Source organism: Polaribacter butkevichii (assembly GCF_038024105.1).
In the GTDB taxonomy this organism is placed as follows: Bacteria; Bacteroidota; Bacteroidia; order Flavobacteriales; family Flavobacteriaceae; genus Polaribacter; species Polaribacter butkevichii.
Genome location: NZ_CP150661.1, coordinates 2,749,801 through 2,807,471, shown reverse-complemented (window position 1 = coordinate 2,807,471; position 57,671 = coordinate 2,749,801). Strand labels below are relative to the sequence as shown.

The window sequence follows — 57,671 nt, the reverse complement described above, 5'->3', positions numbered from 1 at the left end:
AGTTTCAACTTTTATACCCAATATGTCAGAAAAAAAGTTTTTAAATTTCATTCTTCAAAAATAAGAAGAATTACATAATGTGTGGCCTTCAAATAAGTTTAAGACAAAAAAAAGCGTTACAAATTTGTAACGCTTTTTATATTTTATACTTGCAAAAAATTTATTCTGCAGCAGCTTCTGTTTCTTCTTCTTCTTCATCTGCTGATTTAGTAGCATTACGAGAAGTTCTAACCTGAACAACAACTGTATTGTCTGGGTGCATAAACGTGTACCCTTCTGTTGGTAAAGCTGTTACTACTAATTTATTTCCAATTTTTAATTTAGAAATATCTGCAGTTACAAAATCTGGTAAGTTAGCTGGTAATGCTTTTACTCTTAATTTACGGTTTGTAAAACGTAAAGATCCACCATTTAATACACCAGGAGAAGTACCTGTTAATTTTACAGGAATGTTCATTGTAATTTCTTTATCATCAAATAATTGATAAAAATCAACGTGAATGATTTTATCTGTTACTGGGTGATATTGAATATCTTGTAACACTGCTGGTATTTTTTGACCATCAATATCAAGACTTGCAGTATACACATTTGGAGTGAATACCAACTTTTTAAACGCTTTTTCTTCTGCTGAAAAATGTATTGGGTTTTCTCCTCCGTATATAACGCAAGGAACCATACCAGCATTACGTAAGGCCTTAGTAGCTACTTTACCCACGCTTTCTCTTTTTGATCCTTTAATTGAAATTGATTTCATTTCTTTGTTTATTATTTATTTACATTAAAAATTGTCCACTAATTGAAGTATTGTCTTGCACTTTATGCATAACATCAGCAAATAATGGCGCGCAAGATACCACTTTTATTTTAGATGTAGCCTTTTTTAAAGGAATTGTGTCTGAAACAATTAGCTCTGTTAATCCTGAGTCTTCTATTTTTTCATAAGCACCACCAGAAAGTATAGGATGTGTACAGATTGCTCTAACACTTAAAGCACCTCTTTCCATCATTAAATTTGCTGCATGAGCCAAAGTTCCTCCTGTATCAATCATGTCATCTACTAAGATTACATTTTTACCTTTAACATCTCCAATTAACTCCATGTGCCCAATTTGATTGGCTTTAATACGTTGCTTATAACAAATAACAACATCACATTGCAAGTGCTTAGAATATGCATACGCTCTTTTAGAACCTCCCATATCTGGAGATGCAATTGTTAAATTGTCTAATTTTAAACTATTAATGTAAGGCATAAAAATAGTGGAAGCAAACAAATGGTCTACTGGCTTTTCGAAAAACCCTTGAATTTGATCTGCATGTAAATCCATCGTCATAATTCTAGTTGCCCCTGCAGATTGCAATAAATTGGCTACTAATTTTGCTCCTATTGCAACCCTTGGTTGATCTTTTCTATCTTGTCTTGCCCAACCAAAATATGGCATAACAGCAGTAATGTGTCTTGCAGATGCTCTTTTTGCCGCATCTAACATTAATAACATTTCCATTAAATTGTCTGCATTCGGAAATGTAGAGCCAATAATAAAAACACGTCTTCCACGAACAGATTCTTCAAAAGCTGGCTGAAATTCTCCGTCACTAAAGTAAGTTGTTTTAACTTTTCCTAAAGTAGTATTGTATTCTTTTGCAATCTTTTCTGCCAAAACTGTGCTTTGTCTGCAGGCAAAAAGTTTTGGTGCTAATTGATTTGTAGGCATTTAGTTGTTTTTTTGTTGTGTTGTTCTGAGTTGACAAAAGTAGAAATTATTTATTGAGTTTCGAATTAATTTTTTGACTTTAAAATAAAATAATTTTATACCTTTGCAGTCTTATTAATTTTTTGCTCAAGTGGCGGAATTGGTAGACGCGCTGGATTCAAAATCCAGTTCTTTCGGGAGTGTGGGTTCGATTCCCACCTTGAGTACCAAAAACCCTTTAAAAATAATGTTTTTAAAGGGTTTTTTAATTTTTGGGTGGTCTATTCCCTGTCGAAAAAGTTATGTCTTCTTTAAAACATTTTATAATTTTCTCAATGTCTAATTCCATATTCAATCTAGAATAATCTAAATCGAATAAATCTCTTCCTTTGCTACGTTGGTATAAGGCACGTAATTTTGTACCTAATAATTCGTTAATGCTATATGTTTTAATTTTGGCATTTCCAAAAAACCATTCGCTCTCTACTTCAAAAGGAAAATCTACCCAATCCAAAACATTAAAATGCTCTTTACAATTAATTTCTAATTTTAAGCATAATCTAATAACTTCATATTCTGATGTAAAACGGTAGGTTGCTTTTGCTCCGTGAAATTTTGCAGCGGAATATAAACCTACAGAATAAAGTCTATTTATAAACTTAAATAGTTTATTTACATATAAATCAAGTGGTAACTTTCCAGATTTCGAATATCATGTAGGTATAATTAAATAAAAACCTTTTCGTAAAGAAATAATATCTCCTTTTTTACTAATTAAATGAAGCTCATCCTTTGAGAATGAGTACTCTTCAAGCGAAAGACGTTCTTTTATAAAATCTGACAAATACAATATTTAGTGATTTTTCGATAAACTTAGTGAATTTTACTAATAATCTCGCATTTATACTATTGTATTTTACAGTAAATCAAATATTGAGTTGGGAGTTTTAAAGAGGATTGTTTTGTAAAAGGAAAATACATTCTATTTACGTCCCAAATTTAGTAACTATTTGGGACAGCATTTCACTGAATTTCCATTTAAATAAAATGAATATTCTTCTCGTTTTTCCGTTTTCAAAATAATTTGATTTTTCTCTTCATATTTTTTTTATTAAGTTATTTATATTTCTAGTGGTTTAGTATTTTACTTTTTTATAGAAGAATCTAAACGACTGTAAACACGGCAATATTTATTTTTAGATTGGGTATAGAGCTCTATCGCTTATAACAACCTTAAAAGGTTTTAAACAGACACTACACTGCTTTACTTTATAAATAGTAAACACTTCTATACTTCTTAAATTTGAGAAGTAATTTTCAGTATTATATTTATTACAAAATATATCTAATTAAAAATATAATCTATATAATCTATATAATTGTACATTTTTAAAATCGGAATAACAACTACCTTTCAACCTCAATTTAAAACTTTAAAATGAAAAATAAAATACTATTTTTTATCGCCTTTATAATTTGTGGTTATGGAGCTGTTTTCTCCCAAAATACAATTCTAAATGATTTTGAAACAGATTCACCAAGCGTGGTTGCTAAAAATGATGCAAAGTTTACAATCGTTAAAAACCCAAGTCTTACTAAAAATAATAGCATAATTTTAAACGACTTTGAACCTAACTCACCAAATGTTGTTGCTAGAAGTGGTGCAAGTATTTTAAATGCACCAAACCCTAATAGTAGCGAACAAAATAACACAGCAAATTGTATTAGAGTAGGAAGAACTACTAATAATTGGTTCGAATTAATTGCTTTTCCTGTTGCAAATGAAGCTATTATTCCTGCTAATACAATAAAATATATAACAATGGCAGTAAACTATCCTGCAGAGCCAGATATTGCTATACGAATAGATGGAGAGGATGAAAATTCTAACGGAAGCGCTACTGTTGCTATTAGACCTATTAATAAATATACTAATTTTGGAAACTGGCAAACGTTAACTTTTAAAATTAATGGCGGACAAAATGGTGCTCAAATTAAAGCGATTGTTATTTTTCCAGATGCTGGTTTTGAAAACTCTCCTATTAAAAAAATATTAAACAATACCGATTCTTTCGGTTATATTGATGAAATTAAACTAAATGATACCGATAGCGAAGAAACAACTTATAAAGATTATTTAACAAACGTAAAATTAGAACTCGTAAAAAATTGGCCAGCAAATAGAACTATTAATTTGGTTTTTCACGGACACTCAGTACCTTCTGGATACAATCAAACACCAATAGTAAATACACTAAATTCTTATCCACATCAAGTATTGCAAAAATTATCTGCAAAATACCCAACAGCTGTTATAAATACGATTAAAACATCAATTGGTGGAGAAAACTCTATACAAGGAGCCAGAAGATTTGATGAAGATGTATTGGTTTACAAACCAGATGTTTTATTTATAGATTACAGTTTAAATGATCGTTCTCAAGGATTAGAGGCAACTTATGCTGCTTGGGATGAAATGATTAAAAAAGCTGTTGCAAAAGGTATTAAGGTTATTCTATTAACACCATCTCCTTTTAGAGATGTAGACATGTTATCTACAACTACAGAGCTATACCAGCATACAGAACAAGTTAAAAGATTAGCAACAGAAAATGGAGTTGCTTTGGTTGATAGTTACGAGCAATTTAAAAAAGCAGTATTGGCAGGTAATAACGTAAATAATTATTTATCTTCTTTTAATCATCCAAATGCTGCCGGACATACCTTAATATCTAACGAAATTATAAAGTTTTTTTAAAAACTTCAACAAAACAATCAAGTACTAATTCTTTATGATGACCAAAAAAACATTTTTTAACATCACATTTTTATTGTGTTGTTCAATACTTATTTACGGACAAGCTAATAATACAGAAAATTGTATTAAAGTATGGAGAACTACCGATAATGAAGAAGCATTAATTACCTTTTCTTTTGATCAATTTACCATTCCTCCAAATACTACTAGATATATTCAAATGATGATAAATTACAAAGCACAACCAGATATTGCTATACAAGTTGCTAGCAAGAATGGAGGTTCAGACGCTATAATTTCATCACTTATTAGACCTACAGAAAAATATACAAATTTAAATACTTGGCAAACAATTGTATTTCCTATTAGTGCTCAAGAAGAGAAAATTGAAGTGAATTCCATTATTATTTTTCCTGATTTAGGGTTTAAAAATGAACCTGCCATACAAATTTTAAATAATATGGGCGAAGTTGGTTATATCGATGAAATAATGCTTTTAGAAAATTCTACACTTTCTACAGATGCAGCATTTTTAAATAATAATGTAATTTCTATACAACCAAATCCTGTAAAAAACACTTTTAAAATCCTTACAGAAAAAGCATTTAGTAAAGTTTCTTTCTTTGATTCTTTGGGAAAAGAAATTACCAAAAGCATACGTAAAATCAATTTAAATGAATACGATATCAGTAACTTATCTACTGGTTTATATTTTATAAAATATATCGATAAAAACAATGTCGTTGAAACATTAAAAATAGTAAAACAATAGTTTTCTATTAATTTTAGATAAAATTAAACACCAAAAGGATTTTCTATAGAATGTGCTGGTTTTGTAAACCATTCTGCACCATTTTCTGTCATATAAATATGATCCTCTAAACGAATTCCAAATTCATTTGGCACGCAAATCATAGGTTCATTACTAAATGTAATTCCTTCTACTAATGTTGTTTTATCTCCTTTAACAATATAAGGGTATTCGTGAATTTGCAACCCAATTCCATGACCAGTTCTGTGAGGTAAACCTGGTAATTTATAATCAGGTCCTAAATGGTGTTTTTCTAAAATTTTTCTTGATGCATCATCAACAGAACTACAAGAGTTTCCCAAAATAGAAGCTTCAAAAGCTGCTTGTTGCGTTTCTTTTTCGATGTTCCATATTTTGTGTTGTAGCTCATTGGCTTCTCCAAAAACGTAGGTTCTTGTAATATCAGAAATATAATCATACAATTGGCAACCTGTGTCTACCAAAACAACATCATTCATTTCTAAATTTTTCGAATTTTTAACACCATGTGGAAAAGAAGAATCTACACCAAATAAAACAATACAAAAATAAGAGCCAGAAGAAACTCCGTATTTTTTATGTGCTTCATGTATAAAATTTTCTACTTCTTTGGTAGAAATACCAACTCTTAAAATTTTTGCAGCTGCTTTTTGAACCTCTAAAGTAATATTCATTACATGTTGAATAATGGCAATTTCTGCTGCCGATTTTATCATTCTACATTCTGAAATAAAAGCAGTTGCAGTTGTTATTTTAAAAGCTTCTTTTTCTTTTAATAATCCATTTATAATAGAAAAAGGTGTAGTTTCATCTACTTGAATTTCTCCAGGATTAATCTTATTTTCTTTTAAAACATCAAAGAATAATGTATGCGGATTTTCATGTTCTTCCCAACAATGAATTGTTCCTTCAACTTCTAAAAAATCCTGAATCGTTCCTTTTTCGAAATTTGGTGCTATATAATGTACCTCTTCATTTGGCAATAAAAGTGCACCAACCATTCTTTCACTTGCACCCCAATGTGTGCCTGTAAAATACAGTAAATTTGCACCTGCATTTACATATATTGCTTGTACATTATTCGCTTTCATTAAATTACAAATTTTATGAATTCGCTGCTTGTATTCTACTTTTTGTATTGGTTTTACGCTACTTTCTAAAGGTTGTATTTTCGCTAATTCTTTTTCTGAAGTAGAACCTCCAATTCCGTATTTATTCATACTTAAAATTTTCTATCTGGATGAAATGAATCTATATTTAAAGATAATTTTTTATCAGAAATAATTTCTGATACTAGCTTACCTGTTACAGGGCCTAAACTCCACCCCATCATTGCGTGACCAGTTGCAATGGTTAAATTTTTACATTTGTTTGATTTCCCAATATAAGGCAATCCATCAGGAGAGCAAGGTCTTAAACCACAATTTGCAGTTTCTTTTTCTTTGGATGAAATTTCTAAGTTTTTATAATAACTTTTACCTGCATTTGCAATTGCTGCAACTCTTTTTGGGTTAATATCATGATTAATACCTGCAATTTCCATAGTTCCTGCAAAACGGGTAAAACCGTTCATAGGCGTAACTGCTACTTTTGCTTCGCATAAAATTGATGGAATCGTAATTTTTGTATCGCTCTTAACATTAATACTATAGCCTTTTCCAGCTTGAATTGGTATTTTTAAACCCAGCTTTTTTGTAATTATCGGACTCCAACTGCCTGCTGCCAAAACAACCTCATCTGCTTTTAATGCTCTTTTATTGGTTATTATTGATGAAATTTCACCTCTTGAAATTTGTAAATCATTTACAGTTTCATTTTTATAAAAAGTAACGCCATTTTTTTCTAGATAAGAAATCATTTCTTTCATAAATAAATTTGGAGTCATATGTGCATCAGAATGATAATAAACGGCACCTTTAATATCTAAATTTGCATTGGGTTCTATTTTTGCCACTTCTTTAGCTGATAAGTTTTCAACCTGCAAACCTTGCTGAATTCCTATTTTACCAACTTCCCATTCTTCCTCTCCAACTTTATCAGATTTATAAAACATCAACAACCCTTTTTTCTCATAATGAAAATTAAAATCGTTTGTGTTTTTTAAATCTTCATACAAATCTCTCCCCAACAAATTAATGTTTAAAATTGGTTGTATTGCTTTGGCTACTTTTTCTTTTGTGGCAGATTTTTTAAACGCTAAACTCCACTTTAAAAAATCGATATCTAACCTTGGTTTTACGTAAAATGGACTAGAAGAATTAAACATCCATTTAATGCCTTTTGTAATAATTCCAGGAGTTGCCAATGGTATAAAATGACTTGGAGTTATATACCCTGCATTTACATGAGAAGCACCAGAATCCATATTTGTTTTATCAATAACGGTAACTTTACACCCTTCTTTTTGAAGGTAATAAGCAGTGCAAACACCTATAATTCCACCGCCAATAATTACTATATTTCTACTCATGTTCTACTCTAAATTAAAATTCCAAATTGGTTTTGTTTCTAAAAGATGTTCTACAAAATAGTTCCATCTTTTCTTTGTAAAATATTTGTAAGAATCTCCACTATATCCATGTTTTTGACTTGGAATAATCAATAAATCAAACTCTTTATCTGCTTTTATAAGTGCTTCAGCAAATTTAAACGTTGCAGAAGGGTTTACGTTTTCATCAATTCCTCCATGAACCAATAGTAGTTTTCCTTTTAAGTTTTTTGCATTGGTAATATTAGATGCTTTATGGTATCTTTCATCAACTGGCCACCCCATATACATTTCTGGCCACCAAGCTTTTTCCATTCTAAAATCATGATCTCCAGAGCTGGCAACACCAACTTTATAAAAATCAGGAAAACCAACCATAGCTCTTCCAGTATCATAACCTCCAGCAGAATGCCCGTAAATTCCAACTTTATTTACATCTATAAAAGCATATTTTTCTGCTAAATACTTAATTGCTAAAACATGGTCTTCTAAATTATTTTGCATGTTTAAATAAGAATGTGCTTTAAATTCTTTTGATCTTCCTGCAGTTCCTAAGCCATCAATTCTAACCACAATAAAACCTAATTCTGCCAACGATTGTTCAGTATAAATTAAATTAAAAGATTTTGGAAAACGTTGTGTATGTGGTCCTGTATAAGTGGCATCTATAATTGGATATTTTTTAGAAGCATCAAAATTAGAAGGTCTCCAAAAAGCACCATAAATAGTTGTTTTATTATCTTTTGCAATTAACGAAAATGGTTTTGGAGCTGTCCAACCTATTTCTGTAATTTCAGAAACATCTGCATTTGTTAATTCTGTAATTATTTTACCAGATATTGTTTCTCTTAAAACTGTTTTTGTTGGTTTTTCTATCGTAGAAAAATTATCTACAAAATATTTTTTATCCTTTGAAAAATGGACAATGTGATGCGTGTTTTCTGGCGTTAATAACGTTTCTTTTCCTTTAAAAGTAACTTTGTATAATTGCTGATGATATGGATTGTTTCCTTCCTCTTTTCCTGATGCTAAAAAATATACAACTTCCTTTTTATCATCAATAAATTCAATATTGTTAATGTAATAACCATCACTTGTTAAAAGTTTAGATTTTTTTGTTTTTACATCAAATAAATACAACTGTTTCCATCCCGATTTTTCTGACAAATAAATGATATTTTCTTTGTTTTCTGTAAGCCTAAATTCAAAAGCATCAATGCCAATAGAATCTTTTTCGTGAATTAAAACTTCTTCAGAATTTGTGTTTAAATCGATGAGTTTTACATATTCATTAAAAAAACCTCTCTCTTTATAATTGGCAATAAACTCGCCAGATTTATTTGTCCAATTTACACTTACAGTATTTATGTGAGTTTGAGTTGGTAAGTTTGTTTTTACTTCATTTTTTGTGTCAATATTAAAAAATACAGGAATACTTTTTACCATGGTTGTATCTCCAGGAGAACCTCTGTAATAAGACAATAATTTTGGTTTGTATAAAGAATCTATTGCCCAATTTAACAAATACATTTTTTTTGCATTTCTTGTATCTACAATATTCGTGGCAATCCATTTCGAGTCTTTGGACCATTTTACAGAAAAATGTTTTGGTCTTTCCCCATTTTCTCCTTCCATCATATCAGACCAACCATACCAAGAGGCATATTCGTATCCTTTTTTTCCGTTTTTACTTAGTTGAAATTCTTGGTTTGTTTCTGTAGATTTTATAAATAAATTATACTCTTTTACAAAAGCAATCCATTTTTTATCTGGCGATCTACTTTCAAAATTATTTGGTTTTTCTTGCGCTGTTTTCGTTGGTTTTTCTTTTAGTTGATAATCTTTTAAATTTAAGTTGAAGGTTTTATTATCAACAGAAAAAGTTAGAATACCATCTAATTTTTCAATATTTGAAAGCGATAAATTAGTTGCTTTTACTTCTTTATTTAATGCTTCTGATAAACTTTTTGCAAATTTTTGATGGTTAAAAAGTTCAACTACTTTTTTATTTTTAAAGCTTACTGTGTTATACGTTTTATTATTTTTACTGTAATCGATAAACCAAAAACCCGAACCATCTTTAAACCAATTTACATTTGTTTGTAAATTAAAAACTTGCTTATTAATTAATTTACTGTAGCCAAAGTTTACTGCCCTTTTATAGTCTTCTTTTGTTATTTCTTGAGCAGTAATAGTTACTGAACTTATTAAAAAAAGAACTAATGCTCTTAAGAAATGCTTCATTTTAGTTTGTTTAAATTAATAATGTTATAAGATTCTGAAACAAGTTCAGAATAATTTAGTTTTATGTAACAATCAACTTAAATCACTTGAAAACCATGTGCATAAGGATCATCTTCATCATCAATAATAATTGTATTGTAACCATAAATTTTTGCCCATCCTTTTACGCTTGGTATTATTGCAGGTTTGCCATTTAAAGTGGTTACTTCTTCCACTAAACCTGTAAATTTAGAACCGATAAAGCTTTCATGAATAAACTCTTCACCAACCTTTAATTTTCCTTTCCCAAATAATTGTGCTAATCTTGCAGAAGTACCTGTTCCACAAGGGCTTCTATCAATTGCTTTATCGCCATAAAAAACTGCATTTCTGCCAGAAGATGTTGAATCTAAAGGATTGCCTGTCCACAACATGTGTGTTACATCCTTAATGGTTTCATCTTCTGGATGCACAAATAAATTAGGGTATTTTAAATTGATATTTGCTCTTACTATTTGCGAATATTGAACAATTTTACTTGCTGTAAAGTTATGAATACCACTAAAATTTTTCTGCGGATCTACAATTGCATAAAAATTTCCTCCATAAGAAACATCAAAAGTAAGTTCACCTAATTCAGGACAGTCTACAGTTAAGTTTTCTGCAGCTAAATAACTTTTTACATTTTTTAATTTTACCCAATCTACTTTTTTTCCTGTGGTTTTGTATTCAATTTCAACCAAACCTGCAGGCGCTTCCATTCTAATTTTGCCAGGAATTTTTGGGGTTATCAAACCTTCTTCTATCGCAATTGTAATTGTGCCAATTGTTCCATGACCACACATTGGCAAACAGCCAGAAGTTTCTATAAATAAAATGGCAAAATCGTTTGCTAGATTGTGAGGTGGAAATAAAATAGAACCACTCATCATATCATGACCTCTTGGTTCAAACATTAAGCCTTTTCGAATCCAATCGAATTCTTTTAAGAAATGCTGACGCTTTTCGCTCATATTTGCGCCAATTAAGTTAGGACCACCACCTGCAACAACTCTCACAGGATTCCCACAAGTGTGTGCATCAACACAAAAAAAAGTTTTTCTACTCATTTAATTTCTGATTGATATAATTATTCACTCGATTTTCCATGATTGATAACGTTACAGTACCAACACCTAAAATTACTTCATGAAAATCTCTAATATTAAATTTTTCTTTTAATTCTTTTTCTGCTTTTTTACGCAATTCACGAATTTTAATTTCACCAATTTTATAAGAAATTGCTTGTCCAGGCCAAGAAATATACCTGTCTGTTTCTGTAGTAACTTCGTGGATTGACAATGCTGTATTTTCTGCCAAATAATCAATTACTTGCTGTCTAGACCAACCTTTCGCATGGATTCCTGTATCTACAACTAACCTACAAGCACGCCACATTTCGTAAGTAAATTTCCCAAACTTTTCGTAAGGTGTTGTGTAAATTCCCATTTCATCTGCCAGCGTTTCTGCATACAAACCCCAACCTTCACCATAAGCAGATAAATATAAATTTCTTCTAAATTTTGGAATTTCATCTTTTGGTAATTCGTTGTTTAAAGATATTTGTAAATGATGCCCAGGAACTGCTTCATGAGCTGTTAATGCAGGAATTGTATACAAAGTTCTGCTTGGTAAATTATAGGTGTTTACCCAATAAAAGCCAGCTGTATCATCACTCCTGCTTCCAGAATATCTACCTCCTGTATAATTGGGCGCAATTGCTGCAGGAACAGGCACAACTCCATAAGGTTTTCTTGGTAATGTTTTAAAATATTTTGGCAATTCAGCATCAATTTTTTTAGCGATATCTCTTGCGAACATTAATAATTCTTTTGCCGTTTTTGGATAGAATTGCTCTTCTGTTCTTAAAAATTGCAAGAAGTCTGCAAAAGTTCCTTCAAATTGAAGTTCGTTAATTATTGTTTGCATTTCTGCTTTAATTCGTGCAACTTCTTTTAAGCCAATTTGATGAATATCTTCTGCAGTATATTCTTGGCTAGTAGTGTAAAAATTGATTCTGTTTTGATAAAACGCTTCTCCATTAGGAGTGTTATTTACACCCAATTCTTCTCTAGTATTTAGAAAATATTCATCCTCAAAAAAAGCTTTTATTTCTTTAAATTTTTCTACTACATTTTCTTGAATACTTTTTGTTGCTTTCTTTATAAAATCTTCTTTTTCTTGGTTTGATAAGGATGCAGGTAAATTTAAAAAAGGTTTGTAAAATTCACTTTTAGTTACATCTAAAACAATATGTTTATCATATGTAAAACTATAATTGCTAAAAACTGCTTTGGGTTGAGAAATTCCTGCTGCAACTCCTGCTCTTAGTAAGTCTATATTATAATCGATTTTACGATTAAGTTTTTCTAAATCCTTTAAATATTTTGCAACATCTTCTTTTGTTTTTAGAACTTTAGAACCCATATTTCCTAAATTCAAATGAAAAGCAACTTCATTTGTAATCGGATTTAGGTGCATTTTAAACTTAACTTCGTCTATTTTATCTTGCAAGACAAAAAGCAATAATTCTCTAGAAATTTTATCTGATTCAGAAAGATTTTCTAGAGAAATCTTATTTATTTTTTGAATCATTTCCGTTGCAAAATCTGCCTCTAGTTTATAATACTCGTTTGTCTTTTCTACAGATTCAAATGGATTAAATTTATAATCTCTTTGCGTTTCATAAACTTCAATAATTTTTGCCAATTCGTTTTTACTTTGTGCTGTAGTTAAAGAAATACACACAAAACAAATTAGAATACAAAGAGATTTTAAATTTTTCAAATTAGTTAATTTTTTCAGTTGATTTTTTTCCGTCTATTGATCTTAAAATTCCTAAAGGATTTTCGTTCTTTAATTCGTCTGGCAGTAAATTATTTGGCCAATCTTGATAACTAAAAGGTCTTACCCAACGTTTTATAGAACCAACACCAACTGCTGTAAATCTACTATCTGTAGATGCAGGATAAGGACCTCCATGAACCATAGACTCACAAACTTCTACACCTGTTGGCACTCCATTAAAAATAATTCGTCCAACTCTATTTTGTAGCGCATTTACAATATTTGTGTGGTTTTCTAATTCATTATCATCTGCAATAATAGTTCCTGTTAATTGCCCTTCTAAATGGTCAATTACGTTTTCTAATTCAGCTTCATTTTCACATTGAACAACCATAGAAAAAGGTCCAAAAACTTCTAAGTGTAAAGTTGTGTTTTTAAGAAATTCACTTCCATTTACAGTAACAACAGCTTGTTGTGCATAATTGGCTTTTACATCTTCTGTAAAATTTGCAGTTACAGAAACTCCTTTTTGAGAAACCACCTTTTCTTTATTATTTAAATAGCCTTTTTTAATATTTGGATGCAACATAACAGAAGGATTTATTTTTACAATTTCTTCTGATAATGTATGTACAAAAGTGGTTAATCCTTCTGATTTTATACCTAAAAGTAATCCAGGGTTTGTACAAAACTGACCTGTACCAACAGTAATAGAACCTGCATAAATAGTTGCAATATTAACTGCTCTGTTTTGTAATGCCTTTGGTAACAATACAACAGGATTTATACTACCCATTTCTGCAAAAACCGGAATTGGTTCTTCTCTTTTTGCGGCTAAATCATACAAAGCTCTTCCTCCTTTTATACTTCCTGTAAAACCAACTGCTTTTACTCCTGAATTTGAAACTAATTTTTGACCAACTTCTATACCACTAGAATTTAAGTTAGAGAAAACCCCATTTGGCATCTTAGTTTTTTCTGCTGCTTTTATAACTGCTGTAGCAATTAATTCTCCTGTTCCTGCATGCATTGGATGTGATTTTACAAGTACAGGACAACCTGCTGCTAAAGCTGCTGCAGTATCTCCACCAGCAGTAGAAAATGCTAAAGGAAAATTACTTGCACCAAAAACAACTACTGGACCCAATGGAAAGTTAAGTTTTCTAATATCTGGTTTTGGTTGTGGCTCTCTAGCTGCATCTCCTTTATCTATAGTTGCATCTACCCAAGAACCTGCTGCAATTAAATTGGCAAAACCTCTTAATTGCCCAACTGTTCTTCCTCTTTCTCCAGTTGCACGTCCTTCTGGCAAACCACTTTCTGAACAATATGTTTTAATTAAGACATCGTCTAAAGCCAAAATTTCATCTGCAATTGCATTTAAGAATGCTGCTTTTTTAGTGCCAGAAATTTTACTGTATTCTTTATAAGCTTTGGTTGCTAAACTTACAGCTTCATTTATTTCTTCGGTTGTTGCTTCTGTAAAAACAGATTTGTTTTCTTGATTTAATTCTGGATTAAAGGTTGTAAAAGTCTTGTTTCCTTTTGCTGATAATTTATTTCCTATATAGTTTTTTCCTGTAATCATTCTTTGCTTATTTTTAAATGTTTTTTTCAAATTTACTCGTTTGTAAGCTATTTTTTTGATAATAGATATTTTTACAATAATGCCTTAAAATGAAAAACCTTTTCTCATATCCATCTCTAGAATTATGATAAACGTGTAATTAATGTCTACATTATGCCTTCTGTAAAAACGAAGCTTTCTCTTTTTTAAATATTTGAAAGGATCAACTTATTAAGTCCAGAACTTCAAGTCTTTCTTTTGCCAGAATATACCTTGCACGGACATCATCAATTTGCTGTTGAGTTAATTTCTTACCAAAGGTACGCAGCCCTCCAGCAACATCATTATGATGAATTCCCATAGCAAGCTTAAGATATTCCATAAGCAGCGGCTGAGCATCTAGATACGATAAGGAATTTAAAGCCTGAGAAATTTTGTTAGCCTCTGCCCATTCTCCATTTAAAACATACTCCTGCATAGTAACACTTGCTTTTGGGAAGATAGTACCTACACCTGTAATTCCACCGCTTGCTCCAGCGAGTCCTGCATATACAGTTACTGTGTCTACTCCTGCCAAAATTTTTAATTTTTTGTTCTCTAACATCAGAGTTTCAATAATTGAAACATCTATAGTCGATATTTTAAGAGCAGTTACTTTAGGCAGCACAGAAAGTCTTTTAAGAAGGTCCGTTGAGAGCGCATGATAACCGGCTGCATCAGGATTGTTATAAGGCATAATTGTTACACCTGCATCTTTTGCAGTTGTTTCAGAAAGTGCATAGTACTCATACATTTCTTTTTCAGAAGGAACCGCCTTAGTTTTTGGTGGCATAACCATAACGGTATCAACTCCAACTGTTGCAAGTCCTTCAATAATTTTGGCAAGTTCTTCCTTAGTTTCTGCTGCAGCTCCACTAATCAACGGAACATTGTATTCTTTAGCAACCTCAGAAAGGGATTTAAGTAAAGAAAGACGCTGTTTGGCGCTCAAGTAGCTATTCTCTCCCAGAGTACCAGAACCAACAAGTCCGCTCATTCTGCTTCCGCCCTTTCCTTGAGCTTTTAAAATAACTGCGGCCTGTTTTTGTGTTATATCAAGGTCAATTTCAAGAGCGCCAGATTTTGACTCTTTCAGCCATGTAAACACGGCCGGCATTACGCCATTCCATTGTATACTCATAATTATTGTTTTTTGTTTTATCCAAAAATACACAATAACTTATTTTTTTTAGTTGATAAATTATCCAAAATTAATACTATAATATCCAATAAGTATGATGTAAATTATATATCGAGTATTATTTACATATATTTGATGTAATTATAGCTTATTTATGATTGTACTCCCTTTTAAAATAGCGAAACCAGAAAAGAATTCTTTTGTTTTTCAGATAGATGATACACATCCTTTTTATGACAAATTACATCAGCATGAAGAAATACAAATAAGTTTAATTGTTAAAGGTGAAGGCACTTTAATTGTTGGTGATACTGTTAATTCTTTTAAAAAAGGTGATATCTTTATTATTGGTAGCGCAATTCCTCATGTTTTTAAAAGTGATATAAAAGCCTCTGAAACTTCATATATGCTTACGTTATTTTTTACCTATAAATCTTTTGGAAAAGACTTTTTTGAACTAGAGGAATTGCAAGAAGTCACTACTTTTTTTAAACGATCTAAACATGGTTTTAAAATTACTTCTAAAAAAAAGATTGCAAGTGATGTATTTTTTCAACTTGAAAAATCTACAAAACTAAATCAATTAATTCTCTTACTTCAACTTTTAAAAACCTGTTCTAATGCTAGTTATAAAAGTTTATCTTCTTTTATTTACGATAAAAAATATTCTGATAATGAAGGAAATAGAATGCGAACTATTTTTGAATATACTATGAACAATTTTACTCAAAAAATAACGCTTGAAGAAATAAGTACCATTGCAAATATGACTAAAAATGCGTTTTGTAAATATTTTAAAAAACGAACTAATAAAACTTATTTTCAGTTTTTAATGGAGTTAAGAATTGAAAATGCTTGCAAACTTTTAATAAGTGATAAAGAAGCTTCTATTGCTGGTATAGCAGAGCAATGTGGGTATTATAATATTTCTAATTTTAATAGACAGTTTCAAATTTATAAACAACAATCGCCTTCGGAATTTAAGAATTCTTTTTCTTAAAATATGGATTATAATAACTGGCTACTATCACTTTTTAAAACAGATGTTATTATTTATTTTATCAACTTTATAGAAACCATTTTACAAATAAAAAAACCTCAACTTTATTAAGTTGAGGTTCTATAATTGACTAATTTTAAGCAATAATAACGTTACTCTTTAATTATTTTTTTGGTGATAAAATTTCCGTTTTCACTAGCAATTTTAACAATGTACATTCCTGATGATAAAGAACTAATGTTGTAGGTTTCGTTTTCTAACTTTACAAGATTATTAGTAACATTTTTACCTAAAACACTAAATATAGAAATATCACTTATAGTTTTAGTAGTTTTTACTGTAAAGACAGAAGAAACAGCACTTGGATAAATAGAGAAAGCATCTTCTAAACTAGCATCATTAATACTAGCAGTAGCTAAAGGGTTTTCATCTAAAATACGAATATTATCTATATAAGCTAGTTTTGTAGTGCTTAGTACTTGACCTGCAGGAACATTTACAAAACCCATATCTGGATGAAACACCAATCTATCTAAAGAGCCAAGGGTAAAAGCAAAAGCATCTTTATCATCTTTAATTTCCCATACAATTTCTTGCCAGGTATCTGGTGCAGAAGCATCATAAGTGTTTAATGCTCTTACAATTCCCGATTCTGTACCAGCAGGTTTATCTTCGTTAGCATTAAAACGTACTCCTAAATCTGACTGAGCTGAATAACGTACCATGATACTTAAAAACTTAGGATTATCAGTAACGCTTATTGTAGCAATAGGATCTACAGGTATTGTAGCAAATGCCCACCATTTGCTATTATCATTTCTTGAAAATTGTAAACAATTATCTGAAGTATTTAAACCTGTTTTACTTGGGTTTTCTACTACTAAAGTGGTAACACCACCTTTAACAAATTCTAAATTAGAGCCCTCAAAATCTTGAACGTTAATTTGGCTAAATCCAACACTAATTGATAGTGTAAATAAGGTAAAAAGAGTAATTTTTTTCATCATAAGTTAATTTAATTAGTTAGACATAAAAATAGTTAAAAGACAGCTTGATTAAAATAGATGATATTATCTAATAAATAGCTAATAATGTTTACTTTACGATTTAAAAAAACTTCAACTTTTAAAAGTTGAAGTTTTATATTCTTAAAAAATTATTAATAAGGTTTTAAAAACCTGTACAAGGCCCCTCAGGTGTTGCACTTGCTGCTTGTGCTTTTTTGTAGATTTAAAATCATATAAGTTCTTAATGCTGTTAATGCTGCATATTTACCTATCTTTTAATAGCATCTTTACGAGTAACTTCTTTATTTGTCTCTATATCTTTCTTCATAAAATTATTATTTAAAAATCTCTTAAATTATTCTATAATTTTTTTTTAATTAAACGACCTCTTTCTATTTCTAACTTTACAAAGTAAATACCAGAAGTAAATCTTGGTAAAGCAATTTCTATGTTATTGTTTGATGTAAAATTAGAACTCATTACTTGTTTTCCTAAAACATTAAAAATAATAGCTTTACCTAGTTGCAAACCTTTAATTTTAAGCATATTATTCATTTCCTTAAAAACTTGCACACCAGCTAACTTTGTAGACATTGTAGATAATGCAAAACCCATATCTGGATAAAAACCAACTTTATACATAGTACGATTGGTAAATGTATGTGATCCAGTTACAGCCTTTTTAATTTCAAAAACCAATTTCTGCCATGTATTTACCTTACCAACAGAAGTATCATAAGTATTTAATCTTCTTAAAATATTAATTTTTCATAAATAATCAACATAAAAAATGACTGAAAAATAAAACACATTTTAATCATTGGAATTAGTAGAACTAAAAATGGCTTTTTATTTTAATTACAGCCCGATGATAAGGAAATAAAAAAACAAAAAACCATTTAAAAAAATCTAATCGAATAGATATTTTAATATATTATTTTTTTTGTAAACTAAAAGAAGCAATTGTCATATATCTATTAATATTTACTGGTGGAGCACTTGGGTCATTTGGGTTAATACCATTTGTTAAAGCTAAACCTATTGCAATATCTGTTAAATCTTCTGTTAAAGTAAATTCAATTGTATATGTATTTGCTGGACCAGAAACTCTTGTAAAGGCTAATGTTTCTGAAGATGTTTCTACATCTATAACATCTGGTAATATATCTCCTAAAGTAGCTGTCATATAAACTTGGTCGTTTACACCATTATAATTATTACCTTCTGTTACTAATGTATAGGTATAGGTACCACTTCGTAATCTCATTTTTTGGTAAATTTTACCATTAACAATATTAGGTTCACCTCCATAACCAGAAACAAGATTAAATATTCCACCACCACTATTACTATCATAAACACCATAACCATTATGATTTAATGCACCTTCATTATGAATCCAATCTGTTGGTGTTCCATAACGACCTGTACCAATCTCTAACAATTTAAAAGGTTTAGAAGCGTTTTCAAAGTAAGGCGCTTCTGAAATAGGAACAATAGCTTCTATAACACTATAGTCTGTATAAAAAGTATCTATACTTGTAGAATCTGGCTTAAAAGAAGATCTATATTTAAAAGTATTTCCTGGATTAAAATTATCTAAAACTAATTCATAAGTGCTGTCTGCAGGAATTGTATAAGATTTAGTTACATTATTATTATCTGTATATTCTAACTCAGAATCGATGATTCCTGAAGAGGTATCTACTGGAGCAAACTGAACTACTGCAGAATTATCTGCTATTTGCAATTCACTTTTTACAAGAGGCCTGTTAATTATTGAATTTTGATAACGTTCTCCATACACTTTTCCTAATGTAAAAACAGGTACTGAACTATTTCCTTTATCATCAAAAGTTACAATCTCAAAATTGTACGTATTTTCTTCAAGGTTTTCAATTATTTGAGAAATATTCGTTGCAATTTGATTTTCTTGTACAGGAATAACTACACTGTCTTTTCTGCTAGCCCAATAAACTCGATAAGAGGTTACTTGTGGATCTGTGCTTAAAAGAGCATTTAGTTTCATTCTATTTTTACCCGAAAAAATCTTTACTGAATCTAGTTTTCCTGTATAGGAGATTTCACCACCTTCAGTATATTTCTTAAAATCGTCAGCTTCTACAGAGCAAGCATTTAAACCTATTACTAATACTCCGAACAGAAACAGTGAATATGCTATATTTTTTAACTTATTAATCATAATATTAATTAATTTATTAGTATTTATTATTATCTAGGATCTCCGTAAACTCTCATTTCTGCAATCGCTAAACGGCCACCACCAGCCCAATTTTTTAAGTTGTTAATTCTTAAATATCTATATTTAGGTGATGTAATAGGAATTGGCCAATTGAAACCATCTTGTGCAAATTCTAAATCTTCAGCATTTTGCTGTGTTAAAGGCAACCCAGAAGGTTTTACAACTTCATAGGTACCTAACAAATCCCAACTATCAAAGCTACCATCTGCACTTGGGTTATTTGAACCCCAAATCTCAAAATTACGCATGTTAAATTGCCAATAATAAATATAGCCTGCTGCAGTTCCTTGTGGATAATCCCAGATTTTAACACGACTTATTTTTAATTCCTGTCCTAAATCTATAGTAAATGAATGAGGAGCAGGTGCAGAAGCATCTGTAATATAAATTCTTGGCCAGCCTATAAAATTATTATCAAATAATCTATCTAAACCGAATCCAAAATCATTTGTTGGAGCATCTCCTGGTAATGGAAAGCCAGCATATTGTGTTCTTGGTATTTCTGTTTCAAAAATTGGTTTTACCGCTTGAAATAATGTATCTGAAGTATTTAAAAAACGATCACGAATTGTAAATGCAAAATCTCTAGATATTGTATCTAAACCTCTAACTGTTCTAAAAATTTCATCTGTACCTGTGTACACACTATTAGCAGTTGTTTCCCAATCTCCATTCTCATCTTTTTCCATTACTAAAATAGCAATATCAGCTCTTTCTGGATTTTTAGCTTCTAAAAACAAACCACCAAAATCAGGCCCCACTGTAAGACTTTTGTAAATATCGTAAATAGGAGAATCTAAAGGATTTACTGTTATAATAATTGGTGCAGATTCAATTTCGTTTCTACTTACTGTAACTAAACTTACTTCTCTAGGACCAGCAATAGAAAAACCATCGAGCTCTATTGTTTTTTTATAAAATGAAGACTTTACTTCAATTTCTTTACCAGTATCTAACTTATAAAGTGCTTTTACATATAGTAAATTATCATCTTTAGGAAGTGAATATGTAATTTTAGATTTACCTGCCGCATTTGTAACAGAAATATTAGTTAACTGCTCTGGTACAGTACTATTTTCACTTAAAGGTTCGTTAAAATTATCACTTTTATCACAAGAAGTTAATGTTGCGACTATACAAAGTATACATAAACAGGTTTTAAATATTAAGTTTCTCATAAGTTATTATTTTAGAATTGATTACCAACCTGGGTTTTGCTCCAAATTAGGGTTTTGTAATAATGTGTTTTCAGAAATTGGCCATAAATAATCTCTTGGTGCAACAAATCTTTGTAGTTCTAAAGTTTGTATTTGATAATATTCAGCTTCTTCAATTCCAGTAAAGTTCCATCCTTGAATTGGTTTATTTAATTCTTCAGCAGCTTTTTTCCAACGTCTTAAATCCCAAAATCTTTGTCCTTCGAAAGACATTTCGATTAGCCTCTCATGATGAATTATTTCCCTCATCCCTTCTTTAGTGGTGTATTTTGATGGATTTACAGAATACGTAGACCAAGATGTAGCAACACCTTTTAAACCAGCTCTTGCTCTAACTAAATCTATATATCTTAAAACTTCTGGTGTTGGCCCAGAAGCTTCATTTAAAGCCTCTGCATACAAAAGGTATAAGTCTGCCAATCTTAGTTCTGGCCAACCATAAGTTCTATATGGGTTTTGAGTAGAATTTGTCATCCTTCTATCTATCAACTTCTTAATATAATATCCTGTAACATTGTAAAGTACACCCGCATTACTACCCGAATAATCGTTAAATTTAGAACGAATTACCCAAGTATCTTCATCTGATCTAGATGGACTATCGTCTTTATAAAAAGTACTACCATCAAAACCTAAATTTGCATAAAAACGAGGCTCTCTATCAAAATGAATCCTAGCTGTTCTATATCCTTCTAAAATATTATAACGATGGTCCGCATCTCCAATTCTTAAATCTGTATCATTCCCAAAGTTTAAAGTTCTATCTTCATTCATAGGTACTCCATTTTTAGTGTAGTACATTTTAGCAATTTTTAATGGTGGTGATAATATTTTTTGGGCTAAAGTATGCGTGTATTCTGAGCTCAAAGGAACCATACAATAATACTGTAAAGCTCCTGTTCTACTATTTGGATTGGACCATATTACCTCTTGATTCCATCGCTCTGTAACAGCCTGTCTAATACTCATTTTAGTTAATGTAGTATCGGATAAATTAAACTGATTTTGAGGAAAGTAATACAAACTACTTCCTATAGCTTCTGCAGATTGAATAGCAGCTAACGCAGCATCTGCGGCTTTATTCCATTTTTCAGAATCTGATGTTGTGCTTATTAACTGTCTTCCTTTACTATCTGTAAAACCTGCATAATCTGGATTTCCATTAAATAAAGGGCTAGCTGCCATTGTTAATAATTTGGCTTTTATACCCAATGCAATTGGCCTTGTAATTCTACCTAATTCATTGGTAACATCTTGTATAGATTCTGGTAATTTTTCTGCAGATGTATCTAATAAATTTGATATATAAGTTACACAATCATCAAAAGGTTCTCTAAAAACATTTATTTCTTCTGTTGATGCTTCAATAGGAATATTCTTATCTATAATAGGAATTGGTCCATACATTCTTAATAAATAATAATGATAATAAGCTTTTAAAAACTGCGCTTCAGCAATCCAACGCTCTCTTTCCGAAGCATCTAAATCTCTAACATTATCAGTATTACTAACAGCTTCTATAAAAATATTACAATGTCTAATTCCATCATAAATATCGTAGTTATTCGATGGACCAGCACCGTCTCTATTACCGTCCCAAGCGTTTTGAAAAACTGTACCTACAGCTTGGTTACCAATAGCTATTTGGGTACTAGGCATATTAGGAAGTGCAACATTATTTTTCCAAACTTCATCTCCTGATAACATACCTATGTTATAATTAATATCTCCGTTTTTTGGAATGTATGAATAACAAGTAAACAAGTATTTTTCGGCCTCATTTCTTAGTGTAAAGGCATTATCTATAGTTGCTACATTATCAGGAACTATATCTAAAAAACTATCGCAAGATTGAAAACTTATAGTTAGTGCCACAAACACAGCAAATACTTTAATTTTTTTAAAATACAAACTCATTTTTTTATTTTTTAAATTAATCATTTTTTTAAAATCTAGCTGTTAATCCAATATTATAGGTGCCTTGTATTGGATATCCTAATCCATTAGCCCCTTGTTCTGGATCCCACAAATCAAAAGAACTCCAAACCGCAACATTAATAGCACTTGCATATACTCTTAAATTTTTAAGTCCTAATTTTTTATAAAAATTTTCTGGAGCATTGTAACCAGCTTCTATATTTTTGAGTCTTAAAAAAGCTCCATTTCTCATCCACCAAGTTGATGTTTGATTGTTATTAACTTCTTGATTGGTACTTAATCTAGGCCAAAAAGCGTAAATATCTCTATTTTCTTCAGACCAGTGGCTGTCTGCAATTGCTTGTAATAAACCACTTTCTGATCTTCCATTAATAAAAAATGGCTGAATTAATGATGGGTTTATAAAAAAGCTAGATCTACCAGAACCTTGAAAGAAAATACTTAGATCAAAACCTTTGTAACCTACTGTACCTCCAAAACCAAAAATAAGCTCTGGCACTCTTGGTAAACCAATTGGTACTCTATCTGTATTACTAATTACGCCATCTCCATTTACATCTCTATATTTAATATCTCCACCACGAACATCACCAAACTGAGTAGGTGAATTGGCAACTTCTTCGTCATCAATAAACAAACGCTCTGCAATAAGACCATATGTTTGTGCAACTGAATTCCCTTTTTGTCTTAAATAAGATAGTTCATCAGGATAATCAAGTTCTGCAAACTGTAAAACCTTACTTCTAGAGTAGGTAAGGTTACCACGTATACTAGTCCACCAATCTCTACCAAACTGTTTATTATAATCTAAAGATAATTCAAAACCTTGTGTTTGCGCTTTACCAAAATTAGTTCTAGGAGTAAGTTGTAATCCTTGAGTTGCCCCCACATCTTGCCTTACCTGAAGTATATTAGACCTTGTTTGTTTAAAATAATCTGCGTTTATTTTTAAAGAATTTAAAATTTCAAAATCTATTCCAATATTTAATTGTTCAGAGGTTTCCCAACTAATATTTCTATTTGCATAACTTGTTGTTGATACACCAGGTCTAGAAAACTCAAAATCCTGACCAAAAGTAGCTCCATAAGTATCATTATTAAGATTTACACCTGCTAAATAGAAAAAACGATCTTGAGGAGTTCCTCCAATATCATCATTACCAACAGTACCAAAAGTAGCTCTAAATTTAAAATCTGTTAATACGTTTTTAACTGGCTCAAAAAACTTCTCATTAGAAACTCTATATGCTAAACCTACTGAAGGAAAGAAACCAAATCTTTTTCCAGAATCAAAACGTTCAGAACCATTATAACCAAAATTGAATTCTACTAAATATCTACTATCATAATCATAAGTAAATCTACCAGAAAAACTATTATTTCTTCTTGGTAAAGATGCTTCTAAAAACCCTGCATTTCCTGTCTGAAAACTTTGCAATAAGTTAACTAACATTCCTGAAACATTGTGTACTTTATTAAACGTTCTATTATAGTTTATAGCAGTCTCTATATGTATTCTAGCATCTATATTTTTTTCACCTGGACTGTAATCTAAAAATTCAGTACCTGCTCCTGCAAGACCACCAATAGCACCTTCACTACCATCATTAATTACATTTAATATAATTTCTCCGTTTTCTGGGTTTTTTCTTGATGAGTAATAAAAGGGGTTAAAACCTCTACTTACATCAAAGTATTGAAATCTTCTGATATAACCCATTGCTCTAGCACTTAAGCCTTCTGTTATAAAGTCTAAATTTTGTTTTAACTCTAATTGTACCTGAAAAGTTGAGTTTTTATATTCTTGAAAACCACTTACAGCTTCTGCATAAGGGTTTTGAGCTAAAACACCACTTCCTGGTCTTGTTTCTGCACCACCAAACATTGGGTGTGTTGTAAATGGTGAAAGTTCTGCTGGATAAATGTCTGGAAACAATACTGGATTTGAATACAAAGCAGAACTAAAAATACGTTGTCCCCCATTTATTCTTCTACCTTGAGCATCTCTTCCTCCAATTGGCCCTTTGTAATCATCAAACTGACCATACATTCTTATGATACCTTCTGTTGTTGGTGTTAACTGTAAATTTATGTTTGTTCTTATTGAATAATTTTGCAATTTTATATTATTATCCACACCATTTAAACTGTTTTGTTTTATTAAACCATTATCTACATTAAATGTACCTGCAACGTAATAACGAGCTTTTTCAGCACCTCCACTTGCACTTATATTAAATGCTTGGTTCCAAGAAAAATCTTTTATCAATCTATCTATCCAATTATTATTTGGGTATAATAAAGGATTATCGCCAGCTGCTGTTCTTTCAATTTTGTTTTGAGAGTAAGGCAATTGCGCTAAAGGATCTCTAGTTAAATTTGCTTCGTTTGCCAACTTCATGTAGGTAATGTTATCTGCCATTTTAAAGTTGTCTGTATTAGAAGAAAACCTGTTCTCTATTCTAACGTCAAATTTAGCTGCACCAACTTTACCAACTTTTGTTGAAATTAAAACCACTCCATTTGCACCACGTGCTCCATATATAGAGGAAGCTGCAGCATCTTTTAAAACAGAAAAAGAATCAATATCATCTGGTTGTAATCTGGCCATATCTGTATTTGTAGATTCAATACCATCAATAAGAATTAATGGATTTTGCCTACCAGTTCCGAATGAACTTAAACCTCTAATAAAAAAATCGGAATTATCTGCTCCTGGCTCACCACTTCTTTGAAAAGCAATCATACCGGCAACTCTACCAGCTAACATTGAGGTAAGATTACTAGTAGGTGCTTGCAGTTCTGATGGAGTAATTGTAGTAATAGAACTTACCAAACTCTCTTTTTTCTGAGTACCAAAACCTACTAGTACAATTTCATCAAGTTGATTGTCATCATTTTCTAAAACTACATTTATTGATTTTTGATTTTTAACAGCAACTTCTTTCTTTTTGTACCCTAAATAGGCAAAAACTAAAACGGCATCTGTATTTGACACTGAAATTACATATTGACCGTCAAAATTTGTTGAAAATCCATTCGTGGTCCCTTTCTCTAAAACACTGGCTCCAGGTAAAAGGTTTCCTTCCGGGTCTTTTACAGTTCCCTCTATTGAAATTTGCGAAAACACAGTTTGGGCAAGTAAAATAAATAAGACGATTAGATGTTTTGTATTCTTCATACTTTAATATTTGGTTTGCGTTTATTGTTTATTATGTAAGAAAAACGTTAAGCTAAAAGAATGTTTTTTATAAACACTTTAAGTATTAACTAAAATTAAGATTCAATTAACATCTCATTAACATAACTGAGTGCAATTTAGCATTTAGAATACATGAAAAAATGGATAAAACAACTAAAAACATCAACAAAAATACTTTTATATTAATATTTATATAATTTAAAGCTATAAATATTAAGGATAAATTAATTTGACATATACAAACTGAATCATGTTTGTATGTAAAGTTTAAAGCTACTGAAGAGAAAAGAGGTTTGTGAGGATTAGCTAGAAAATGCTGCCATACTAAATAAAAAGTAGTTCTATAATTGTAAGGCTTTTTTATTTTCCAATAATAGATCAATCTAAACAATTGCCTACATAATTGATGACTTACGCAACCAATTTATTTGCATTAAAAACTCATAAAAGAATATTTATACATTAAATTAATGTATAAATATTTGTCCATTTGATATAAGCTTTATATCGTTATTTTTTAAGTTTTGAAATTTAATTAAAAAACCAAAAAGAATGTAAATACAATTAAAAAAATCTTACTTTTTTGGATGTGCTTTCTTGTAAGCAGGATTCCAAATATCTTTATAATCTGTCTTTTTATTTTCCATTAAGCTTTGATGAATATGATTTGAAACATTTAACCAACTTTCGCCTTCATCCCATAATGGTTTCATTAACGTTTTTTCCCAATCTTTATAAGTTTTCTTTAAATTTTCTGAAATAGAAACTTTTGAATTTATTATATTTCTTGTTTCTCCTAAGTCTTCTTTCAGATTATAAACTACAGATCCATAATTATTTAAAGTAATCATTTTGTAATTTCCAGTTCTAATTGCAGAAGCCTCTAGTTTTTTCCAAAATAAGTTTTTATGAGGATTACCTGTTTTAGTATTATTTAAATATGGCATTAAATTAACTCCATCTAACTCTAAATTTTCTTCATAAATATTTGCTGCTGCTATTGAAGTTGCAAAAATATCTAGTGATGAGGTTAATCCATTAAATTTCTCATTACCTTTAATTATTGAAGGCCAACTCATTACAAATGGCACACGGTGGCCACCTTCAAAGTTATTACCTTTCCAACCTTTTAAAGGCCCCGTTTTCGATTCGTTATTATGAGCCCCACCATTATCACTTAAAAAATATATAATTGTATTATCTCTAACCCCTAAGGTTTCTAATTTATCTGTTAATTTACCTATGTTTTTATCTAAAGACCAAGTCATTGCAGCTAATTTTTGTCTTGGATGGTTTTTAAATTTTTCTAAATCTTCTTTTTTAGCGTGCATTGGGGTATGCACAGCATTGTATGATAAATACATAAAAAATGGTTGGTCTTTAGAATCCTCTATATATTTTAGAGATTGATCTCCTAAAACATCTGTCATATAACCGTCAAAAACTACACGTTCTCCATTATTTTGTAACATATCATTTCTTGATGGATTTTTTATTGGAAAATAAGATCTACTACCAGAAATAAAACCATAAAAATCATCAAAACCTCTTTGGTTTGGATGGTCTGAAACGTCTTCTCCTAAATGCCATTTTCCTAAAGCATATGTATTGTAACCATTTTTTTGAAACACATTTGCAATTGTAGTTACGTTATCACTTAAACCAATTCCTGCTGTTCCATTTGCCTCAAATCCAAATCGTTGTTGGTATTTACCCGTAATTAAACCTGCTCTAGAAGGTGCACAAACTGTTGCACTAACATGTGCATCTGTAAATACAACTCCGCTTTTTGCTAATTTATCTATGTTAGGCGTTTGTAAATCTTCACTACCCATAAAACCAAAATCTACATAGCCAGCATCATCAATTAAAATTATGATAACATTTGGTTGTACATTTTTTAGTTTTTTACTTGTTACTAATCTGTTTTTACTGTTAGTTTCTTTAGTTTTACAGCTAAAGCTGATTACCAGTAGAATAAAAAAACTTAAACAAATACTATTTAATTTCATATTATTAATTTTTATTTATCAAAAAAATCTAAACTCCATTCAGAATACCATTTTATTATTGGCTTTTCATCTTCAAACTCAATTGGCAACCATACATATCTGCCATTAATTGCGTTTTGAGGCATCCATCTATCTGCCATAAAAATATAAGCATCTTTTTTACCCATTACTGGTAAAATGTGAGTACTTTGACTATGAAAAGTAGTTTTTCTTTCTTTTTCATTACCTCTTGCAGGGTTTCCTAAAGAAATCCAACTACCAAGCATATTATCTGCCATTGCAGATCTTGCACTATTTGGGTCCCAACCTGTTAAACCAGAAGATATCATAAAATACTTTTTATCTTTTTTAAATATAGCTGGTGCCTCATTATTTCCTCCAGGAAAAACACGTATATATTCATCTGAAAGCGAAAGAAAATCAGAACTTAATTTAGATATTATTAAAGTTCCATTTTCTTCGGATGCTGTAATGTGATATGCAACACCATCATCATCTTTAAAAAGCGTCATATCTCTAGACATTTGTCCGCTTTTAAAATCTCTTAAGAAATAAACACCGTGTACAGAACCTTCACCCCATTTTAATTTTTCTTGTGACATTTTTTTTGCATGCTCCTTTTGTTTTTCAGTAAAGTTTTTAGGCCATACATTAGCGTGCATTCTAAAACTATCTATATAATTATAAGGGCCTGTAACATTATCTGAAACTGCAACACCAACTAATGCAGCATCATAACCTCTGCCTTTTAATTCGTGATGAAACCACATAACATATTTCTTAGTTTTATCATTATAAATAACTTTTGGGCGCTCAATTACACTGCCTTCTACTAATTTAGATGATGGGTCTTTTGTTACTTTTAAAGCAACTCCTTCATTTTTCCAATTGTATAAATCTTTAGATGAATAAACCCTTACACCAACCCAAGATTGGTTTCCTCTACTACCTTTAACTTTGTGTTCTCCAAATAAATAATAAGTATCATTTTTAGTTAATACTCCTGCTCCATGTGCATTAATATGTACACCATCTGTATCTTTCCAGATTTCCCCTGGTTTAAAACTACTATGTTTTTCTTGCGCAAAATAATTATGAAATGAAACTATTAAAATAGATAGATATATAATTGACTTGATAACTTTTTTCATATTTATTTGTTATTACCAAAGAAACTAAAGGCTTGTATAGGTTATTTTTTTAAAATTATTTTTTGCCATAAATAATTATTATCAGTGTTAAACTTAAAAATATAAATACCTTCTGCTAAAGCTGGCGATATTATAATTTCCGATACTTCTTTTTCTAAAATTTTTGTTTGCACTTTTTTTCCTGTAACATCAAATATTTCCAACTCTAAAATTTTAATAAAATCTTTAACTGTAATTGTAATTTTTCCGTTTGTTGGATTTGGGTAAATACGTAACTTATCTTTTGAATTAAAAACATCAATATTTAGTGCATTTCCATCACAAGCATCACCAATACCATTATTATCAGTATCTTTTTGATCTGTATTTGGGGTTGTTTTGCAATTGTCTAATATATCTAAAACACCATCATTATCATCATCTATATCAAATACATCTGGCACCCCATCTTTATCTATATCTGAAGGGCCTTTTAGAATAGTAATTTTATCAAAAATTGGCATATTTTCTTGAGATTGAGATATTGTTATAGCATTTATTCCTGCATTTAAATTAACCAGAAAAGTTCTTTCTGCCATTTGTCCTCCAGCATCACACCAATTGCCCGATCTTTCAAAAAACCCATTGTATAAAAGCGCTCCATTTACGTGAACTTTTGCACTTCTATTATTTGCAGACATATATGCTACATTTAAAATATAAGAGCCAGCCTCATTTACTTGCACATTTGTATAGTTTAAGTTTTTGTTTGGTACTGGATTTAAATTTATATACTGTCCATTTGAAGCAGTATTACAGTTCTGTAACGCACTTGCACCTATATATGAAGCATCTTCAGCTTCGCCAGTCCATAAAACCTCTGAACTAATTTCATCTAAAAAATTAATATCTAATGTTGAACTACTCTTAATATTTAACACATCAAAAGCTCCCCAATAACCTGTAGAATTTGCATTTTTACCCACAGAAGTTAATTTTATATTGTAATTCCCTTTTTCTAGATAAATAGCTCCAAAAGTTTGCAATTTTTCTTTAACTGATGCTCCATAAAGATCTAATACTTGATCAAACTCATGCCAAACACCTTCTTCTATTTCTATGGATGCTTTATATTGACCAAAAGTACTAAAGGTTAAACCTGATAAATTATAGGTATAATAACCACTTTCTGTATGGCAGATATTCTCTAAAATTACTTCATCTCCTTCACCATTTGACTGGAATCTTAGTAACGAATCATTAGATGCTAAAGAATTTTGAACAACATCTGTTGTTGCTCCATTGCTTGCGTATTCTAAATTTTCTACCTCTTTAATAGGATTAAGACAAGCATAATTATCTAATTCCCAAACCCTAACGTAATCTACATAAGCATGTGTAAGTGTCCCAATTGGTTCTTTTGTAAAATTATCTCCAGAAAAACCAAAACTAGCACCATCTGAAAGCCAAATATATTGTGGTACCTGTGGAATCCATTTTGGATCTGAATACGTAATTTTTAATTTACCATCATAATAAATCTTTATGGCATCTGGGGTCCATAATACACCAAATGTATGAAAACCTTCATGTAAGCCTGGTGTTTCATACCTTTTTGTATTTGCTTTATGTGCACTTGCATAACCATCTATGTGTATTACAGATTTTGTATAATCTCCTGTCCAAGCAGATTCAAAAATATCTACTTCTGCTCCATCTCTTCCTGTTCCATCTATATTGCCCATATTATCTCCCTGAAACCAAAACGCAGTATGAGTACCTTTATCTGCTTGTGCTATTTTAATTCTTGTTTCATAATAACCAAAAGCTTTTTCGAACCTATTATTAGAGTTTACAGAACCACAAGTCATTGTATTGGCATTGTACTTTTGCACTCTTAAAACAAGGTTTCCATCTACTTCCCAAGTGTTTTGAGGTCTCCAAAACCATTGCGAAATTCCTAAACCCGGTCTAGAATTTCTAGATTTTTCGCTATTAGACACCCCCCACTTAGAGCCATCTATTTCTGTATCATTAAACTCGTCACTAAACGTCATTTCCCAGTCTCCAAACAAATCAACTCCATTTGGTTTAGCAGATGCAGGTGTTTCAGTATCCACCATTTCTTGAGAAAAAAGAAAATTAACAGCTAATAAATTAAACAGTAGTATAAAACTACATCTTATCTTTTTATGTATTGTTTCAGTTAAAAAATAATTTAAGATTATACTCATCAGTTTTTAATTTTTGATAGGAATTATACTGTAAGCATAGCTCATATTTTTTGCCTTAATTTGATATTTGTTTAAAGGTCTAGCCCACCAACTTGTATCTCCTCCAACACCCATTTGTTCAGTATCTATATTGATATTTACAAAATCTCTTTTTACAATATCTGTTGTGTGTCTTTGTTGCTTTTCTTTGCCTGAATCAAAATCTGAATTGTATTGATGATGCGCACTAAAACTTAACATTTTTGGTCCTAAAACTTTTATTCCTTTACCAGAAGTTTCTGTAAAAGTTATCCAACGAACATCTGTTTTATAACCATTTTCTTGCGGACGTATATAAGGATAATATAAGTCTTCTACATTAGAATTATAAACTCCCACAAATGCTGCAGAGTTTCTGTCTTGATAGTTTTCTTGTGGTCCTCTACCATACCAATTTACTTGATTATAGTTGTTATTTAAAATAAAATTATTTCCAAAACGCGGTATATTAGAAACGCCTTTTTTTACATCTCTTAAAGAGTTTGTAACCGTTATTTGACCAGAAGCCTCTATTTTATAATCTATTTGAATTTTAGCTAATTCATTAGGCAATTGATATACTACTTTAATATTTGCAAATTTTCTATTTAAAGAATTACGCTCTTTTAAAGTTGATATATCTATAACTTTTTCACCATCTTTAAACTCTATAGAAATTAATGTTTGGGTTTCTGTAGCTTCTTTCCAAACACCAAACTCCTTTGGCATATTAAAACCAAAATCATTATCTGTGGTTGCTCTCCAAAAATTTGGTTGCATGCCTTGTACTAAAATATTTCCATCTCCATAATTTAAACCATTTAATGTACCCGTTTTGGTATTAAATTTTGCTTCGAAATTAGCAGATTTTAAGGTTAAACTGTTTTCTTCTTTTAAAACCTCTAAGCTTTCTTTTGAAGTTTCTAAGTATATTGGAGTATAGTTACCACCAATAAACTCTTCTTTTGCAACTGCATAATCTTTAGCAACTAAATGAGATGCAGTATTTGTATGTGCATATAATTGTAAAGAAAACTCACCTGTATTCAAGTCTATTTTAGGTAAGTTTAAAGCTAGTGTTTTTGTTTCTCCAGGAGCAACATTTGTACTTGTCATGGTTCCTTTTTCTATTTGAGAACCATTTTTAAAAAGTTTCCAAGAATAATTAAACTCATTTAAATCTCTAAAGAAAAACTCATTATAAACAGCTACTTTACCTGTTTTAAAGTTCATATCTTTAAAATGTATATTTTGATAAACTTTCTTTAATTCCTCTAATGCAGGGTGTGCAGTTCTGTCTGGGTTTACAACACCATTTAAACAGAAATTACCATCATTTTTTATATGACTTGCGCCTAAATCTCCCCCATAAGCCCAAAATTCTTGTCCATCGTCTGTTTTGGTCTTTATACCTTGGTCTACCCAATCCCAAATAAAACCACCTTGTAAAACATCATATTTTCTAAAAGCATTCCAATAATCTTTAAAGTTACCTAAACTATTACCCATTGCATGCGAATATTCACATTGTATCATTGGTCTTTTAGGATCATTTTCAGCATAGTTAATCATATCATGAATTAGCATATACATAGGTGCTTGAATATCTGTATTTGCATAACCTGTTGCTCCTTCGTATTGTGTTGGTCTTGTACTATCATTATCTTTTAACCATTTATAAGTAGTAAAAAAATTATCTCCATTACCTGCTTCATTTCCTAAAGACCAAGTTACAATTGAAGGGTGGTTTTTATCACGCTCAAACATTCTAATAGTTCTATCTAAGTGCATTGCTTTCCATTGAGGTAAATATGCTGGATGCACACTTTTTCTTTTTTCATCATTATCTAAACCTTGGTTTGTTGTTCCCATTCCATGGCTTTCTATATTAGCTTCATCAATTACATAAAAACCATACTCATCACAAAGTTCATAGAAAAAAGGATTTTTTGGGTAATGGCTACAACGTATTGCGTTTACGTTGTTTTCTTTCATTATTTTTAAATCTTTAATTGTTAATTCTTTACTTACAACATGTCCTTCAGATTCATCATGATCGTGCAGATTTACTCCTTTAATTAGAACAGGTTTTCCGTTAATTAAAAATTGATTATTTTTTATTTTAATATTCCTAAAACCAACTTTTAGAGCTGTTGATTGTAAAACATTACTGTCTATATCTTTTAATGTGATTAATGTAGTGTACAAATTTGGTGTTTCTGCTGACCACGATTTTATATCTGAAAGTGTCTCATTAAAACCTGCAGATGAAGAGTTATCTGCGGAAACATTTAACTTTTTTGAGTATTTTTTTAAAACCTTATCTTTATCTAAAAGTGTAATTTCAATGGCTGCAGCTTGTTCTTTTTTAGAGAAATTATCTAGTTCAATATCTAAGCTGAATATTCCTTTTGAGTAATCTGAAGACAAATTTCCATTTAACCTAATATCTTTTATATGAAGTTTATTTTCTGCCCTTAAATACACATCTCTTTCGATACCACTTAATCTCCAAAAATCTTGATCTTCCATATAACTACCATCAGACCAACGTAAAACTTGAACAGCAATTTGGTTTTCTCCAGTTTTTATAAATTCTGTAACGTTAAATTCAGCAGCAGTTTTGCTACCTTCATTGTAGCCAACTTTTTCTCCGTTTACATATACATACATAGCACCACTTACACCTGCAAAGTGTAAAAAAACCTCTTTATTACCCCAGTCTTTAGAGATATTAATTGTTCTTTTATAGCTCCCTACATTGTTAATACTATGATCTATAAATGGTGGGTTTTTAGGAAAAACATATCCTGCATTTACATAAACAGGAAGCCCAAATCCTTTCATTTCCCAATTTGATGGCACCTCTATTTGATCCCAACCTTTAAGGCTAAAATCGTTTTTATAAAAATCTACAGGTCTTGCTTGTACACTATCTGCATAATAAAAACTCCAAGTACCGTTTAAAGTTTTATAGCTTGCAGAATTTTGCCAACCTTTATTACTTAAAGCATCATTTTCGTTATTATAATTATAAAATGTCGCTTTAGGTGCTTCTCTATTTATCTGAAAAATTTCTGGGTTTTCCCATTCTGGATTTTCCCATTTTTCTGATGTATAAATTGGTTTTGTTATCTCGTTTTCTTGACAAGCAATAATCAATAAAATTAAAAGCAGTAGTTGGGTAAAGTTTTTCATTGTATGTAGCGTAAAAAATTATGTTGATTTTGTGATATTTAGCAATCGATTTTTAATTAAACAAAACTTAAAATTGAAGTTTTAAGGGTATCAAAATACTTTTTAAGAAATGAAAATTTCTCAAAAAATAAAAATAACACATATCACTTTTATAAACATAGTCTTTACTTTTGTATATATAGACAAAAAAATATTTATAAAAATGCGTCTTAATACAAAATTGTGCAGTAGATTTTTAAGTTCGTTAAAAAAAAGTATTTATAGATTTATTATTCTTTAACAAATTTGTGTGCCTTGTTGTTTATTAAAATAACATAATACCCAACATCTAATTTAGAGATATCAATAGTTTTTCCTGTGTTTTTAATTAGCTCCTTTCCGAGAATATTATAAACTTTATAAAGAGTATCATCGTCTGCATTTTTAATAGTTAAAATATTTTTTGCAGGGTTTGGATATACAGAAATTTGCGATTCTTCAAGATTAATGTTTTTGGTAGATAATATGGTATTAGAAAACACTTCTATTGCCTGTTTTTGAACATTAAATTTATCATCTAAATAAAAAGCTGTGTAAGTACCTAAATCTTTCGACTGAATATTATTTAACACAGGTGCTCTTCCATTAAAATAATAACCATTAGGTCCATGCCAACTAAATGTTCCAAAATATTGTGTTTGCCCAAAATTATCTTGCGCTTGTGGTCCAAATTGCACTTGACTTCCTTGGTTTACTTGAATGTTTGTTCCAGATTTCCAGCCTAGACTATCTGTGTTGTAGTAAGAATTTATTCCTCCAGATGTATACTCGCTACTAATTATTAATTTTATTTCTGATGCGGTTGCAAAACTAGTTTCATTAAAGTCTGAAAGCGCAACAAACTTTATAAATTTAGCACTTTTTTGTTGAAAATATAGTTCGCTCCAATACCCTAACCAACCAGAAGCAACCGGAGCTCCCCAATTAATGCCATCCTCACTTAAAAAAAGTTGAAAATCTCTAAGAATTCCATTTAAACTATTATCTAATCTTGGCACGTAACTTAAGCCAGAAATACTATAACTAGCACCCAAATCTATTACAAATTCATGAGGAAAATTATCTTGTCCAGAATTGTAACGAGAGTGCCATATTGTATTTTTATTACCATCAAAAACATTTGTTAAAGGAAAATTACCAGAAACTGTTTCTTGACTAGAAACAGATACTACACTCCAATTATTTTTTGGAACGTAGGCATTATCATCAAAAGCAGACCAAGTACTTGTTGTTAAATTGATTTTAAATTCTCTTACATAATTCATACTTAATGTTCCGTTATTAACTGTTAACGGAAATAGTACTGTTTTAGAATTTCTAATATCTGGATCTCTCCATCTATCACCCACATAATAATAATTAGTACCTGCTGTACCTGTAATTGTTAAAACGTCTGTAGGCTGAGAATCGAATGTAATTTTATTTCCTACGTTTTTCCAAGAAGACCAACCACTTTTTAAGTTTGTAGAAGTACTATATTGCATTTGGTTAGGATCCCAACCTGTTTTAGTAGATGATAGCATATAATAAATATTATCTTTTTTAAAAATAACAGGCGCTTCTTTATTCTGTCCAGAAAATAAAACAGTTGCATCTTCTGCACCTCTAAAATTAGCTGTTAATGTGTATAAATTTAAACTTTGATTTGCTTTATTTGTTGATACGTAATAAGCTTTACCATCTGTATCTACAAACATACTAGCATCATTAGAATCATATCCTTTCGGAAAAAACTCTCTATCATAAGTGTAACTTCCATCTATTGTGCTAGCATAAAAAACAGCTGCTTTATTATTGGTATATGACGCATTTTGGTATTTAACCCATACTACAAAAGTATTTGTTAAAGCATTGTAAATTAAACAAGGCCTTTCTGTAATCCGTTCTAAGTTTTTTAATTCATTGTTTGTATTTTTATCAATAATTGTTTTTTTAAACTCCCAATTCATTAAATCTGTAGAAGCATATAAGTTAATGCCCTTAAAAGTAAAGGCATCTCTCATATCATTACCAATCATATAAAAAATTCCTTGATGTTTTATGATTGCAACACCATGGGCATTAATTCTATTACCCGCTGTATCTCTCCAAAAAGTACCGTTTTTTATAGAGTTAACTTGACTAAAAAACTGAAAAGAAAATGCGAACAAGAAGAAAAATATAAGTTTATGTAATTTCATTTTTAGTTTTTTTTTAATTAATTATCTACAAGGTATTTACAATAAAAGATTTAAAATAGTTGATTAATAACCTATATCCATTTTTAAAAAATCAAACTTTTCATCACTTTCGCCTTTCTTTTTAACAACATCTAAATCTTTCATTTCAATATTTTTAGACGGTTTAAAAGCATCACTTTGCATATAGTTTAATAAACTATAACGTAATTGTCTTGCAACTGGTCTTTCTGATAATGTTGAGCTTATATCTATAGCAGAAAATATTAATTTTCCAGTTCCTACATTTGTTTCAAATACATTTGCTAAATGATGATTCGTTACAAAATTATCGATGACACGAACTATTGGTGTAACCTCTAAAGAGTCTATAACTATAGATTTAGAGTTGATACATAAATCCCACCATTGCCAATCTGTATGAGTATCTGTTGGAAAACTATTAAAAGCAGGGTTTTTATCATCTACCATTAAACCCATTGTTGCTGGTTGATTAGGAAAATGTACCGGACTCCAAAAAACAGGTACAAACCTACCTTCTATACCTTTTAAGGCTTTATAATTAGGGTTTAACAACACCTTTTGCCCTTGCTTTAAGGCTGCTTCTGCTTCTTTAAATGATGATGTTATAAGTATATCTTTAGCTGTTGTTGTTACTTTTTTTGGATACACCCAAATATGCCAATTGTTGGTATATTTTGTCCCTTTTAAACTTACTGTAATATTTAATTTTTCAGCTTTTGTTACGTTTACAGCATAATCGATCTTACCTAAATTTACATTGTTTCCTATTGATAAATTTACATTTCTAAAGCTCCCATTTTTTATAACTGAACCTGCATTATTAGTAATTGCCCAATCTAAAGTTTGGTTTGTTTTGTCTTCAAAAAAGTTGGCAACTTCTAAAGTTGCTTTAAAGTTTTCTCCCGTTTCGTAAACTGCTTTTTCAAAACGAATTAGCGGCACTAATTCACTGTTAAATTGGCTAAACTCTTCTGCAGTAATTACACCTTTAGATTCCCAAAAAGCATTTAATAATCCTACCAAAGCTGTTCCTTGACCAGGAAAATCTTGTAATTGTAGTAGTTGAAAGCCATCGAAACTTGGTGTTTTTAAGGCTCTTTCTATTTCTTCTTTATACAATAAAGCAGCTAATTTTCCTGAGTTAAAAGTAAAATCTGGTGCAAAATCAATAAGTCCTTTATTTTCTAATTCTATTTTAATTGCCTTAAAATTTAAAGGATCTAAAACACCTGTGTATTTTTTAATTTCACTCATGTCTGGATATACAGAATATTGACCAATTTCATGTGAGACTAAAGGAATATTTATATGAGAAGCTCCTGCAGTAAAATCTGCATTAAAGTGTGGAGGTTTGTCATTAAAAACGCCTTGTCCACGAATCCAACCTTTATCTGTCCATTGCGCAATAAAAAACTCATCTTCTTTTTCTGGTCTTGTTCCTGTTGGTCTTTGAAAAGAAAATGCTGTTGTAGCATATAAATGTCTGTTATCTATTGGTTTTAACTCTGCAACCATCTCATTTAAAACACTAATATCTCCTTGTAATTCGTTACCCAAAGCCATAAAAATAAAAGAAGGATGATTCCCATAATCTTTTAACATTCTTTGCGCTTCTTCTCTCAAAAAAGCAGTTGTGCTTGGATCTTTTCCAACCTCTAAACTCCAATGAGGTAATTCTACTTGATAGTAAAAACCGGCTTCGTCTGCAGCTTCAAATGCTGCTTTTGGTGGGCACCAAGAATGAAAACGTAAATGGTTTAATCCATAAGCCTTTGCCTGAGTTATTAATTTTGCCCAATCCTCTTTTTTTGTAGGTGGATATCCTGTTAATGGAAAAATAACACATTCTAAGTTTCCTCTTAAAAAAATTCTTTTATCGTTTAATGTTAAATCTCCATTATCATTACCAACAAATTTATATCCAAAACTATCTGTTATTACTCCTGTTTTAGTTATAACCGTAACATCATATAAATTTGGATGAAATTCGTCCCAAAGTTGCAGGTTTTCTGGTTTATCAATTTCGAAACTTACCGTATTTTTCTCTCCTTTTTCAATAGAAACGTTTTCACTAAAAACCTCTTTACCATCTTTAGATTTTATAATACACTTTATTTCATTCTCTAAAACAGATGCTTGCTCAAAACTTATTTTTATTTTATTTGCTCTACTAATTGGATAAATTTGTAGATTTTCTGGTGCATTTTTTGATGCCGTTTTTAAAAGAATATCCCCTAAAATACCATTCCATTTTATCTGAGTGTGGTTGGTATAGCCATGGGCCATATCTTGGTTTACTTTGTCTGGGTATCTGGTTCCTGCAACATTTATGTACGGAAATTTATTACCATTATCAATTAGTATGGTTATCAAGTTTTTGCCCTCAGTTAAATGTTTAGTAACATTATAATCGTGCTTAGCAACTAAACTATTATTTTTACCAATTAATTTACCATTTACAAATACAGTAGATTCCCAAATAATTCTCTCTAAACTCAACGTAATATTTTCTTTTACCCAAGCATTCGGAATTTCTATTTCTTTTTGATACCAAGCTTTACCAATATATTGATATTTTCTAGTAAGATTAGACAATACATAGTTGTTCATAGCTGGTTCTAACGTACTTTTTACTCCAATTTCAGCATCATCTAAAGTACCAGGTAAATTTATATTTTGTCCTTCAAATTTAGCTGATGCCCAGTTTTCTTGATTACCTATATCTGTAGAGTCTAATTTTACTTGCCAAGTTCCTTCCAAAGAAATTGTTTCTATTTTATTAGTTGTGCAGTTAGCAAATAGAAAAAGTATTATAAAAACACTAAAAATTGAACTAATTAATTTCATAAATGGGTTCTTTAAATTATTTTATTTAATTGATAACAATGGTTCCTGAAGATAAAGTTGTAGAATCTTCCTCTAATTTGTATAAATAAGTTCCGTTTTCTAAATCCTCTCTGGTTACTTTTAGTTCTTTACTATTAATGTTTTCAATTTTTTTAACTTCCATACCTAAAACATTATAAATTAATAAACGACCATTAATTAAATTGCGTGGAAACTTAAAAGTACTTTCCGTAGCAAAAGGAATTGGATAAAATTTAAAGCCTTTTTTTTTAAATACTGATGTGGAAAGTGATTTAGAAACATCAATAACAAACGTACTTACAGAATAAGCAGGTGCATTATATCTTATAGATTTCCCTGTTAATTGTCCTTTTAAATTTATGTTTTCAATAGTGTTTTCTGTAGTATCTTCTCCTTTTTCGGAAGTTCTATAGGCTTTATAGCCATTTACATTAGAGAATTTACTTAAATCTATAGAGTATTCTCTAGTATCTTCTGAGCTATTAACGAGTACTAAAACTACCTCATTTTCATCAGGGTTTAAAGCAGCAATGGTATTACCTTCATCAGTTGCTATTATTTTATAACCAACTTTTATAAAATTAGTTACGTTTTTACGACAATAAAAACCTCTTGTTTTATTTAAAACAGGCTCTTGAAACGGCTTACTTTCATCCCAATTTGTTTGGTGAAGCAAACCCCAACCATCGTCTCTAGACATTAACTGCCAATCGCACCAAACTGTAGCTTTTAAATTTCTTACATCTTCTACCAATCTATACGCCATATCATAGTGCCTTGCAAACCAACCTCTGCCATTTCTATCCCAACTTAAAGGGCCTGTTTCTGTTTGCCAAATTGGTTTGTTGCCATTATTTTTTGCAAACAAAGCTAAATTGGCTTTATCTTGCCAACTACCTCCATAACTGTGAGTGCTTATTTTAGAAATACCATTATATTCATTCAAATTATTATTTCTTAGAGTAGTTAAATTAGATAGTGAACTTGTTATTTTAGAATTATCAGCAGCAGTAAATTTCAAAGAGTTAAAATCTAAATCTCTTCTTCTTTGCCACATTCTCCATAAAATTTGTGCCTGAGTTACAGGATAAATAGCTGAACCCTCTTGTTTTCCTCCTTTTTTCCAATAACCAGAAATTGGTTCGTTAAAAGCTTCTAAATAACTAATATTCCAGGAAGGGTACATAGTATCTAAACCTTTAGAAACAGAAACTAAATAATCTGCAAAATCGTCTATAAATTCTGGTTTTAAATTTTCTTGTGTAGCAACAACATTACCAGCTGAACATTGGCTATGTGTCATCCACCAAGGTGGAGAATAAGAAATCATTTCTGTAATAATATCTCCTTTTGATGCTCTTAATTCAGCAATTTTATTCATAACTGCAATTTGTCGAGCATCATTTGTATAATTATTTACACCCCAACCTTCATTATTATTTTGCTGAGTTCTATAACCGGGCATTAAACCACCATCTTTTCTAATATGAGCTCCTTCTGTACAAGTAGGGTTTTCTCCTCCTGCAATGTTAAATCTAAATACATTTAAATTTAAATCGTTTACAGCATAGTTTGCAACTTCATCTATAGTTTCTTTAGGCATACCTCCAACAAGATTTGCCCACCAAGCTAAAGAAACTCCCCAACCTTCTATCGTTTGATGTTTGGTTTCTGGGTTTATAACAATATTAGTTTGCGCATGTATGTTGTTAAAAAATAAACAAAATGCAATACTTAATAAAAAGTTGATTCTTATGTTTTTTAACTCCATTTTTATTCTTTTTAAATTTTATAAATCTGTTGATTCTTTTGATTTTAGAATTCAATAAACTTTAGGAACCTTCTAAAATTGTTAAAAAATCATTGCACGCAGCTTTTACTTAATAAGGATAATTTAATTTTTTTTATACAGATTTTATAGTTGCTGTAAATTAAGGAAAGTATCTATAATAGTTATTTATAAAACATCTCTATTTTAAAATTTCTTTAAGCTTATTCTCCATCTTTTTAACAATTTTTGGATTGTTTTTTGCAATATTATTTTCTTCTGATGGATCTTTTTCTAAATCGAATAATTGTATTTCTGCACTAAAACCAGGATCAACAAACTTTTTAGCAATCCAATCAGGAATTGGTTTACCTTTTGGTTGTATGTATTTCCATTTACCAAAACGAAGTCCATAAGTATAGGCTTCTTCTAATAAAAATTCTCTTCCTTTTTTAGATTTCCCTAACCAAGCATCTAAATAATTTTCGCTATCTGGTGCTGCATTTTTAGCAACTTTAACATCTAACAAACAGGCTAAAGTAGCATATAAATCTACTTGAGATAATAAGGCATCGCTTTTACCCGGTTTTACTTTTGCTGGCCAATGTAAAATAGTTGGCATTCTTGTTCCGGCCTCAAATACTGAATATTTTGCTCCTTTAAATTTTCCTCCTGGTTTATGATCTCCAAGTAATTCAATTGCATAATCTAAATAACCATCATCTAAAATAGGCCCATTATCACTTGTAAAAATAATAAGTGTATTGTCTAATAAATTTTGCTTTTTTAAAGCTTTTGTAATTTCACCAACACACCAATCCATTTGTGCAATAACATCGCCTCTTGGCCCCATTGTACTACTTTCTACAAATTTTATATTGGCAATTCTTGGTTGATGAATGTCATGTAAAGAAAAGTATAAAAAAAACGGATTTTCTTTTTCCTTTTCAATAAAATCAGTGGCTTTTTCTGATAAAACAAAAGGAATTTTCTCATCTACCCAAAGAGCATCTTTACCACCTTTCATATAACCAATTCTACTAATTCCGTTTATTACTGCTCCTTGATGATAAGGATCTGTATGTTGTTTTAACAATTCAGGATGTTTAGATCCCCAAGGATATCCATCTATTCTTGTGCCATAACTTACAGTAATAGGATCATTTTTGTCTAAATTAACTACTTCTTGATTTTCTAAAAATACAGTAGGAACTCTGTCTCCAGTTGCAGGAATTAAAAAACTATAATCAAAACCTACTTCTTCTGGTCCTAAAGGAATTTTTTTATTCCAATCTATCTTACCTGCACCTAACCCTAAATGCCATTTACCAACAATACCTGTAGTATAACCCGCTTTTTGCAGCATTTTTGGCAGCGTTTCTTTAGTTGTATCAATAATTAAAGGAGCATCTCCTTCTAAAATAGCGGCATTATTTCTAAACGCATAACTACCTGTTAATAAAGAATAACGAGAGGGCGTACAAGTTGCAGCAGCACTATGTGCATCCGTAAAATTTAAACCGTTTTTTGCTAATTCGTCTACAAAAGGTGTTTTTACACCTATAGCACCATTTACACCAATATCTCCATAACCTAAATCATCAACATAAATAATTACTATGTTTGGTTTTTTTGTTTTATTTTGAGAAATAATAAATTGACTCACTAAAAGTGAAACCAACAACATACATAGATTTCTAGTTTTTTTCATATTATTTCTGTTTAATTTTATTGTTTTTATTCGCTTTTAAAACTGAATTATTACTCTTTTAAAGTCCTTTTATAAAGATTATTTTTATTGATAGATTTCAAGAAAAAAGATCTTTTTTTACAAACTATTTTTAAATCTGTTTGGTTTCTCTTATCTAATTAAATACAACAAAAGAAACCATAACAGCGTAATTTTTTTTAAATATAATTAGCTTACTAAAACTAATTGTGCATGTAAATGTGCTGGTAAATGATATAAATCCATTTCGATTACTTTATCAAAACTTTCACTCGCTTTTTGTTGATTTTTTAAACCTAATTGGCCTAAACCAATTAAATAGTTACAATGAATTTTATTAATATCATTTAAATCTTCTTCCCATATTAATAAATCTGGTAATGAAATTGCAAAATAATCTAACTTTACTTCATCATTCATATGCGCAATTCCGTAATTAATTAGGTTTTCGAAACGAACATTTGCCTCTTTAATTCTATTTAATTTTAGCAATGCCAAACCTTGATAAAAGATTTTGTCTGGTTGTTGATCGTTGTAAAATATTGCAGGACTTGGATCACTTAAACCTTCCGAAGCTAACTTAAAATGTGTAGCCGCTTTTTGCTGTTCACCTAAACCTTCATATGCACAACCTAACCAATAATCAATATCATTTTCTTGCGTTCCGTCTAATTTTCCTTCACCTAAATTATGAGGATAAATTTTAGCTTGCTCTAAACATAAAATTGCTTTTTCAAAATTGTATAAATTAATGTGCTTTTTTGCTAATTCTACCTGACTAGTTAAATATTGAAAAGGTACTTTTCCTTCACCACCTTCCCAAGGATGAAACTGACGGTTTGCCATTAATTCAGCAGATTTTTCAAAATCACCTTTTGTGTTATACAACGCAACTCGTTCTAGGTATAAATCGTCTCTAGAGTTTGTTAAATCGATGTATTTTTCTAACAATTCTAATCTTTTAACAGCAGAAACGTTTACTTTTTTATAAAATTGATCGAGCTCCATTAATAAACGAGCATCTGTATTATCTAGAGAAAATGCTTTTTCTAAATGTGTTCTTGCCAACTCTTTTTGTTCCGTTTTATTAAAATATAAAAGAGACAAATTTCTGTGTGTAATTGCAAAAGTATCATCTAAATCTAAAGATTTCTCCCAAGCGTTTTGTGCCTCTTTATACTGCCTGTTTGCATACCAAAAATTCCCCAAATAATAATGTGCTTTAGCATCTTTTGGGTTTGCTTTTGCTGCTGCTTGCAATGCTAAAACTTCTTCAATTTTGTTTGGAAAACAATAATCTTCAGACATTGTAGAAGCTTTTTTATAACATTCAAAAGCGTTAGTTACATCTCCTTTTTGATCAAAATACCAACCCATAAAATAATAAACCATTGGGTACACTGTATCATTATCATTGGTAAACACCTTTAACAAAGAAATTGCATCGTTAAACTGACCAGCCATGGCGTAATCTAAAGAAAACTCATTATAGTTATGTGCATACCCTCTAATAATATTTTTAAACGCTTGTAGATCTTCTGCTTTATTTGAAATTAAATAACGCTCATACAAAACACCAAAATTAAATTTATCGATTGCTAAAGAATCATTAATTAGTTGATTTGCTTGGTCTAATTTCCCTAATTTTCTTAAAATAATTACTTTTAAGTGTCTTGCTTTGTGGTTATGCCAGTTTTTAATTAATGCTCTATCAATTAAATCTAACCCTTTTGTTAAATCTCCTCTAAAAGTATCAATTTGTGCTAAATTAAAATATCCTGCATCTTGCCATTGAGCGTTCCAACAAGATTTAAAGAAACTTGCATATGCCTCTTTCTTCTTCCCTAAGAAATTTAAGGCAATTCCTCTGTTAAAATAAGGCTCACCATCATAAGGATTTGGATTGTGTTTTGTTAAAGAAGCAATAGCCGTATCAAAATAAGAAACTGCTTTTTCTAATTGTCCTTTTCTTAAATATAACAATCCTATTGCATTATTATTTCTAACATCTCCAGGAGCTCTTCTTAACGCTTCTTCATAATAATCCATAGGATTAAAAGTTGCGTGCCTGTATTGCTCTAAATGCAAACCTTGTAAAAATAATGCTTCTACAGAATCTATTTCACTAGGTTCTTTTGCTGCAGTTGCAGGATCTGGAATTTCTGTTGATAAATCCTTATCTGGAGTCCAAGAAACTAAAATATTACCTAATTTATCAGAAACTGATACTTCTAAATCTTCAAATTTAGAACCGTTTACTTCTATCAGCTTCTCAAAACCATTTCTTGGAGAAAGCTGAACAACCTCGTCTAATAAAACTCCATTTTTACCTTTTAAAGAAATAATTCCATCATTATAAGTAGAGGTTACGTGTACTTTTACGCGTGCTTTTCCATCAACAATTTCTAAATTTACCATTGCTTCTTTCGTCGCATTTTTAACCACACCAACATTATAATATGGCATAAAATATTGGGTAAAACTTTTTTCCTCATAGGGATGCATCCATGTAAAATCTGGCTGATTATCTGTATAAACACCACACATTAATTCAATGTAAGGTCCATCTTCATCCGTTAAATTTCTATCCCAAGCTTTTCCAAAATCTCCATTTCCCCAAGTCCATTGTTTTTTTCCTGGTGATACATTATGGTCTGCTATATGTAACAAACCTCCTTTAGAATCATTCTCATAACCACCAACAAAATCATATTCAGACGTAATTGCCATATAACTTGTTGGTACAGGAATATTTTTATAATTTGATATATCTGTACCTGGTGAATAATCTACTTTATAATATTCTCCTTTTGCAATCGGGAATTCAGATACATCTCTTTTTCCATGATCAAAAACCGCATTTACATCTGGTGGAAAAACAGATTGATAATGATCATTTACAGCCACTGCCGGATTTGCCCACCATAAAAACGTTTGTGGATGTGGAGTTCTGTTGTATAATTGTGCTTTAATTTCTATATAAGCTTTGTCTGGATGCAATGTAAAACCAGCCATTCCTTTTGTACGAAACATTCTTTCTAACTCACTTACCCAAATAGTTTTACTACCATCTTCATTTTCTTCAATAGTAGAATCTGTAGGGTCATAAGTACTTGGTCTATGATGTTGTGGCCAATTAAATTCTATTCCTCCAGAAATCCAAGGACCTGTTAAACCTACCAAAGCTGGTTTTATAACGTGATTGTAATATACAAAATGACGTTCTCTAACTTTGTCATACGCCATTTGAATTCTACCTCCTAATTCTGGTAAAATCATTACTTTTATATAATCGTTTTCAATATAAATAGCGTTCCACTCTTTATCTACTTTCGTGTCGCTAATTTTTTCAATTACAGGATTTGGATAAACTGCTCCACTACTTGCTTGATATACTCTTTTTTCTAAAAAAACTGGATATTTCTCAGGTGTTCCAACCTCGTAAGTGGGTATAACCACTTTTTCTCTCCAAACTTTAACAGTTTTCATAATGCTATATTTTTAATTATTCTTTGGTTAGCTTTGGTGCTATATTTTTTTTTAGTTTATTTTTTTTACTGACGATTTTCTATTTCAATAATTTTTTTATTTGGTTAATTTCTAAACTTACTTCAGGATTAAATTTAACAGTAGTCATGTATTTTTTTAAACTGTACAAGAGCTGTTTTGCCTCTAATCTTGATTCTAAATTTGTGTGTAAATCGATTCCAGAAATGATGATTTTTCCTTTGCCAACTTTTGCTTCAAAGACCAACCCTAGTCTTCGGTTTTTAAACCAATCATCAACCACTCTTACAATTGGAGTCATTTTTGGTAAATCATCTAAAATAATTGCATTAGAATTTGTCATAGCATCCCACCATTGCCAATTAGAATGATATTCTGTTGGAAAATCTGCTAAAGCCGGATTTTTAGGATCGCACAGAATACCCAAAGTATGTGGTTTTTGACCATTTGTCCACGAGGTGTTCCAAAAAATACTTGAAAAACCAATGCCAATATCACCACCTTTATCTGCTGCTATATCTCCTTTTGTAATGTTAAATAAAACATTACCTCCTTTTTGAAGATAATTAACAGTTGATGCATCTAATTTATTTACAACTTTTACATTATTTTTATTTGTAATTGCTGGTATTTTATTAGGATACACCCATAAATCCCAAGTGTTTTTAAACTCATTTACATTAACAGAAAGTGTCAATTTTTGTGCTTTATCAACTTTTAAAAGTGATAAACTAATTTCTCCTAATTGAATTCCGTTTCCAATTTCAATATCTTTTTCAACTAAATTTCCTTCTGCAAAAACAGTATTATCAATGTTTGTTAAAGACCATTTAGGTGTTACATTTTTCAATGTTTTTTCACCAAAATGTGCAACTTCAATAGCTACTTTTAAAGTATCTGTATTTTTAAATGTTCTTTTTGGAAAACGCGCTAAAGCAACTGTTTGACCACTAAATGCTTTAAACTCTTCTGGAGATACATATCCTTTTTCTCCCCAAAATGCATCTAAAACCCCAACAAGTGCAGTTCCTTGACCTGGAAAATCGTGTAAATCTAACAGTTGAAATCCAGCCATATCTTTAGTTCTTAAAGCTGCTTCTATATCTGCTTTGTAACATAAAGTTTGTAATTTACCAGAAGCCATTAAAAATTGTTTAGCTAAATCTGCCATTCCATTTTCTGCCAAAGACTCTTGAAATATTTCAAAGTTTTTAGGTTTTAAAACGCCTGTATATTTAGACATTTCTTCAAAATTAGGATACACACACCACTGACCCATTTCATGACTTACATAAGGCATTGGCGTTTTATCTATAAATGTACTCCAGTCAAATACAGTTTGTGGAGGCTTGGCATTAATTATACTTTTCAAATTTTCATCCCAACCTTGTATTCTTGGACCTCTGTGATTGTAATAATCCAAATTATCTAAATAAGGGTAACCAGCACCACTAGTATACAATCTTCTACTATCTAAATTTTTAAAATGATTTACATAGTCTCTTAAATATTCTTTATGATTTTCTCCATGAGGCTCATTACCATAAGTCATCATAACAAATGAAGGATGATTTCCGTATGCATTTATAATATCCTCTCCTTCTTTATAAAACCATTTGTCTTCAGGGTTTCCATCTCCTAATTTATTCCATCCAGAAGCTTCTGCTTGTAAATAAATTCCTTCTTCATCTGCAGCAATAAAAGCAGCTTCTGGAGGACCCCAAGAATGAAAACGTACATGATTTAAACCATGATTTTTAATTACTTTGTAAATACTCTTCCAAGAAGCAACATCGGTTGGTGGATACCCTGTTAATGGAAAAATAGCACTTTCTAAGGTTCCTCTTAAAAAAGTTTGCCTTCCATTAATGGTAAAGACTTTTCCATTTGCCTTAAATTCTCTCATTCCAAAATCGATGTTTTTTCTATCTGTACCCGATTTGGAATCTAAAGTAATTTGCATTTGATACACATTGGGATTGAATTCATCCCAAAGCTTTGGGCTATCACCCATATCATAATGTAAAACAACCTCATTATTTCCGCTAATTGTAATTTCTTCTTTTAATGTATTTAAAGAAAAACCTTCTACAGATTTTTCGATAGCAGTTAAAGTTAATTTTGCTGTTTGGTTTTCTTTGGTAAGGTTTTTAATCTGGATAACAACTTTTACCTTTTTATCAGTAACATTAGGGTATAATTTTACATTACCTATTGCTATTTTAGGTTTTGCTATTAGTTTTATATCTCCAATAATTCCGTTCCAATTACTTTGAGTGTTATCAGAAATACTATGTGCATCTTTTCCAACATCAATATCTTTTACCCTATTATCTACCCTTATCGTTATGGTATGTTCCCCTGCAGTTAATGCAGCTCCTAAACTATAATCATGTGCTGTAGCTAAACTATTCTGCATCCCTATTTTTTTAGCATCTACCCAAACTGTAGATTCCCAATGCACTCTCTCTAAATGTAAATCTATTTTTTTAGCCTTCCAGTCTGATGGAATCGTTACCTTTTTCTGATACCAAGCTGCTCCTGTATATTTTTTGTTAGGGGTTAACCAAAAAGGAAGCTTAATATTTCCTTTTTGCCTGTATTTAGCCATTTTTGCAGCTTTGTACCAAACACTATCATTGTCCCAAATATTACCAGTCCATTTTGTTTTTACACTTAGCTCATCACCTTTTCCATTTGTGTTCATAGAACCAGGTAATGTTATGGTTTCTTTAAATTGATTTTGATACCATTGCTCTGAAATACCTTGATCTAAAGAATCAACCTGAAAACTCCACTTACCTGATAAATCGATGCTAGTATCTGTATTGTTTTTGCAGCTTCCTAAAATAAGCACAGAAAAACATATTGCAAGTATCTTAATTTGATTAAATATTTTCATGTTTATTATTATTTTAACAAACTCTTAATTTGATTAATTTCTAACGTAACTTCTGGATTAAATTCAGATGTTGTCATGTATTTTTTTAAACTGTACAAGAGTTGTTTTGCCTCTAATCTTGATTCTAAATTTGTGTGTAAATCGATTCCAGAAATGATGATTTTTCCTTTGCCAACTTTTGCTTCAAAAACCAACCCTAGTCTTCGGTTTTTAAACCAATCATCAACCACTCTTACAATTGGAGTCATTTTTGGTAAATCATCTAAAATAATTGCATTAGAATTTGTCATAGCATCCCACCATTGCCAATTAGAATGATATTCTGTTGGAAAATCTGCTAAAGCCGGATTTCTAGGATCGCACAGAATACCCAAAGTATGTGGTTTTTGACCATTTGTCCACGAGGTGTTCCAAAAAATACTTGAAAAACCAATGCCAATATCACCACCTTTATCTGCTGCTATATCTCCTTTTGTAATGTTAAATAAAACATTACCTCCTTTTTGAAGATAATTAACAGTTGATGCATCTAATTTATTTACAACTTTTACATTATTTTTATTTGTAATTGCTGGTATTTTATTAGGATACACCCATAAATCCCAAGTGTTTTTAAACTCATTTACATTAACAGAAAGTGTTAATTTTTGTGCTTTATCAACTTTTAAAAGTGATAAACTAATTTCTCCTAATTGAATTCCGTTTCCAATTTCAATATCTTTTTCAACTAAACTCCCTTCTGCAAAAACAGTATTATCAATGTTTGTTAAAGACCATTTAGGCGTTACATTTTTCAATGTTTTTTCACCAAAATGTGCAACTTCAATAGCTACTTTTAAAGTATCTGTATTTTTAAATGTTCTTTTTGGAAAACGCGCTAAAGCAACTGTTTGACCACTAAATGCTTTAAACTCTTCTGGTGATACATATCCTTTTTCTCCCCAAAATGCATCTAAAACCCCAACAAGTGCAGTTCCTTGACCTGGAAAATCGTGTAAATCTAACAGTTGAAATCCAGCCATATCTTTAGTTCTTAAAGCTGCTTCTATATCTGCTTTGTAACATAAAGTTTGTAATTTACCAGAAGCCATTAAAAATTGTTTAGCTAAATCTGCCATTCCATTTTCTGCCAAAGACTCTTGAAATATTTCAAAGTTTTTAGGTTTTAAAACACCTGTATATTTAGACATTTCTTCAAAATTAGGATACACACACCACTGACCAATCTCGTGACTTACATAAGGCATTGGAGTTTTGTTAATATGCTTACTCCAATCAAATAACGTTTGAGGAGGTTGTGCATTTATAATACTTTTTAAATTTTGATTCCAAGCTTGAATTCTTGGTGCCCCACCATTAAAGTAATCTAGATTATCTATATATGGCCAATTTGCGCCACTAGTATATAATCTTCTATTATCTAAATCTTTAAAATGATTTACATAGTCTCTTAAATACTCTTTACTATTCTTTCCATGTGGTTCGTTTCCATGCGTCATCAATACAAATGAAGGATGATTTCCGTATGCATTTATAATATCCTCTCCTTCTTTATAGAGCCATCCATCAATTGGTTTATCATCACCAACAGTACCCCAAGCAGAAGCCTCTGCTTGTAAATAAATTCCTTCTTCATCTGCAGCTATAAAAGCAGCTTCTGGAGGACTCCATGAATGAAAACGCACATGATTTAAACCATGATTTTTAATTACTTTGTAAATACTCTTCCAAGAAGCAACATCGGTTGGTGGATAACCTGTTAATGGAAAAATAGCACTTTCTAAGGTTCCTCTTAAAAAAGTTTGCCTTCCATTAATGGTAAAGACTTTTCCATTTGCCTTAAATTCTCTCATTCCAAAATCGATGTTTTTTCTATCTGTACCCGATTTGGAATCTAAAGTAATTTGCATTTGATACACATTGGGATTGAATTCATCCCAAAGCTTTGGGCTATCACCCATATCATAATGTAAAACAACCTCATTATTTTCGCTAATTGTAATTTCTTCTTTTAATGTATTTAAAGAAAAACCTTCTACAGATTTTTCGATAGCAGTTAAAGTTAATTTTGCTGTTTGGTTTTCTTTGGTAAGGTTTTTAATCTGGATAACAACTTTTACCTTTTTATCAGTAACATTAGGGTATAATTTTACATTACCTATTGCTATTTTAGGTTTTGCAATTAATTTTATATCTCCAATAATTCCGTTCCAATTACTTTGAGTGTTATCAGAAATACTATGTGCATCTTTTCCAACATCAATATCTTTTACCCTATTATCTACCCTTATCGTTATGGTATGTTCCCCTGCAGTTAATGCAGCTCCTAAACTATAATCATGTGCTGTAGCTAAACTATTCTGCATCCCTATTTTTTTAGCATCTACCCAAACTGTAGATTCCCAATGCACTCTCTCTAAATGTAAATCTATTTTTTTAGCCTTCCAGTCTGATGGAATCGTTACCTTTTTCTGATACCAAGCTGCTCCTGTATATTTTTTGTTAGGGGTTAACCAAAAAGGAAGCTTAATATTTCCTTTTTGCCTGTATTTAGCCATTTTTGCAGCTTTGTACCAAACACTATCATTGTCCCAAATATTACCAGTCCATTTTGTTTTTACACTTAGCTCATCACCTTTTCCATTTGTGTTCATAGAACCAGGTAATGTTATGGTTTCTTTAAATTGACTTTGATACCATTGCTCTGTAATACCTTGATCTAAAGAATCAACCTGAAAACTCCACTTACCTGATAAATCGATGCTGTTCTCTTTTTTATTTCCACAGGAAATAAAAAAAAGAATTATAAGACAAATAGTAAAGGATTTTACGATGGTGTAAAATTTCATATTATAATTAATTTATTTAAAATATTCAAAAATTACATCTGCTACAAATTGATGTCCTTTCTGATTTATATGATTGTTTTGAGACATATAACCAACTAAAGGTTGTTTTTCTGCTAATTTTTTAAATAGTACATAACTATCAATTAAACCAACATTATATTTTTTTGCCAGTGCTCTAATTTGAGCACTATGTTTTGCTAGTTTTGTTTCTTCGGATGAAATATCTTCTCTTAAATCTGGGGTTGGAGTTAATAAAATTACTTTTGTACCATACTCTAGTGCTTCAACAATCATTTGTTCCCAAGCTATTTTTGCTCTTTCTAAACCTATTCCTCTGTCATTTAAAGCATAGTCTATAAAAAGTACATCTGGCCTGTAGCTTAAAACTTCTTCTTTAAATCTTTTTGCCCCTTGTTCTGATTGCTCACCACCAATAGACGTTGTAATTGTATTTACTACAGAGTAAGGATAATAATCATTTACCTTTTTTAAAGTTCTAAAAGGATATGCGCTTAAACGATCTACAACACCTTTGGTAGTATATCCTGTTGGTACAGAATGTCCATGAAAAACTAAATTTACAGACTTATTATTTGGCCACTTTTTCATCAATTTAACTTTGATTGAATCTAAATAGGTTTCAACTTTTATCTGATTTATAGATATGTTATTTTTTTGTTGAGCACAAGCAAAATTGATGCTTAATAAAAGGCCCATACAAAAAATTATTGTTGATTTTTTTAAACTGAATATCATTGTATTTTACTTGTCTTTTGTTAATTCTGCTTCAATTTCTTCTAAACTTTTTCCTTTGGTTTCTGGTAATTTCTTTTTGATGAATAAAAAACCTAAAACACAAATAATACTATATACCCAAAAAGTACCAGAAGCACCTAAAGCATCATTTAATATTGGAAAAGTGAATGTTAATATAAAGGATGCAACCCATAATGAAAATGTTGCTATAGACATTGCAACTCCTCTTATTTTATTTGGAAAAATCTCTGACAAAACAACCCAAGTAATTGGTGCTAAAGACATCGAATAAATAGCTATTGCTGTTAATACCAATACCAAAACAGGCCAACCTGTATACTGCATATAATAAGCAGCCCCTAAAATAGCATATACAACCCCTAAACCAATAGAACCAAAAAGCATTAATTTTCTTCTACCCCAGCTATCTACTGTTCTCATTGCAATTATGGTAAAAATTAGATTTACACTTCCGGTAATTACAATATTGAATAACATATCTCCAACACTATAACCAGCAGCTGTAAAAATTTCTTCAGCATAATTAAAAATGATATTTATTCCACACCATTGTTGAAAAATTGCCAAAACAATACCTATAATTAAAATGGGTTTTACTTTAGGACTTTTAAAATATGAAAATTTAATTTTAACACTTCTACTTTCTTTTAGGGTTAAAGCAATATTTTTAATTTCCTCTTCTGCATAAGAATTTCCTCCAATTTTAGCTAATACTTTTTTAGCTGCAACTACATTATTCATTTTCATTAAAAAACGAGGACTTTTAGGAACTAAAAACATTAACACAAAGAATAAGATAGCTGGAATTAATTCTGCCCAAAACATCCATCTCCAACCAGTTTGACCATTCCAAGAATATAGCATAGTAGCTTCATCTAAAACAGGATCTGAAATTAAAAAATTAGCTATTTGTGCTACTAAAATCCCAATTACTAAGGTAAGTTGATTAATAGCAACAAATTGCCCCCTATACTTTGCTGGTGCAATTTCTGCGATATACATTGGTGATAATGTAGAAGCCAACCCAATACCTAAACCACCTAATAATCTATAAAAAATAAAGGGTGTAAAACTATCTACATAACCAGTACCAAAAGCAGATAATGTAAACAATACAGCTGCAAAAATTAAAGGATTTTTACGTCCAAAACGATCTGCAACAAAACCCGAAATTATGGCTCCGAAAATACAACCTATTAAAGCACTACTCATTGCCCAGCCTTGTAGAGTTGGCATAGAACTAATATCGAAATATAACTCGTAAAATGGTTTTGCACCACCAATTACCACCCAGTCATAACCGAATAAAAATCCTCCCATTGCAGAAGCTAATGCTAAAAAAAGCAAGTATCTAAAATTAAATTTATTACTTTCTGTTTGTGTTTGGTGATTGATTTCCATAATTTATTTTAATAATTCGTATTAATGATTTAGTCTTTGGTTAAACTACTGTTATACCAATCTTCATTTGGTTTAAAGTCTTTCTTTAAAAAATCTTTACGTTGCTTTTCTAAACTTTGCATCATTTTCGTTTTTCTATTTTCTTGCAATTCAGTAGCTTTTTTTGCATCGTAGTTTTTATTTGTAGTAGGTACTTTTGCATCTACATTTTTTAGATACTCATCTAATTCTGCTCTTAATTTTTTTGTTATTTCTAAATTTGAAGAAGAAACATCATTTAATTCTTTAGGATCAGTATTTAAATTATATAATTCATCTTTTCCATCTTCATAATAATGAATCAATTTAAATTCATTTTTCCTGATAATACTTACTGGCTCACCTCCTTGATTTCCATAATGTGGATAATGCCAAAATAAGGCTCTATCCTCTAAAGATTCTCCTTTTAATAAAGGCACTAAACTAACACCATCTATAATTTGCTTAGGGTTTAGTGCTACACCAGCTAAATCTAAAAGCGTAGGATAAAAATCTACACCAGAAACTGGGTAGCTAATGGCTTTTGGAGAATTTTTTAACATTGGGGCTTTAATTAAATATGGCTCTCTAATACCACCTTCCCATTGATAACCTTTTCCTCCTCTTAATGGAAAATTTGTAGTAGAAAAAGCATCTCCACTTGCAACACCTCCATTATCTGAAGTAAAAACTATAATTGTGTTTTTATCTAAACCTAATTCTTTTAATCTATTTAAAACAACACCTACAGCATCATCCATAGATTCTACTAAACCTGCATAAACAGGATTATCTTGAACAGTTCTTATTGGCAAAATACGCTCCATTTCAAAACCTTTTTCTGGTATTCCTTGCGCTTCTGCCTTGTTTCTATATTTATTCCATTTTTCTTGCGTAGTTTCTATTGGACCATGAACTGCATAGAAAGATAAAAATGCAAAAAATGGCTCGTCTTTATTATCAGACATAAAGTCTGCGGTTTCTAAAGCCAGTCTTTTTGTTAAGTTTTCGCCCTTATATTTATAATCTAATTTTGGATTGCTCCAAGGTGCATAATAGCCTCCTTTTGGGCTACCAACTTCCCAACCACCAATGTTAATTTCAAAACCATTGTTTTCTGGAGAGTAAGGAACGTCTCCAATATGCCATTTTCCTGCAAAAAATGTTTTGTAACCATCTGCTTTAAATGCTTCTGCTATGGTAATATTATCTTCTGAAATTGCGTGTACGTATTCTGGTGGTAAAACTTTTGTGTTTTTTCTTTCACCCCAAGTCTCGCCTGTTAGAGCGCCAATCCAATCAGTAACACCATGTCTTGCTGTATGTTGACCCGTCATTAAACTTGCTCTTGAAGGGCTACATACTTGGGCAGCTGCATACCCTTGTGTAAATTCTACACCTTCGTTTGCAATTGCATCTATATTTGGTGTTTCATAATAAGTACTTCCTGCATAACTTAAATCATGCGCACCTAGATCATCTGCCACAATAAAAAGAATATTAGGTCTTTTCTTTTCTTCTTTTGAAATAGTGCCTTTTGTCTTACAAGCGTTTAAAATAATCACTGTAAAAAAAAGGCACAAAATCAACTCAAATTTCTTATTTAAAATTGCATTCATATTTATATTCTTTGACATCCTATTATTGTGTTAATTGATTTTTCTTTTATAGTTATAATACTACTACTTTGGTTAATTCTAAATTTTTATCACCTGAAGTGACGTACATTTTATTTAGATAAAAATTTTAAAATTGAACTTGTTTATCTGTATCACTATAATTAACTAATTCTTTACTAAATGATAGTTCTGCTATTTTTCATTAAGCCAATTCAAACCAACAAATTAACAAAGCCAAATACCTGAAACTCCACATCTTTTTATTTTTTGATACTTTTTATTTTTATCAATCTCAATATCTAAAACCTGTAAGGTTAAACCATTTGAAACAGACAGTATTAGAAAACAAAAAACATAACTTGTTTTATATTTGAAAGTATTTACTATCATAAATAAAATGATTTACTTACAAATTTAGATTAAATAAGTGTTCTTAAAATACCTTATATCTGTTGAAACATAGATAATATTACTTAAACTATTAAACTTATTTAAAAAGATGAAATCTAAATATATTATAACATTGCACCTAAATTGTTAGGTTTTAAAATTTAATTGTAACGTAATTTATAAAAATAAAACTCCATCAATCTAAGTAATTTTAAATGATGGAATTTTATATCTCAAAAAACTATTTTCATTACTTTTTAGTTATTATTAATAACCTGGATTTTGTACTAAATTTTCATTATCACTTATAAGTCCTTGTGAGATTGGCAAATAATAACGTTCTTTTCCAAATATTCTTGTTTGAGTTTCTGCATTTTTTAAAGTAATCACATATCTATCTGTATCTAAATTATACCTAAAAACCAATCCAGACATCCTTACTCCATCCATTTCTTCAACTGCTGTTCTCCATCTAACTAAATCCCAAAACCTATGGTCTTCAAAAGCTAATTCTACTTGTCTTTCTAACCTAATGTTTTCTTCTGTAGCAATAGTTCTAAGAGGCATACCAGCACGATCTCTAATTTTATTAATGGCATCTAGAGCTTCTCCACTATTATTTAAATAAAAAGCAGCTTCCGCTTTATTAAGAAGGATTTCACCATATCTAAATACAAAAAAATCTTGCCCAGACCCTAACTCAATAACACCAGAAAGTGGTAAATTTGGATCTAACCTTTTTCTTAATAGAAGAGATGTATTTCTAATAGATCTTGCAGGTCCAGATGCAGGCCAAGTAGCACCATTTACGTCTATATTACCTTGATTTGTTGTTACAACTTGTCCGTTTAAAGT

Annotated in this window: 34 protein-coding genes and 1 tRNA gene (1 of these 35 running past the window's edge); 4 read left to right on the top strand and 31 right to left on the bottom strand. The window is 30.5% G+C overall.

All coding sequences use genetic code 11. The features are described 5' to 3' along the window. Positions 1-160 precede the first annotated feature (160 nt). Together WG951_RS11955 and WG951_RS11950 are read right to left on the bottom strand one after the other, a co-directional pair. Positions 161-757, bottom strand: coding sequence for a 50S ribosomal protein L25/general stress protein Ctc (locus WG951_RS11955; protein WP_105049582.1), 597 nt, complete (start codon positions 755-757; stop codon positions 161-163). A gap of 19 nt (positions 758-776) precedes the next feature. After that, positions 777-1,718, bottom strand: a complete 942-nt coding sequence (locus tag WG951_RS11950; RefSeq protein ID WP_340914298.1) for a ribose-phosphate pyrophosphokinase — start codon at positions 1,716-1,718, stop codon at positions 777-779. A 124-nt stretch (positions 1,719-1,842) separates the two neighbouring features. Between WG951_RS11950 and WG951_RS11945 the strand changes: the two genes are divergently transcribed. After that, positions 1,843-1,927, top strand: a tRNA-Leu gene (locus WG951_RS11945). A 35-nt stretch (positions 1,928-1,962) separates the two neighbouring features. On the opposite strand, the gene WG951_RS11940 is transcribed toward WG951_RS11945, so the two are convergent. Next, a complete protein-coding gene (locus WG951_RS11940) occupies positions 1,963-2,352 on the bottom strand; it encodes a nucleotidyl transferase AbiEii/AbiGii toxin family protein (RefSeq protein WP_394365386.1) in 390 nt (129 codons plus the stop codon). A 783-nt stretch (positions 2,353-3,135) separates the two neighbouring features. Between WG951_RS11940 and WG951_RS11935 the strand changes: the two genes are divergently transcribed. Further along, entirely contained in the window at positions 3,136-4,455 is a 1,320-nt protein-coding gene (locus WG951_RS11935; protein ID WP_105049584.1) for an SGNH/GDSL hydrolase family protein, read from the top strand. A 34-nt stretch (positions 4,456-4,489) separates the two neighbouring features. Next, positions 4,490-5,227 carry a T9SS type A sorting domain-containing protein gene (locus WG951_RS11930; RefSeq protein WP_105049585.1) on the top strand — a complete coding sequence of 246 codons (738 nt, stop codon included), beginning with the start codon at positions 4,490-4,492 and terminating at the stop codon, positions 5,225-5,227. Positions 5,228-5,250: 23 nt separating this feature from the next. Here WG951_RS11930 and WG951_RS11925 read toward each other — a convergent pair whose 3' ends face one another. The 7 genes from WG951_RS11925 to WG951_RS11895 all read right to left on the bottom strand — a co-directional run bounded on the left by WG951_RS11925 (position 5,251) and on the right by WG951_RS11895 (position 15,529). Further along, positions 5,251-6,465 carry a M24 family metallopeptidase gene (locus WG951_RS11925; protein WP_105049586.1) on the bottom strand — a complete coding sequence of 405 codons (1,215 nt, stop codon included), beginning with the start codon at positions 6,463-6,465 and terminating at the stop codon, positions 5,251-5,253. Positions 6,466-6,467: 2 nt separating this feature from the next. Beyond that, positions 6,468-7,715, bottom strand: a complete 1,248-nt coding sequence (locus WG951_RS11920) for an NAD(P)/FAD-dependent oxidoreductase (protein WP_105049587.1) — start codon at positions 7,713-7,715, stop codon at positions 6,468-6,470. A gap of 3 nt (positions 7,716-7,718) precedes the next feature. Beyond that, a complete protein-coding gene (locus tag WG951_RS11915) occupies positions 7,719-9,977 on the bottom strand; it encodes a S9 family peptidase (protein ID WP_105049588.1) in 2,259 nt (752 codons plus the stop codon). A gap of 77 nt (positions 9,978-10,054) precedes the next feature. Then, complete coding sequence (locus WG951_RS11910) at positions 10,055-11,065, bottom strand: 4-hydroxyproline epimerase (RefSeq protein WP_105049589.1); 1,011 nt, start codon at positions 11,063-11,065, stop codon at positions 10,055-10,057. Then, positions 11,058-12,782, bottom strand: coding sequence for a DUF885 domain-containing protein (locus WG951_RS11905; RefSeq protein WP_105049590.1), 1,725 nt, complete (start codon positions 12,780-12,782; stop codon positions 11,058-11,060). The genes WG951_RS11910 and WG951_RS11905 overlap by 8 nt, the downstream gene beginning before the upstream one ends. Position 12,783: 1 nt before the next feature. Continuing rightward, positions 12,784-14,370, bottom strand: a complete 1,587-nt coding sequence (locus WG951_RS11900; RefSeq protein ID WP_105049591.1) for an aldehyde dehydrogenase (NADP(+)) — start codon at positions 14,368-14,370, stop codon at positions 12,784-12,786. Positions 14,371-14,572: 202 nt separating this feature from the next. After that, positions 14,573-15,529, bottom strand: coding sequence for a dihydrodipicolinate synthase family protein (locus tag WG951_RS11895; RefSeq protein WP_105049592.1), 957 nt, complete (start codon positions 15,527-15,529; stop codon positions 14,573-14,575). Positions 15,530-15,683: 154 nt separating this feature from the next. Here WG951_RS11895 and WG951_RS11890 point away from each other — a divergent pair, with 154 nt between their 5' ends. Beyond that, on the top strand, positions 15,684-16,529 hold the full coding sequence (locus WG951_RS11890) for an AraC family transcriptional regulator (RefSeq protein ID WP_105049593.1): 846 nt from the start codon (positions 15,684-15,686) through the stop codon (positions 16,527-16,529). A 152-nt stretch (positions 16,530-16,681) separates the two neighbouring features. Here the strand turns inward: WG951_RS11890 and WG951_RS11885 are convergent, their stop codons facing one another. From WG951_RS11885 to WG951_RS11785, 21 genes are all read right to left on the bottom strand, one after another. Then, positions 16,682-17,536 carry a T9SS type A sorting domain-containing protein gene (locus tag WG951_RS11885; protein WP_105049594.1) on the bottom strand — a complete coding sequence of 285 codons (855 nt, stop codon included), beginning with the start codon at positions 17,534-17,536 and terminating at the stop codon, positions 16,682-16,684. Positions 17,537-17,896: 360 nt separating this feature from the next. Then, on the bottom strand, positions 17,897-18,178 hold the full coding sequence (locus tag WG951_RS11880) for a T9SS type A sorting domain-containing protein (RefSeq protein ID WP_146105288.1): 282 nt from the start codon (positions 18,176-18,178) through the stop codon (positions 17,897-17,899). Positions 18,179-18,470: 292 nt separating this feature from the next. Next, the gene (locus WG951_RS11875) at positions 18,471-19,739 is read right to left on the bottom strand and encodes a DUF4998 domain-containing protein (protein WP_105049596.1); all 1,269 of its coding nucleotides are present in this window, start codon (positions 19,737-19,739) and stop codon (positions 18,471-18,473) included. Between the two features lie 29 nt (positions 19,740-19,768). Next, positions 19,769-20,977 carry a DUF5000 domain-containing lipoprotein gene (locus WG951_RS11870; RefSeq protein WP_105049597.1) on the bottom strand — a complete coding sequence of 403 codons (1,209 nt, stop codon included), beginning with the start codon at positions 20,975-20,977 and terminating at the stop codon, positions 19,769-19,771. A gap of 21 nt (positions 20,978-20,998) precedes the next feature. Then, on the bottom strand, positions 20,999-22,957 hold the full coding sequence (locus tag WG951_RS11865; RefSeq protein ID WP_105049598.1) for a RagB/SusD family nutrient uptake outer membrane protein: 1,959 nt from the start codon (positions 22,955-22,957) through the stop codon (positions 20,999-21,001). A 4-nt stretch (positions 22,958-22,961) separates the two neighbouring features. Then, complete coding sequence (locus WG951_RS11860) at positions 22,962-26,135, bottom strand: SusC/RagA family TonB-linked outer membrane protein (protein ID WP_105049599.1); 3,174 nt, start codon at positions 26,133-26,135, stop codon at positions 22,962-22,964. Positions 26,136-26,731: 596 nt separating this feature from the next. Continuing rightward, positions 26,732-28,168 carry a sulfatase-like hydrolase/transferase gene (locus WG951_RS11855; protein WP_105049600.1) on the bottom strand — a complete coding sequence of 479 codons (1,437 nt, stop codon included), beginning with the start codon at positions 28,166-28,168 and terminating at the stop codon, positions 26,732-26,734. 11 nt (positions 28,169-28,179) lie between these two features. Further along, entirely contained in the window at positions 28,180-29,319 is a 1,140-nt protein-coding gene (locus WG951_RS11850) for a glycoside hydrolase family 43 protein (protein WP_105049601.1), read from the bottom strand. A gap of 41 nt (positions 29,320-29,360) precedes the next feature. Beyond that, positions 29,361-31,532, bottom strand: coding sequence for a family 16 glycosylhydrolase (locus tag WG951_RS11845; RefSeq protein ID WP_105049602.1), 2,172 nt, complete (start codon positions 31,530-31,532; stop codon positions 29,361-29,363). A gap of 6 nt (positions 31,533-31,538) precedes the next feature. Then, a complete protein-coding gene (locus tag WG951_RS11840) occupies positions 31,539-34,748 on the bottom strand; it encodes a glycoside hydrolase family 2 TIM barrel-domain containing protein (RefSeq protein ID WP_105049603.1) in 3,210 nt (1,069 codons plus the stop codon). Positions 34,749-35,017: 269 nt separating this feature from the next. After that, positions 35,018-36,967, bottom strand: a complete 1,950-nt coding sequence (locus WG951_RS11835) for a family 43 glycosylhydrolase (protein WP_105049604.1) — start codon at positions 36,965-36,967, stop codon at positions 35,018-35,020. Between the two features lie 63 nt (positions 36,968-37,030). After that, positions 37,031-39,835: a sugar-binding domain-containing protein gene (locus tag WG951_RS11830; protein WP_105049605.1), complete on the bottom strand. Its 2,805-nt coding sequence runs from the start codon at positions 39,833-39,835 to the stop codon at positions 37,031-37,033. A 25-nt stretch (positions 39,836-39,860) separates the two neighbouring features. Continuing rightward, complete coding sequence (locus WG951_RS11825; RefSeq protein ID WP_105049606.1) at positions 39,861-41,627, bottom strand: glycoside hydrolase; 1,767 nt, start codon at positions 41,625-41,627, stop codon at positions 39,861-39,863. A 199-nt stretch (positions 41,628-41,826) separates the two neighbouring features. Then, positions 41,827-43,335 carry a sulfatase-like hydrolase/transferase gene (locus WG951_RS11820; protein WP_105049607.1) on the bottom strand — a complete coding sequence of 503 codons (1,509 nt, stop codon included), beginning with the start codon at positions 43,333-43,335 and terminating at the stop codon, positions 41,827-41,829. Between the two features lie 207 nt (positions 43,336-43,542). Beyond that, positions 43,543-46,842 (bottom strand): DUF5107 domain-containing protein, encoded by a 3,300-nt coding sequence (locus tag WG951_RS11815; RefSeq protein ID WP_105049608.1) that lies wholly within the window; start codon positions 46,840-46,842, stop codon positions 43,543-43,545. A gap of 79 nt (positions 46,843-46,921) precedes the next feature. Then, positions 46,922-49,762 carry a sugar-binding domain-containing protein gene (locus tag WG951_RS11810; protein ID WP_340914285.1) on the bottom strand — a complete coding sequence of 947 codons (2,841 nt, stop codon included), beginning with the start codon at positions 49,760-49,762 and terminating at the stop codon, positions 46,922-46,924. A gap of 8 nt (positions 49,763-49,770) precedes the next feature. Continuing rightward, a complete protein-coding gene (locus WG951_RS11805) occupies positions 49,771-52,611 on the bottom strand; it encodes a sugar-binding domain-containing protein (protein WP_340914284.1) in 2,841 nt (946 codons plus the stop codon). A 12-nt stretch (positions 52,612-52,623) separates the two neighbouring features. Next, positions 52,624-53,328, bottom strand: coding sequence for an SGNH/GDSL hydrolase family protein (locus WG951_RS11800; protein ID WP_105049609.1), 705 nt, complete (start codon positions 53,326-53,328; stop codon positions 52,624-52,626). A gap of 45 nt (positions 53,329-53,373) precedes the next feature. Further along, on the bottom strand, positions 53,374-54,789 hold the full coding sequence (locus tag WG951_RS11795) for a sugar porter family MFS transporter (RefSeq protein ID WP_105049610.1): 1,416 nt from the start codon (positions 54,787-54,789) through the stop codon (positions 53,374-53,376). 29 nt (positions 54,790-54,818) lie between these two features. Further along, entirely contained in the window at positions 54,819-56,372 is a 1,554-nt protein-coding gene (locus tag WG951_RS11790; protein WP_340914282.1) for a sulfatase, read from the bottom strand. 711 nt (positions 56,373-57,083) lie between these two features. Beyond that, positions 57,084-57,671, bottom strand: the 3' end of a protein-coding gene (locus WG951_RS11785) for a RagB/SusD family nutrient uptake outer membrane protein (RefSeq protein WP_105049612.1). It continues 1,173 nt past the right edge of the window; 588 of the gene's 1,761 nt are visible here — the last part of the coding sequence; the start codon falls outside the window, past its right edge; its stop codon occupies positions 57,084-57,086.

Excerpts from the sequence above, each read along its gene's own strand:
- WG951_RS11820 (WP_105049607.1), bottom strand. The coding sequence starts at position 43,335 with ATGAAAAAAACTAGAAATCTATGTATGTTGTTGGTTTCACTTTTAGTG.
- WG951_RS11860 (WP_105049599.1), bottom strand. The coding sequence starts at position 26,135 with ATGAAGAATACAAAACATCTAATCGTCTTATTTATTTTACTTGCCCAA.
- WG951_RS11815 (WP_105049608.1), bottom strand. The coding sequence starts at position 46,842 with ATGAAAACTGTTAAAGTTTGGAGAGAAAAAGTGGTTATACCCACTTAC.
- WG951_RS11835 (WP_105049604.1), bottom strand. The coding sequence starts at position 36,967 with ATGAAATTACATAAACTTATATTTTTCTTCTTGTTCGCATTTTCTTTT.
- WG951_RS11935 (WP_105049584.1), top strand. The coding sequence starts at position 3,136 with ATGAAAAATAAAATACTATTTTTTATCGCCTTTATAATTTGTGGTTAT.
- WG951_RS11955 (WP_105049582.1), bottom strand. The coding sequence starts at position 757 with ATGAAATCAATTTCAATTAAAGGATCAAAAAGAGAAAGCGTGGGTAAA.
- WG951_RS11875 (WP_105049596.1), bottom strand. The coding sequence starts at position 19,739 with ATGATTAATAAGTTAAAAAATATAGCATATTCACTGTTTCTGTTCGGA.
- WG951_RS11930 (WP_105049585.1), top strand. The coding sequence starts at position 4,490 with ATGATGACCAAAAAAACATTTTTTAACATCACATTTTTATTGTGTTGT.
- WG951_RS11880 (WP_146105288.1), bottom strand. The coding sequence starts at position 18,178 with ATGTATAAAGTTGGTTTTTATCCAGATATGGGTTTTGCATTATCTACA.
- WG951_RS11890 (WP_105049593.1), top strand. The coding sequence starts at position 15,684 with ATGATTGTACTCCCTTTTAAAATAGCGAAACCAGAAAAGAATTCTTTT.
- WG951_RS11795 (WP_105049610.1), bottom strand. The coding sequence starts at position 54,789 with ATGGAAATCAATCACCAAACACAAACAGAAAGTAATAAATTTAATTTT.
- WG951_RS11915 (WP_105049588.1), bottom strand. The coding sequence starts at position 9,977 with ATGAAGCATTTCTTAAGAGCATTAGTTCTTTTTTTAATAAGTTCAGTA.
- WG951_RS11895 (WP_105049592.1), bottom strand. The coding sequence starts at position 15,529 with ATGAGTATACAATGGAATGGCGTAATGCCGGCCGTGTTTACATGGCTG.
- WG951_RS11845 (WP_105049602.1), bottom strand. The coding sequence starts at position 31,532 with ATGAGTATAATCTTAAATTATTTTTTAACTGAAACAATACATAAAAAG.
- WG951_RS11800 (WP_105049609.1), bottom strand. The coding sequence starts at position 53,328 with ATGGGCCTTTTATTAAGCATCAATTTTGCTTGTGCTCAACAAAAAAAT.
- WG951_RS11870 (WP_105049597.1), bottom strand. The coding sequence starts at position 20,977 with ATGAGAAACTTAATATTTAAAACCTGTTTATGTATACTTTGTATAGTC.
- WG951_RS11950 (WP_340914298.1), bottom strand. The coding sequence starts at position 1,718 with ATGCCTACAAATCAATTAGCACCAAAACTTTTTGCCTGCAGACAAAGC.
- WG951_RS11865 (WP_105049598.1), bottom strand. The coding sequence starts at position 22,957 with ATGATTAATTTAAAAAATAAAAAAATGAGTTTGTATTTTAAAAAAATT.
- WG951_RS11850 (WP_105049601.1), bottom strand. The coding sequence starts at position 29,319 with ATGAAAAAAGTTATCAAGTCAATTATATATCTATCTATTTTAATAGTT.
- WG951_RS11910 (WP_105049589.1), bottom strand. The coding sequence starts at position 11,065 with ATGAGTAGAAAAACTTTTTTTTGTGTTGATGCACACACTTGTGGGAAT.
- WG951_RS11925 (WP_105049586.1), bottom strand. The coding sequence starts at position 6,465 with ATGAATAAATACGGAATTGGAGGTTCTACTTCAGAAAAAGAATTAGCG.
- WG951_RS11825 (WP_105049606.1), bottom strand. The coding sequence starts at position 41,627 with ATGGAGTTAAAAAACATAAGAATCAACTTTTTATTAAGTATTGCATTT.
- WG951_RS11830 (WP_105049605.1), bottom strand. The coding sequence starts at position 39,835 with ATGAAATTAATTAGTTCAATTTTTAGTGTTTTTATAATACTTTTTCTA.
- WG951_RS11885 (WP_105049594.1), bottom strand. The coding sequence starts at position 17,536 with ATGATGAAAAAAATTACTCTTTTTACCTTATTTACACTATCAATTAGT.
- WG951_RS11920 (WP_105049587.1), bottom strand. The coding sequence starts at position 7,715 with ATGAGTAGAAATATAGTAATTATTGGCGGTGGAATTATAGGTGTTTGC.
- WG951_RS11810 (WP_340914285.1), bottom strand. The coding sequence starts at position 49,762 with ATGAAAATATTTAATCAAATTAAGATACTTGCAATATGTTTTTCTGTG.
- WG951_RS11855 (WP_105049600.1), bottom strand. The coding sequence starts at position 28,168 with ATGAAATTAAATAGTATTTGTTTAAGTTTTTTTATTCTACTGGTAATC.
- WG951_RS11805 (WP_340914284.1), bottom strand. The coding sequence starts at position 52,611 with ATGAAATTTTACACCATCGTAAAATCCTTTACTATTTGTCTTATAATT.
- WG951_RS11840 (WP_105049603.1), bottom strand. The coding sequence starts at position 34,748 with ATGAAAAACTTTACCCAACTACTGCTTTTAATTTTATTGATTATTGCT.
- WG951_RS11900 (WP_105049591.1), bottom strand. The coding sequence starts at position 14,370 with ATGATTACAGGAAAAAACTATATAGGAAATAAATTATCAGCAAAAGGA.